This is a genomic window from Chryseobacterium gwangjuense (genome assembly GCF_021311115.1).
Lineage (GTDB): Bacteria > Bacteroidota > Bacteroidia > Flavobacteriales > Weeksellaceae > Chryseobacterium > Chryseobacterium gwangjuense.
On sequence record NZ_JAJTNP010000008.1, the window covers coordinates 1 to 57,671 of the forward strand.

Consider the following 57,671-nt stretch of genomic DNA (forward strand, 5'->3'; position numbering starts at 1 on the left):
ATCCTGCGGCCAAGTAATCGTTGCTGAATTATGAGTAATAGAAGCTGGAGTTACTGTTACTGTTGGTGTAGCAGTACTACATACTCTTAATACAATATTATCGATTGCCGCTGGTGGCTGAGTTCCTCCGATAGTATCGTTATACCACTCAAACACCAAACGCATTGTAGTTCCCGCAAAGCTGCTAAGGTTCAAATTCGCATTGGAATAAGATTGCCAAGCAGTCCCGTTTAAATTATACTGCCCTACCTGAACTCTTCCTGTAGCCGCTACAATTCGAGTTCCCGAAGTAGGCATGAAGCTAGATGGAACCAGCCATACTCTTAAATAATCATAAGATGCACTTTCTCCTTGTGCTTTCCAGTCAAAAGAGAAGCTAGCCAGAGAAGTCCCTGCAGGAATTGTAATATCTCTATACGCCTGTACTACACTTCCAGCTGTAATTGTATAGGCATTCGTAGTACCATTATCATTTGTAATATAAAGAGATTTCCCTGTGTTTCCTGTTGCAGAACCATGGAACCATTTATTAGTTTGAGATCCATTAATCAAACCTAAATCGTTCGTTGTTTCAAAATTCTGAAGATATGGAAGTGCAGCTGGAATCTGTGTTGTCATAGCAGAAACCACATCAGACAAATCACTCTTATCTGTAGCACTACACAAAGCTTTTACCCATATATAATATGTTGTACTTTGAGCAAGTCCCGGGATTGTATATCCTGTACTACCACTTGGAATACCTGTAATATTAGGTGTTGCTGGTGGCGTATTTGTAGTGCTATAATAGATTTCGTATCCGTTTGCAGGTGCAACCGCAGGTGGTGTCCAAGAAATTGTGACAGTAGACGATGTTGAACCTACTACTGTTACTCCTATTGGCTCAATACATGTAGGAGCAACTCTTAATTTAACATCATCAATCGCAAGATACCATGGAGCTCCTGTAGAAGAAACATTAAATCCAAAATAGAAAACCCCTGATGTTGTAGGTGTGTAATATATTTTATACTTAACATAACCTGGAGTATCCTGTGTAGCCGTTATAAATGTTCCTGCATTGGTCGCTCCTGTAACAGAACTTGTCGAATTCACCAATACATTCCCTGTAAATCCTTGATAAGAAGTTCCTTGCCCTCCTGTATTATAATAGAATGAATATTCATATGTTGTACCTGCTGTTAAAGCAAACCCCGGTGTCCATAGCTGGCTTGCATTGGTATTACTATATCGAATTCTCATATAATTCGGTGCAGATCTTGGTCCAGGTGTTGTAGTAGAAGCTGCTGCACTTGAAGACTCCCATGCAACAGTACCTGTTACCTGTTTCCAACAAGAAGGAACAATGTTTGAACCTACACTTGCCATAGCATCGAAATTTTCAGTCCATGGTAAAGTAGTCACAGCAACACATGGTGTTACCAGTGACATTGACACCCAACCACTTTGGTCTGTCCCACTACATCTTGACCTTACCCATACATAATATGTTGTATTTGCAGTTAATGGTGAAATTGTAGCAGAAGTTCCTGTTGGTACTGTCTGTGATGGTACAGTTGCACTTGTTGGTGCAGTCGTCGAAGTAGTATAATAAACATCATATCCACTACCAGGCGCTGATGTTGGAGCCGTCCAGCTAATCGATGCACTTGTAGCCGTTAAAGCTGTTGATGTTAAGTTTGTAGGAGCAAAACAAGTTGGGGGTGTCCAAGTATAAGTTAATCCATCAGTCGGCATTCCCGGTGTAGCTGCAGTTGTATTAAATGCCTGCGAACTGGTATTGGCTGTCCCCGCTGTTGCGTTTCCAAAAATTACAGTAGTCGCGTTATTTCTATTATTAAAATCAGCATTAGTAGTACCTCTCAAACCAATTTGTGCTGTACTACTGTAAGAAGTAGACCCAACTAAATATGAGCCTCCTTTATAAACTACAGCAATTGTACCTGTAGTTTCTCTAAGTCTTATCTGAAAAGAAAAAGCATACGCACTTGTTGTTACAGTAGTATAAGTCGGTCTGAAATCAGCCCACTGAACAACAATTTCTCTGTTTGGAGCTGTACCTACAACACTCCAACTCACAGTACCGAATACACTATTTACATTCGCTACCGCATTAAGATCTCTACCAAAAGCAGAAACCACACCAGCATATCCCTCCGTGCTTGATATTGGAGAATAAGTTGCTGTACCAGGTGTCGTAGCTCCAAAAGTAATAAAACCATTGGTTGAAACATTTAATGATGAATAATTAACACCATTAAATGAAAAGTTAAATGGAAGCGTTACCGGATAAACAGCATTATCAAGTGAATTAGATGAAGTTGCTGTAGCTAGAATCGTAGGTCCCGTTAGAGCTGTATAAGCTCCGGAGGACTTTACAAAACTATAAGAACTCACCTGCGCATTAGCGATAAATGCTATCACAAATAAAAAAAGTAAAAAAATCTTCTTCATGTCCTTAAATATTAAATCCATTATAGGATTTGAGAATTATAAATAAATTTAAATGAATGGTCTTAAAATAGTTTTACTGTTTAAAACCTTCAATGATTATAAAAAAATTGTAAATTGTAAAAAATTTTGTCATAGGCTGTATTATTTTATGTTAAGTGCAAAATTAATACTTTTATATCATAAATACCTGTAATAATTTCTTCTTTTAAAGAAATTATATAAAAACCTTCAATTGAAACGAACGCACATCATTATGAAATTTTAAACCATAACAATTCCTACGAATAAAAAATTTCGAAATAATTCTATTCAAGTTAAAAAGAAAAAATTCTTGAAAAAAATATCATTTCATTGTGTATCTGCACCTTATTGAATCCAAATTCAACAAACTGTAATAAAAAAAATAAGCTCTCATTTCTGAGAGCTTATTCTATTGTTTTAAATATTATTATCAATTATTCTTTGATAAACTTCTTCTGTACTGAAGTTGAGCCATCCTCAATATCAATCATATACACTCCGTTGATTAGCGAACGTACATCAACCTTGTTGTTTAAGATGATTCCCTTAGTTACCAACTGACCTGCTGCATTGTAAATCTTGAAATTAGCTCGTTTGCTGATATTCGTTACATTTAATACAGTGCTTACCGGGTTAGGGTAAATTAAGATATCTGACTGATTCAATACATTAGCCGCAGCTTTCTTAGTGATTCTTACCGTGTAATCTTCTACTTCTCCTTTATCGAAGTTGGTACAGTTCACAGGAAGTCCTCCTTTCATTAAAGCCACTCTCATCACCACATACATATAGTCTACATTGCTTACAAAAGCATCTGACGGTACACTGAAGGTAGCTGTTGCTGTTGCATCTGCATTTGGTCCGGAAACCAGAATTCTTTCATTGATATCAAATTCTCCGTTTCTGTCAAAATCAATCCATGCTACAACTCCTGCATCTCCTGTTACTACCTTATCTATCGTAAGTTGATTATTTACAGATCCCTGAATCATCTCGATCTGTGCTAGTGGATCTGCAGTATAATCGGTATAATTAGATACTCCGGAATCCTTTATCATCTGTGGTTTTCCGTTAGGTACAACTGTTACTTTGGAAATGTAATCTCCTGAGCCCGTAGTAGCACCCATCTGACAATAGATTACTGTAGGGGTTGTAAAGTAATACGGTAAAGTATAGTTACCCGGAGTACCACTACATACATTCGCTACCTGCATTTCATATTTAGTCAATTCTGTTAAATCGGTTAAGGTGTAAAGATTGGTTGACACAGGTACACTAGTCCATCCCGGAATGCCTACTTTTCTGTATCTCAAAATATATTTACCAGTCGCATCTGGTCCTACATAAGGATCCCACTGAACTTTTGCACTTGTTGGTTTTAATTCTAAAATCGTTAATCCCGGTGGAGGAATTTCACATGTTCTCTCGGTTGTAAATCTTGATAAGCTTGACCATGGGTTAGGCGTTGTTGATCCTACACATATATTTCTTACCTGAACTTCATATTGAGTATACGGTGTTAAGGTATAACCTGGAGAAGGAAGTGCATAAGTATTTGCTGGTGGATTCGGTAAAGCAATTGGTCCGATCCATGTTGGATCTCCTACTTTTCTCCACTGCATTTCATAAGTTGCACTCGCTGCCAATGGTGACCAATTCACCACTGCTGAAGTTGAGGTAATATTTGTAAAGGTTACATTCGGTGGAGTTGGGTCACATTTTGTGGTAAACACATTGTGTGAATACACCCCTACATTAATTGTATTACAAACTGCTGCTACTTCTACTTCATAATCCGTTGCAGGGATTAATCCTGAAAGCGTCAAAGGAGGCTGATTAGGTGCTGTTACCGCTGCCACATCAATAGGACCTGCTGTAGGTAACCATTGTGTAGAACCCACAGGACGATATCTAACTTTATAAGAAGCTCCTCCCGTATCCTGTGGCCAAGTAATCTGAGCAGAATTATGTGTAATAGAAGCTGGAATTACCGTTACTACCGGTGTGGCTGTACTACATACTCTTAATACTATATTATCGATTGCTACTGGTGGTTGAGTACCTCCATAGCTATCATTTGTCCATTCGAATACCAAACGCATTGTAGTCCCTGCAAAATTGGTAAGATTCAAGTTCGCATTGGAATACGATTGCCAAGTGGTTCCGTTTTGATTATACTGCCCTACCTGAACTCTTCCTGGTGCTCCCGGTGTTCCTGTCGCCGCCGTAATCGGAGTCCCAGGTGTTGGTAAAAAGTTTGTTGGCACCAACCATACTCTCAAATAATCCCAAGAACTTTCTCCATCTGCTTTCCAATCAAAAGAGAAGGTAGCCAGAGAAGTTCCTGCAGGAATTGTAATATCCCTATATGCCTGTACTATACTTGTCACATCATTAGTATAAGCATTTGTAACTCCATTATCATTTGTAATATAAAGGGATTTCCCTGTATTTCCAGTCGCAGAACCGTGGAACCATATATTAGGTTGTCCAGTATTTAACATTCCAAAATCATTACTTCCTGAAAAATCCTGAAGATAAGGAAGTGCAGCAGGAATCTGCGTTGTCATAAAGCTTGGTCCAGGAATCCAAATACTGGAATCTGTAGAAGAACACACCGCTCTTACCCACCAGTAATAAGTCGTATTCGGAGTTAAAGTTGGAGCAAGGTTTACCGTTGTTCCTGTAATAGGTGTTCCAGGAGTACCTGCCCCAGGAGGCACATTCGAAGTAGATATATAATATACATATCCTCCAGCCGGAGCAGGTGTTGGAGCCGTCCAGCTAATCGTCGCTCCATTGGATACAATTCCCGTTACCGCTAAAGCTGTCGGCACTTTACAAGTTGGAATTAATAAGTTAATATTATCTATTGCACCAGCCGGTGAAGTTCCTCCGAAACCATCATTTTTCCATTCAAAAACCAAACGCATAACACCTCCTGCATAACCTGACAAATCTAAATTTGTATTTACATAGTTCTGCCATGCTGACTGTTGATTTAATTGACCTAGCAGTACTCTATTTGTACCTGCAGCAATAGCATTTCCAGCACTCGGTGTATATGATGAAGGAACCATCCATACACTGATATAATCATATAAATATGGTGGCGTACCCTCTCCTACCGCTCTCCAGTCAAACGTTAGAATAGCAGGTGAAGCAGCAGTTGTTCCTGCTGGAATAGTAAAATCTCTATAAGCATGGGTAACACTTGTAATGCCTTCATCATAACCATTTGTTACTCCATTATCAGCAGATATAAACAATGAGTTTGCAGGATTTCCTGCCGCTGAACCAAAGTACCATTTGTTGGGTTGAGATCCATTTCCAAAACCAAAGTCATTCGTTGTAAAAGGTTGTGAATAAGGTAAGGTAGCCGGAATCTGTGTGGTTGTAAAAGTTGGTCCCTGAATCCAGATACTAGAACTTGTTGTAGAGCAGATAGCTCTTACCCACCAATAATAAGTCGTATTTGGAGTTAAGGTAGTCGGTAACGTTATAGAGGTTCCCGTTACTGGTCCTGTTGACGCTGTTGGTGGCGTGTTGGTTGTAGAAATATAATATTCATATCCATTTGCAGGCACCGGGTTTGGAGCTGTCCAGTTTAGAGTAGACGTATTCGAAGCCACTCCACTTACCGCCATCCCTGCCGGTTCAACACAAGTAGGAGTAGGCATTACATTAAAATCATCAAATCCTAAATAATATGGGTCAAATGTTGCAGCAAACGATTTAATACCAAAATTATACTCTCCTGTTGTAGTAGGTACAAATGTTACTTTAACTTTCGTATAGCTTGTACTGTTTGAGCCTCCTGTTGTAGTTTGCGTAGAAGTAATAAAAGTACTAAGAGTAGTAGCTCCTGTAGAAGATTGTGCTGTATTCACCAAAACATTTCCATCCCAACCTGAATATCCATCTCCAACCCAATAAAAAGAAAAATCATAAGACTGATTTGCTGTTAAATGGAAACTTGGCGTCCATAAATAAGCAGCTGTAGTAGGATAATAAATTGTTACATAATTAGGTGTTGATTTTGGATCATTATAACCTTGTGAAGAAGCATCTTGAGTTGTAAAAATATCTGAACCACCAGTAGTTGCCCAACAACTTGGTAACACTCCCGCTCCTATACTTGTCATAGAATCAAAATTTTCGCTCCATGGGAATGTAGAAATTGAGACACAAGGAGTCGTAAAGGTTGACGTCATCGGAATCCAATAGCTTTGATCCGTAGCACTACATTTTGCTCTTACCCATACGTAATAGGTTGTTGTAGGTGATAATCCCGGAATAGTTGCCGTTGTCGTTGTACTTGGTACAGAATTAGTTCCATTAAGTACGGTACCTGAAGTTGGAGGTATTCCTGTGGTATTATAATAAACATCATATCCGTTTGCAGGTGCTGGAGTAGGCGCTGTCCAAGAAATAACAGCCGTAGCAGCAGTCACCGTTCCCAATGTTATCGCAGAAGGCGGAGGACAGGTTGATACTGCAGATTGTGAAATAGATACATTATCAAAATAATAGTACACATCGGCATTGTTATCTGAAGTAGCATTAAATCTCACATATAGATTTCCTGCTTGAGGTATAAAAGTGATTGTCTTTGTAGCACATGTATTAGATGATACGTGATTGGCAGAATTAATCGTATAAGCCGTAATCCACGGTCCTGTAGCCGTGGTAGCATATTCTACTTTTATATTTCCAATTTTATTGGAAGGTGTTGCAGAAGTTCCCGCAAAATAATCTGTCACTTTGTAATCAAATGACATGGTTACTTGTCCTGCATTATTTCCGGTAAGGTTAGGAGAAGTAAATTGTCCTGAGGTCCCATAATACAGTTCTCCTCTAATAGTTCCTCCGCTGGTTCCACATATTTGGTTAGCAGTAGTATTATTAGAAAAAACAGAACCACTGGTTACCCAGTTATTCAGCCCTGTAGCCGCCCAATTCTGGGTATAGGCAACCTGAGCCATTAAAAATGAGCCAAAAAGCAATTGGCACATGAGTAGAAGTTTTTTCATAGTGTTGAATATTGAGTGTTGAATGAGTTTTAGATTTAGTAAAAAACCTATTTCGAGAAATACTGACACTATTCTAAGAGCAGTATTACTTAGAAAAATAGAAGGAAATCCCCTTTAGATGTCACAGAAAAAAGATTTATTTATTAAACCTACATCTAGAAGTAACAAGGGTACAGTAAAAAGGTATTTTTCTTCCATATTATTTCACTTGTTTTGGTATTATTTTTACAAATCTAATCATTTTTTACAAACAACCTATCAAATCTTCTTTTTTTTAATCAATATTGTTAAAAAAATCAATCACTATTAAGTATAACACATAATAAACTTTACATACACCATAATATTAACATCCGTGACCACAAAAAACTTTTCAAAATAAAAAAGCCTCATGAAAACATGAGGCTTTAAGTATAATTTAAAAGATTTTACTATTTCTTGATAAACTTAGATTTGAACACATCGTTTCCTTTATCTTCAATAGCAATTACATAAGCTCCTTTTATCAATGCTGAAACATTAATTCTTCCACCATTAATATTTCCATTGTTTACTAATTGTCCCGCAGCGTTATAAATTTTAAACGTTGCTTTATCCGAAACTTTAGTTACGTTTAAGAAATCAGTTGCTGGGTTTGGATAGATTTGGATACCATCTTTTGTATTATTAACATCGCTGGTACCTAAAGAAGTTGTGACAATAACATTATAGTCCTCTACCTCTCCATAAGTAAAAGTTCCACATGTATAGGATTCAGGAAGATTTGCCCCTGCACTTCCGGCAGTCGCAACGACAGCGACCACTCTCATTCTCAATGGAGAATTAAGTATTGCTGTTGAAGGAACGGTGAATGTTCCTGTTGTAGTGACTGTTCCGACTGATGTTAATACAGCTGGCTTATTTAGAACTCTTTCACTCGCTTCAAATGTTCCATTTTTATTAAAATCTATCCACACCGCCATTACACTTGTATTACCTGTTGCAGTAGGGGTTGTAATAGATACACTTATCGAGTTGTTGGAACTATTTGCTAACAAAGCAGGTTGTAATGCAGAATTTGTTGTAAAATTCGAATACATTGATGCTACAGTCGTATTATTTACAGTTCCTAATGTTACATTTGAGATATAATCCAATGTTGCATTCGTACTTGTATCTGTGCAATAATTCGTACAGATGGTTGTGAAGGTAACAGGTGCAGAATAAGGACCAGTTACTCCAGAACAAACAGCAGCAACTTGTACTTGATACGCAGAGCAATCTATTAAGCTAGAAAGCGATACCGAATTGGTTGTAGAAGTTGTTGTTGTCCAAGTAGAAGCAGAAGACAGCTTATACTGTATTGAATACGAGCCAGCACCACTTATAGGAGCCCAAGAAATATTTGCAGTATTACTTGTAATAGCATTCGCTGCAACACCAGTAGGTGCTGAACCACAAGTTGCTTGAGTACTTACCGTAACTTTTTTCAATGCATAGAAAACATTTCCGATTGAAGATACACGTACTACAACCACCTGTCCATTTAAAGAAGCTGGTAAAGCTACAATAGTTGCCGTTCCATTATTTGGAGCCGACGCTAAAAGCACAGTCCAGGTTACCCCATTATCTGTAGAATAATCTATTTTCACATTAGCAACACTATATGGAGCCGAAGAAGTATTTACAACATCCCATGTTAAATTTGTTGTTGTATTACTAAATAAATATCCTGAAGTAATTTGAAAAGGACCATCATTACCTACCGTAATTGCTTGCTGAGCAAAATTAGTCTGCTGTTGTGTCGCATTTGTATTATTATCTCTAACAGTGATTGCAAAATTTGAACTCCTTGCCACTTGAGACGTAGATTCCCATGTATTTAATGAATTATCTAAAACCCCAGCTAAAACTGAAGAGAATTTAGGAAAATATCGGGTTGGACTAGTTGTAGGAGTTAATGATCTAAATGATGCTCCATAAGTAGTCGTTCCTAAATTTGTTTTGTTAATAGTCTCCGAACTTGTCATTCCACTGTCTACTTGTTCCCAAGTATATGTCATTGGATCACTTTCAGGGTCTGTAACGTTAGCTGTTAATGCAAAGGCAGTCGCCTTTGGAATCGTATAAGATGGTAATGCAGCAATTACAGGAGGATTGTTAGTAATTAAAGCTTCCACATCACAAGTTTTAGAATTCAAATTATTCTGAACCTGAGTAATACTAGCTTTATGAAAATAAGCATCAGAATGAGCCTGAACATCTGTAGTTGCTCCTGTAATTCCTGCATACCCCATAATGGTTGATCCAGAACCTGGCTCAACATTTACTCCAGTTCCTTCTATACCATGCGAAAACGTATGATTCGCACCTAATTGATGCCCCATCTCATGTGCAACATAATCGATATCAAAGTTATCTCCCATTGGAATACCATCCGCTGGTGATGTATAACCCGAACCTTTTCCTTTAGGAACTGATGTAGTAGGATTGATACATACACAACCAATACATCCTGCGTTACCACCACCTCCAGAAGCTCCGAAAAGATGCCCAATATCATAATTGGCATCTCCTACATTTGCAGTAAGTGTTTGCTGAAGCTCTAAATTCCAAGCTCCTCCAGCACCTGTTGACGCTACTGAATATGGATCTGTAGCAGCATTCGTATAGATAACATTATTGAAACTTTGCAGATTTAAGTGTAACGCAAAATCTTTCTCAAAAACTCCATTCACTCTCGTCATTGTTGCATTTATTGCTGCTAATGCTCCTGCAACAGTTCCTCCATGATAAGTGGTATATTCACCCGTCACCGACATTACCAATCTCATGGTTCTGTATTTCTTATCCGAGCTCTTATTAAATGTTCCCGGCTGATGAGTGAATGTTTTCCCATTATCATATAAGCTCTGCATCTGCTTTACAGCATTAGGATCTTCCATAGTACTACAAGCAAAAGGCTTATCACCTGATTTTTTTGTTTTTGGATGTACTGCGTATAATCCTGTTGACTTATCTACAGGTTCTATAAATTCATAATTTCCATTCTTAAATAACATAGACTGGAAATCGTTGGGTGCTAATGAAAATCTAATCTGCTGTGTAGGATCATCAATTGCAGTTCCTATATAAGAACCTAACTGAAATTGATCAGCAAGCTCTTTTACTACAACAGGAAAGCTATACACATTAAATTTCTGAACTTTACCTTCTAATGTTGGAATTGATACTACAACTGGTTTGGCATTTGCTCCCATTTCCACAGCATTTTTCAGCTGTTCACGAATCTGGTTAATATCCAGTTTATAATAACTTCTCATTGAGGAAGCATCTACAGTAACAAGCTCCCCTCTTTTTGGTTTCCCAGAAGAAACTCCATTGGATGGTGACCATTGAGCGGTTGCCGTACCCACCAATAAGGTCACAAACAAGGATGTAATTATTTTTTTCATATAAACAAATCTTAATAATTATTTCAATCCTCAAAGATAATGCATTAAATACATTCAGGACACACAAAAAAGCAAATAATTATGTTAAATTAATATATTTAAAAGTTAAATTACATGAAAAAAAAACCTCAAGCAAATCGCTTGAGGTTTCAAATACATAAGATTTTTCTTATTTTTTTATAAACTTAACACTTTCATTAAGGTTATTATCTTTAATCGTAATAATGTAAGTTCCTTTCACTAGTTCAGCAACTCTCACTTGATTATTTTTAATATCTCCAGCTTTTACCAACTGACCTACTGCATTATGAATTTCAAATTTAGCTTTTTCTGAAACTTTAGTAATGTTTAAAACGTCTGTTGCCGGGTTAGGATATACTGCAAAATTTTGAATCTTTACTTCTCCAGTTCCTAACACTATAACATTCACAGCTCTTGTCTGAGTAGTTGTATATGGACTACCTTGGAAAACTATATTACCTGATGAATCTTTAAGGTTATAATAACCTCCAGTATCATATATTCCATCCCCATATCCATCATTAATAGTGAATGTATAGCACCCCGGAGTTAAGCTCCATGTTGAGATATCAACAGCAGGAAGAGGTCCTGTTGTAGGAGTATCCGTGTAAGGTCCACCACTATAAACAACTGTTCCTGAGCTATTTTTCAAATCCCATGTAATTTCCGTTCCATAATAATCTCTCTGTAGATTAAATGTATAAGTACCTTGATTAGCATTTACCGCACCTGATCCAACAAAATAAGTTGTAAATGAATTATTTGTAGCTCTTTGATCAGTTACTCCATTCACAGTAGTTAAAGTAACAGTCATTGTTCCTGTTGGCATAGTCCCTGGAACTGCTAAATCTATTATTGCATAACGATTGGGTGTTAAATTTCCAGACCAAGTATAAGTTTGAGTATTTGTTCCTACTCCATAAGTAATTACTGCCGAAGTCATATTACTTGTTCCTCTATTATATAAAGAAATTCTTGCTGTCGTTGCGGCAGTCCCTCCACAAGTTGAATTAGCAACAGTACAATTATTTTCAAATTTTACTTCTCCATCATTTGCAAAAAGAGGAATTGCAATATCTGCAGTTGAAGTTTTTAATTCCAAACGTCTTGGAGAGTTATTCATTACTGCTGTAATTCTATCCTTCTGGTTAATTGTGAAGATATTCATACAAGTATCATTAGTATAATCCATATAGTTTTGAACCATTTCATAAATACTTGAACTTGTACAACTTGCAATAGTTGCATTACAATTATAATTAGCAGTGTGAGCAGTAGGAGTATCTGTACAATAATCATCACCACACGTAGCATCTCCCCAAATATGTCTAAGTCCTAAAAAATGCCCCACTTCATGGGTCATTGTTCTTCCTTTATCATAAGGAGCATTTAGCAAGAAAGTTCCATCGTTATAATCAGAACTTCCAAAAGTAGAATAATTCGCCACTACACCATCTGTAGTCGCAAGACCACCATTAGCATTTAGTCCACCCAATCCAGAATTTGAAGGAAACTGTGCATATCCAAGCAAACTAGAACTACTTCCTCCAAATTTCACACTCCACATATTCATATATTTTGTAGGATCCCAGATAGTTTTTGGTTTAACAAAAGCATTAATCCCTCCTTGTGTCCAAGCTGTATAACACATATTAACCCTGTCAATCCCATTGGTAGGATTTCCATTAGGATCTACTTTAGCTAATGCAAATTGAATCATTACATCTGCACCAACCGGATTTGTATTATATCCTGGAGTACCAGCCGCTTTTCTGTAATCATTATTCATTACAGTAATTTGTGACTGTACTTGCGCATCTGTAATATTGGGTGCAACTCCATAAGCTTCACCAGCATGAATAACGTGTACAACAACTGGTATTGTAATAATCCCCCCATTTTGAGACTTATTAGCTCTGGAATTTTCAATTAATGGTTTTATCCAATTCTCGAACTGAGCCTCAGTCATTCTATCAGGATATTTCCCTTGAAGGTAATTTTCATATTCAGTGGAAGCACATCTAATAACACCATTCATTTCTTTTAATTGATCAATGGTATAAGCTTTCCCGAAAATTAAATTGTCATCTACATTTTTCTGCTTCTGCCCCCATACTACTTGAGATAAAGATAGTGACAGAAAAAAGATAACTTTAGAAAGAGTAAAGTTTTTCATTATACTAAAATTAATTTTGAGCAAAGATAAATTATTTAATATAAAATTGATATATAAAAAACATATTTAATAAAAATAAGTCAATTAAATACATTATGTCTTAGTGACAAGACAACTGATTATGTAAGCAATAAGATTTGTTAAACTAAAAATTATCATTTTCAATATCCTTCACGTAAAAAACATTTACTATTTTTATTAAATAAATCAATATCACTACCTAATAATTATACAAATGAAAAGACATATTTTTTTAATCCTCCTTAATTTTTGTTTTTTAAATTTTAATTGCACCTCTCATCAAAAACAAGAAAAAAACAACAATAATTTGGAACAGATTCAAAAACAAAATATAGAAAAAATCGAACTCACAGAACAAACAAGAGGTACCAATAGAAGTTTTACATTAAATTCAAAAGCTTTAATCACAACTTTAAATGGAAACATTATTAATTCGAAAATAGTTTTATCAGAATGGGAAAATATAGAAAAACAGGTTAATCTTGTTGATCTCTCCAAAATTTCATCATTTGCAGCTCCAACCACAGGACATTATTCGGATCAAGCATTAGCATCCACGATAATTATTACTTCAAATGGAAATACTTATCAATCCGCTAGTTTTGATGCTGGTAATCCTCCAAAAGAGTTAGTATCTCTCTATAAAATATTACAACAAATTATTCAAAACAAAAAGACAACTCACTAGTTGAGTTGTCTTTCATTATTTTTAAATACTGTCTCTTAAAATTTATACGCGATATTCCAGGCGAATCCCATCGTAAATTTAGCAGAACTTTTTCCGAAACCGGGAACAATCATAGGCTGAATATCATCCTGCTTTGTCGTATATAATAAATACTTAGGTTGTAGATTTACATCTATATAAAAATTGGATTCAAACAACTGAACTCTTCCTCCTAAAGTGGCTTCAATCCAGTAAGAAGATTGTGTAGAAGAAGGAAATGCTACTGAAGAACTACTTCCGCCATATCCACGAATCGGAATGGCCATATATTCCTGTTTATAAAATGCTCCGGCTAATTTTCCTCCTCCATAAAAACCATTGAATTCATTTTCCGGATCTTTTGCCAACATATAAAAGCTTCCCAATCTAAGAAATGCCCCATTTACTTTAGCATCGTAGCCATTCTTTTGATATACATTTGATTCAAAACCCGCATCGATCACTCCATGAACATTATCTTTAATTTTTGAAGATATGAAACCTTGATACAGTTTTCTATCCGAAAAAAAAGAAGTTCCTGTATTAAGCAGATCAAAACCCACCATAAAATTGGGTTGATAATGCCATTTCTCCTTTTCCTTCTGATCCGTCTTCTTTTCCTGAGCAAAGACCACAGAGTATAAAAGACTAAAAATTAAGGTATAAGTTAGTTTTCTCTTCATTTTCAATAAAATTTTGCCCAGGTTCTACACTTACAACTGTAGTTGGTAATAATAATTGTGATTGCAGGTTTTCGTAGTTTCTTTTCATTCCGCAACCCGGAGAAACATAAATCGATTTGGTTGTATAATTTACCCGAACTTTTGATGAATCTGCAGTTGTTGTGGTTTTTATAAACAAATCCGTGTAAGGAGAATCATCTACACGTAACGGAACAAAAACAGAGTCAACATTTCTTTGCCATCCAAAATCCACAATATTTGAACCATAGTTGACAAAAACTTTTATGGAGTCTAATCTTGTTTCCTTTCCTGCTTTTTTAAACATGATTTTCATTCTCGGAGTCCCTTCCCCGCTCTCGCAGATATCATCGTCTCCTCCACAGGAAGTAAGCATCCCGAGACTACATAATAATATAATGATCGTAAGATATTTCATACTTTTATTTTGGATCTAACGCTTTTTCAATTCTGAAAACAAGATCTTCATAGTGATATTTATTTACCATATTAGAATCTGTTCTTGCAGCCAGTTCTTTTTTAATCATAATTAAATTTCCTCTTGCAATGGCAGAAACATCTGATCTGTCAGAGCTTTTTGTATCGATAAGCTTTATTAGGTTATCAACATAATTTCTCTGAAGATTTCTTCCGTATACATCTGGATTTTCTTTTTTGATAATTGAAGAATTAAGATCTGAGAACAATTCAACCATTGTATATGTATTCTGATCTACGACTTCCATTTGATACATATTCTGTAGAACCATCGGACTCAAGATTCTTCCAAGAACTCCATTCTGAATATCTTCAACGGTTTTTACAGGTGTTTTTCCTGTTTTTTCAAAAATTTCTTTTTTAAGCAGCCATTGTGGTGTTGTGAAAATATTTTCCTCCAAAAACTTCATAGCCTCCTTCTGATCTTTTTTGGCAACAGCTTCATATACTACTCCTGCTTGTTCTGCTGTTTTAGGAGTTTCCATCTGACCTCCGATGTATTTTGAAACATGACCTGCATATCTTCTGAACTGTGTCGTTACTTGATCATACATCATTCCAAGATTATCATAATCTTCATTAGGAGTCTGAGTCCATTTTTCAAGATTATCCATAATTCTCTTCAGGTTTTTAATTCCATAGGTACTTGCAACCATGGCATTATCTCCCACTTGCTCACTTTGAGATCTTGGATCAAAAGGATTAGATTCTGTACCAAACCAAAGTCTTTCGTTCTTAAGATTCTTGATCACCCATTTATTCAGGTGCTCTTTTTCTAAATCCGGAGTATTGTATTGATAAAATCTTCTGTACCCCCATTCGATCGCCCAATCATCATAATCTCCAATTCTCGGCATAATTCCGGCATCATCAATATTATCTTCAGGTTGTGCAACATAATTAAATCTTGCATAATCCATAATTGACGGAGTATGACCATTTTTCTCAAGCCATTTTTTATCTCGTAATTTTTCAACAGGTACTGTTGAACTTGAACCAAAATTATGTCTTAATCCTAATGTATGACCTACCTCATGAGAAGACACAAAACGAATAAGTTCACCCATTAATTTATCATCAAATTCAATTTTTCTTGCTCTTGCGTCATTCGGTGAAGCCTGAATAAAATACCAGTTTCTCAAAAGCATCATTACATTATGATACCAATTGACATGGCTTTCCAAAATCTCCCCTGTTCTAGGGTCTGAAATTGAAGGTCCTGAAGCGTTCGGAACATCGGAAGGCTTATAAACGATTGCCGAAAATCTTGCATCTTCTAAACTCCATTCAGGATCAGTTTTTGCATCCGGAACTTTTGCATAAATCGCATTTTTAAAGCCTGCTTTTTCAAAAGCTTTTTGCCAATCATTCACTCCTTGAATCAGATAAGGAATCCATTTTTTCGGAGTTGCAGGATCAATATAGAACACAATTGGCTTTGCAGGTTCTACAAGCTCTCCTCTTTTATATTTTTCTAAATCCTGAGGTTTTGGCTCCAATCTCCATCTTTTAACCAAGGAAATTCTTTTTACACCTTGAGGATCAAGATCAAAATCCGTATAACCTACTGTGAAATACCCTACTCTTGGATCAAAATATCTTGCCTGCATTTTGTTTTCCGGCAAAAGAACGAACGAGGAGTTGATTTCTACCGTATAATTTCCACTTATTTTAGGCAGGTTTGCAGCAGGAATTCCTGGTGTAGTTCTTCCCAGAGTACGTGCAAACGTTTTAGTCGTATTGATTTCAATGTTATTTGGATACGATTTTACAAAATTCACAAAAGACATATCTTTCTGGAAAGCTCCAACTTTGAAATCTTCTTTGTAATTCGTAGAAAAAGAAACCATCTCGTTATCAGAACTTAAAAGATCGGTAACGTCAATTACGGAAGTTTTCTTATTATTCCCGTACGTTTTTACATCAAAAGATTTAATGATCGATTGTACGTTATTTCTTGTAACAGAATTGTACATATCCGAAGTAGAATCTTTTGCGTAATCCACAAAAGAAATAGCTCTTAAAAGAATTTTATCTTTCGGCCCCTTTTCAAAGGCAACAACCTGCTGTCCGATTTGGTCTCCTGCATAACCCGTACTTCCGGAACGCATTCCGGCAGCTGCTTTTGTAAGCCTCGTCACTAATAGAAATTCCTTTTTCAGTACATTATCAGGAATTTCAAAATAATATTTATCATCTATTTTATGAACTGTGAAAACTCCCTGATCAGAAACTGCTTTATCTGTAATGATTTCTTTGTAAGACTTCATTGAAGGCTTTTTCTTATCATCTTTTTTTACTTTAGCAGTGTCGGTTTTTACTGCGGTAGAATCTTTTTCCTGACCTTTTAATTCGTACTGACCTGATATCAAAGCAAACAGGATGAATGCAGCACCAAGATTTTTCACTTTTTTCATTTAAATTTTCCGATTAATATTTTATGATTTTTCTTTCTCTAATGGTATCAAAATTAGCTTCTTCACTCTCAAAGAAATAATTTTGATACCATTAAAAAAGTCTCTCAAATGTAAGTAATTATTTTTTGATAAGTAATGCGATATTTTCTACGTGATGTGTCTGTGGGAACATATCTACCGGAAGAATCTTAATTACATCGTAATGCTCTTTCATTAAAGCAAGATCTCTTGCCTGAGTGGCAGAATTACAGCTTACATACACCACTTTTTCAGGAGAAAGTTTTAAGATCTGCTCTACTACTTTTTGATGCATTCCGTCTCTTGGCGGATCGGTAATCAACACATCTGCTTTTGGATGATTAGCAAGGAATTCATCATTGAAAATATCCTTCATATCTCCACAATAGAATGTTGTATTGGTAAGACCATTTAATTCTGCATGCTCGATTGCGGCATCAATTGCTTCCTGAACAGATTCAATTCCAATTACCTGTTTTGCATTTCTTGCCACATATTGAGCGATCGTTCCTGTTCCGGTATATAAATCATAAACAACTTCATCACCCTTTAAATCGGCAAATTCGAGGGTCTTTCTGTACAATTCTAAAGCTTGCTTGTAATTGGTCTGAAAGAATGATTTTGGACCGATTTTAAACTTCAATCCATCCATTTCTTCCATTAAATATCCTTCTCCGAAATAAATATTGATATCTAAATCGTAGATAGAATCATTTGGCTTTGGGTTGATGGCATATACCAACGTTTTAATCTGCGGGAATTTCTCCAGTAGGAATTCGAAAAGCTTTTCTCTGTTTTCTTTTTCTTCTCTATAAAGCTGGAAAAGAACCATCCATTCTCCATGAGAATTCTGTCTCATCATTAAGGTTCTTAAGAATCCTTCATGATTTCTGACATCGAAAAAGTCTAATCCGTTATCTACTGCGTATTTCTTTACCGCAAGTCTGATTTGATTGGAAGGATCTTCCTGAAGGAAACATTCTTTAAGATCTAAAATCTTGCTCCACATTCCAGGAATATGGAATCCAAGTGCATCTCTGCTTCCAAAATTCTCTTCAGAACTGATCTCATACTGAGTCAGCCAACGTGAATTAGAAAAAGAGAACTCCATTTTATTTCTGTAAAAATATTGTTCTTCAGAGCCCAGAATCGGAACGGTTTCAAAATTCTCAATTCCACCAATTCTTTTAATGTTATTATATACTTCTTCCTGTTTGAAATCGAGTTGCTTTTCATAGCTCATATTCTGCCATTTGCAGCCTCCACAAGTTCCGAAATGAATACATTTTGGCTCAACTCGGTAAGGTGATTTCTCCAAAACTTCTATCGCTTCCCCTTCATAATATTTCGACTTCGCTTTCTTTACTCTTACATTCACTACGTCTCCGGGAATTGCTCCGGAAACCATTACTGTTTTTCCTTCATCAGTTCTACCGATAGCCACACCTTTTGCTCCTGCATTTAAGAGTTTTATATTTTCAAGAGTTATATTTTTCTTATTCTTCCTGCTCATGCTAAAATTTTCTATTTTTTCTAATCGAAACCTTTCCGTTTCATCTTGCAAAAATACAATAAAAAAAACCTTATCCGAAGACAAGGTTTTGATATGTTATTAAATGTTTACTATTTTGTCGGAGCTGGTTGAGGAGCCGGTTGCTGTGTTGCAGCCTGTTGAGCCGCTACTACTGCAGGATCCATCCCCATACCTTGTTGTAACTGTACATTAGGATCTACCTTAGGAGCAGACAAACCTGTCAGCTTATCTAAGATTGTTATTAATTCCTGTTCACCAAGATTTACATAAGATCTGCTTGCAATTTTCCCATCTTTATCTACGATTACAAAATTTGGAAGTTTGAAACCATAAACACCGTATTTCTTTGCAATATCAGAATCTAATCCTCCTTCTGCATATACATTAGTACCAGAAACACCTTTTAATAATGCATTGCTTGTTTTAATAAACTGATCTTTCGTATCATCTACGTTTACAAAAACAAAATTCATTTTTGACTTATAAAAATTAACTACTTCTTTTAAAACAGGTACAGTAGATTCTCCGATGTAAGGATTCCAAGATGCATAGAAGAACAACATATAAGGTTTTCCTTTATTTTCAGCTAATTTATAAGATTTACCATCTTGTTTTACAAGTGATGCATCTGGTGCAACTTCACCTATTTTCAATCCAGATACTGCAATTTGAATTTTAGCCAAATCAGCTTTAATCGTAGCATCTTTAATATCTGTATCGATAATTTTCTTAATTTTTTCTGACGTTTTTGCAGGAGTACCTGGATGAATATCAGACTGAGCCATTACAAAAGCTAATAAATAATCTTTAGCTATTTGTGATAGGTTCTTGTCATTTTTTAAATACTGTGAGAAAAGTTCTGATGTTGTAATATCAGTTTTACCTTTACTGTTAGCCTCCGCATATTTTTGAAAATCAGGGCTTATTTTAGTCAATAAATACTGTCTGTAAAAAGGATTTTCTTTTACCATTACATCTTTGTTCTCCTGAAGTTTATTTTCATAATCTGTAAAAACTTTTGAAGGCTTATAAGATGGATTTCCAGACATCTGCTTCTGTCTCATTTCGTATTGCATAAGAATAGAAAGGATCGTTGCAGAAAGGTCATTATTTTTCCAAGTTACAATTTCATTATCCGGATTGAATTTTTTAACATTTTGCTCAATATTATCGCTAATGCTTTTTTCAATTTTCTGAACTCCGGCTACGAAAGCTTTATCATCTTTCATCATTAGTTCTGCCATAGTAGCATTCACTTTCTGTCCGTATTCTCCAAGATATTTTTGGGTTGCCATAAAGAAATCATTGTTCTTTTTAGCATCACCTGTAATTACATATTCCGCAGGAAATGTTGCTCCGTTTCCAGAGATTTCAAGGGTTTGTCCTCCTTTTAGATATACTAAATTTTGTTTACCAGCATAATTAATCAAATACATCCCATTTTTAGGAGCTTCGAAGCTTCCGGAAAATGATCCGTCATTTTTTACACCAATATTCGCCAAAGGTAATGTAGCCACTCCTGAAGCCTCGATAAATTCGATTCTCTCTAATGGAGAAGCTCCCGCGATTTTTCCTTTTACTTCAACTTTTTTAGAGCAAGACATCACAAAAATTGCGATGATAAACAATAAAAGATATTTTTTCATTTTTGATTTTAATAATTTGACAAAAATAAGTTTTTCCCACCAACTGAATACAATTATTTACTGCATTTTATGAAAGATTTAACTAATATCTCAGTTATTCTGAGAAACAACCTTATACCATTTATTCGATGGAAAGAAAAATTACCGGGCAATGGTAAGTCGCCTGTCTAAACCATTGAAGTTCTTCATTAGCATTGTAACATTTATTGTCGCCTATTTTATGAGCTTTCTTCATTTTAATGACAAAATTCCCTAATGAAATAAATCCAACATAGATATTTTTAAAGTTTTCGTCAATTATTAAATTTCTATGGCTAACATCTATTTCTAAATACTTCCCATTACCTGTAAAATTCACTTCGGTCTTCGGAAGTAGATATTGCGGATTTTTACAATCTGCAGATTCGCAGGTATACATGAAAGCTATGATTTTCGTGTTACTTTTATCAATCTTTTCTCCAGATATAGGATGCCTCCCACTACTAAAATAATATCTGATTTTTTTTATTTTTTTATCAAGATATGATTCGCTTTTCGGAATTTCAATCATTCTTGTTACATCTGGCAGTATGTATAGTCTTGAAGAACCACCTTTATCTTCTATACCGATCAATAGCTCTTTTTTTTCATTATTAATGACAACCGTCTCAATAATTTTACCTGAAGAAAAGTTCAAAACAGAGTCTTTAATTTTCAATTCTTCTTTATAGAGATGATAATCTATTTTCTTGTCTAAATCAACGATTACAAATGTTTCGGCATTATGTATATTTTCCAAAGGAATATCCACAACACCGTTTTCGGAGATAAATAATTGAGAGGTTTTACCATAGACTTCGATCTGATAATTTTTGACTAATTCTGAATCTTTCTTTAACTGAAAACCTTGTGCAGAATACACTATAGAACAACTTATAAAAATGAATAAAAAAAGTTTTTGAGGGAACGTTTTGTTGATCTGTGAAATACTTACATTCATGTCTTAAAGGTATTGAATAAAAAAATCGTCATCCAGTAAAGGTGACGATTTTTCTTTATGTATGATAAAATTTTATCCTCTGTCAGCAAGAGCTGCCATATATTCTCTGTTCATTCTAGCGATGTTTTCAAGAGAAATTCCTTTCGGACATTCTACTTCACAAGCACCCGTATTTGAACAGTTTCCGAATCCTTCTTCGTCCATAGCTTTCACCATGTTCAGAACTCTTCTCTTCGCTTCTACTCTACCTTGAGGTAAAAGAGCATACTGAGAAACTTTAGCTCCTACGAATAGCATTGCAGAACCGTTTTTACATGTAGCCACACAAGCTCCACATCCGATACAAGCCGCAGCATCCATTGCTTTGTCTGCATCTTCTTTAGGAACCGGAATTGCATTAGCATCCAAAGTATTTCCTGAAGTGTTCACCGAAATGAAACCACCTGCAGCCATTACTCTGTCGAATGCACTTCTGTCTACCATTAAGTCTTTAATCACCGGGAAAGCAGCACTTCTCCAAGGTTCAATAACGATAGTTTCACCGTCTTTGAACATTCTCATGTGAAGCTGACAAGTCGTGATACCTGTATCCGGACCGTGAGCTCTACCATTAATGTAAAGAGAACACATACCGCAGATTCCTTCACGACAGTCGTGGTCGAAAGCGATAGGCTCTTTTCCTTCGTTGATGATATTTTCGTTCAGAATGTCCAACATTTCTAAGAAAGAAGAATCTGTAGAAACATCTGATATTTTGTAGGTCTCAAACTGACCTTTAGTTTTGCTATTTTTTTGTCTCCAAATTTTTAGGGTAAGATGAAGGCCTTTTTTTGCACTCATAATTATTTATTTATAGGTTGGAGATTATTTATAACTTCTTGTTTTAACTTCGATGTTGTCGTAGATCAAGTCTTCTTTGTGCAGAACTTCCGTTGTAATATCATCTGTTTGATATTCCCAAGCTCCTACATATTTGAAGTTAACGTCATCTCTTTCAGCCTCACCTTCAGGAGTAGAATGATCTTCTCTGAAATGTCCACCACAAGATTCGTTTCTATGTAATGCATCGATTGCCATTAATTGTCCTAGTTCGATAAAATCTGCAACTCTGAAAGCTTTTTCAAGTTCAGTGTTCATTCCATCGGCATCACCAGGAACTTTCACATCACTCCAGAATTCTTTTTTCACCTGTGCAATTTCAGCAATAGCTTCTTTCAAACCTTCAGGAGTTCTTCCCATTCCCACCTTATTCCACATGATGTGTCCTAATTTTTTATGGAAATAATCTACAGAGTGAGTCCCTTTATTATTTAAGAAGAAGTTTACTTTATCTTTAATTTCTTTTTCAGCCTGATCAAACTCACCAGAGTTCGTAGGAATAGCACCTGTTCTGATGTCTGCAGAAAGATAATCTGCAATCGTATAAGGAAGTACGAAATATCCGTCTGCCAAACCTTGCATTAAAGCAGAAGCTCCCAATCTGTTTGCTCCGTGATCTGAGAAGTTAGCCTCACCAATTACGAAACATCCTGGGATTGTAGACTGAAGGTTATAATCAACCCATACTCCCCCCATTGTGTAGTGAACCGCAGGATAAATCTTCATCGGTGTTTTGTAAGGATCATCAGCAGTAATTTTTTCGTACATTACGAATAAGTTACCATATTTCTCCTCAACCCAACTCTTACCTAAATCATACAATTGCTGATCAGTTGGATTATGAATATGTTTTTCGATAGCGGCTTCTTTACCTTTTTTCATGATCTCTGTAGAGAAATCCAGGTAAACACCTTCTTGGGTATCATTATTTTCGATTCCGAAACCAGCGTCGCATCTTTCCTTAGCTGCTCTTGAAGCAACGTCTCTAGGTACAAGGTTACCAAACGCAGGATATCTTCTTTCTAAATAATAATCTCTATCTTCTTCTTTAATATTTTCAGGTCTTAATTTACCTTCTCTGATCGCTACTGAATCTTCATGTTTTTTAGGAACCCAGATTCTTCCTGAGTTTCTTAATGATTCAGACATCAAAGTCAGTTTAGACTGCTGTGTTCCGTGAACAGGAATACAAGTCGGGTGAATCTGTACGTAGCAAGGGTTTGCAAAATACGCACCTTTCTTGTGAATCTTCCATGCTGCAGAAACGTTGGATCCCATTGCATTGGTAGAAAGGAAATATACGTTTCCGTATCCTCCTGAAGCAATTACAACTGCATGAGCAGAATGTCTTTCGATCTCACCAGTTACAAGATTTCTTGCGATGATCCCTCTTGCTTTTCCATCAACGATTACAAGATCAAGCATCTCGTGACGGTTGTACATTTTAATTCTACCTTTACCGATCTGACGGCTCATTGAAGAATATGCACCTAATAATAACTGTTGTCCAGTCTGTCCTTTTGCATAGAAAGTTCTTTTTACCTGAACCCCACCAAATGAACGGTTATCTAACTGACCGCCGTAATCTCTCCCGAAAGGAACTCCCTGAGAAACACACTGGTCGATAATATTTGCTGAAACTTCCGCTAATCTGTAAACGTTTGCCTCTCTTGCTCTATAGTCACCACCTTTGATGGTATCATAGAATAATCTATAAGTAGAGTCACCGTCTCCCTGATAATTTTTAGCAGCGTTGATCCCTCCCTGAGCAGCAATAGAGTGCGCTCTTCTTGGAGAATCCTGATAGCAGAATGCTTTTACATTATATCCCTGCTCAGCCAAAGTAGCTGCAGCAGAACCTCCTGCCAAACCTGTACCTACAACAATAATATCAATCTTATCTCTGTTGTTTGGTGCAACAAGGTTCATATGGTCTTTATGATTTTTCCACTTATCCTTTAGAGGACCCGCCGGAATTTTTGAATCTAATTTACTCATATTGGTATATTGATATTATTGAGTTACAAAGTGAAAAATTGCGATAAAAATGAAACCTGCAGGAATAAGGATAGAATACCATTTTCCAAAAGCTTTAATTACCGGAGTGTACTTCGGGTGTCTCGCTCCCACAGATTGGAATGAAGACTGGAAACCGTGAGCTAAGTGTAATCCTAACAAAACGAAAGCAATCACATAAATCGCTACTCTCCATAAATCTGCAAACTTCTCATGAAGTTCCGGCCAGAAACGTTCAGCATCAGGAGCAATTCCTTCTACATACTTGTAATTTATTTCATGTAACCAGAAATCATACAAGTGAAGCGCCAAGAAAGCTAAAACAACAGCTCCAGAAATAATCATATTTCTAGACATCCATGAAGAATTCACAGAAGCATTGTTTGCAGCATACTTTATAGGACGCGCTTTGTTGTTCTTCATTTCCAATACAAATCCCATAATGAAATGGAATATTACTGCAAAACCAAGAACAGGCTGCATTAAGAACTGCACAAAAGGATTATAGCCCATAAAATCTGACGCTGTATTGAACGCATCACGATTCAGGACTGATAACAAATTGGTCGTCAAATGCAGTATAAGAAAAACCAGCAAAAATAGAGCTGATAATGCCATAGCATATTTTCTACCTATCGTAGAACTCGTTAAACCTGCCATATAAGTTTAAATTTGAATTTCCACAAAATTAAGAAATGTTAACAATATCAAAAAGTGAGAAATCTCACTATTCGTCAGTTTGTAATCTTTCTAAATAAGAATTCGAAATGTTATTAAATAAAGGAAAAAATAAATTTTTAATATCTATTTTATCATATAAATTCTGTTGTCATACACCATCTTCTGAACTGTGCTTGGAAGCGTTTTTATCGTTACAAAATGAAGTCTTCTTGAGGAACAATACGGATTAACAATAAACCGTATAATTTTCTGTTTATCTGACTTTTCATCAATCCAAAAAGAAACCCGATCTCCTTTTTTCACTGAAAGCACTTTATGTTTATAAAAATTATGAATCAATACCTCTTCTTTATTATCCTGATAAAGGTTAAAACCGGTTCTGATAATTAAAAATACGAGCATGCACATGATCAACCTCGCAGCATTTTGAGTATTAAATTTCAAAATCATAAACCTCAGCAAATAAATCCCCGCAAACAAACAGATAACCTCAACCAGATTCATTGCTATATTCTCCGAGAAAAGAATATCCACACTCGCAAACCAATGGATTATCTGATGCAGAATATGCACTGTAAAATCATAAATAATGTTAATAAAAGAAACATCCAAATTGATCACAATCAAAACCGTCATTAAAAATGAAAACACAATAATCGTTTCTGAAAAAGGCACAATAAAAAAATTGGCAACAATCGAAATCAATGAAAATTGATGAAAATAAAATAACACTAGCGGCAATGTTACCAGTTGTGCAGAAATTGAAATCGAAACCGTATTAAAAATCAGTTTCTTAAAATAAGTATCTGCATTGGGTAAATAATGTAAAATCGGCTGGTTCAGCCAAAAAATTCCCAAAACAGCAATAAAACTCAACTGAAAGCCTATATCAAACAGCTGCTCAGAATCAAAAATTAAAATAATAAAAGCAGATAGTGCTAACGAATGCAGTAAATCAGGTTTCCGCTGAAGCAAAACATACACGAAGTAAACTGTTAGCATAATACATGATCTGACTACCGAATTTCCCAATCCAATAAATACAGCGAACATCCAAATAAATAATAAACTGGCAATGATGGCATATTTCCTGAATTGAACAGGTAAAATCTTCACCAGCAACATATAAAACAATCCAAAAATAACTGCTATATGTGTTCCTGAGATTGCTAAAAAATGGACTAATCCGGATTTATTGAAATCCTGTAAAGTTTCTGCATCTATTTCTGTCCGATCTGCTAAAATTACTCCTTTTAAAAATTCTTTGGACTTTGAAGACATTTCAGTTTTATCAATATTTTGAAGAACTTCCAGTCTTTTCTGTAAAATTTTTTCACCTACATTTAAATCATCTCTTATGGCAAAAGAAATATCACCATTAATATAACATTGGTATTCAATCTTTTTTCTTTTTAAATATTCAGAATAATCAAACTGAAAATCATTTTGTGGAGATTCGGGTTTCGAAATGTATGCTTTAGCTTTATAATAATGATTAAAATCCAATTCCATTTTATCTCTTGGAACATACAAAATCACCTTACAATTATCTATTCCAATCTGAGCTATCCCTTCATATTTTTTATTTTTTTCGTTGGAATTTAATTTTTTAGAAATCTTAAAAACCAGATATTCATTCGAAGAAATTTTCAAATCTTTGTTTTCAAAGGAGTTAAAAGAATGTAGTACAACACCAATTCCAAAGAACATCAATCCCAATAAATAGGGTTTTAATTGATATAAAAGAAAGGTTTTGAAATAGGTTAACATTGAAATTACAACACCAATTCCAATCATTAGATATACAATATTTTTATCCAAAGAAAATTGATCCTGAAAAAAAATCCCAAGGATAAAACAAATGGTAAGAATGAAAAGAGGCTGTTTATTCAAAATTTGTGCTTTTCAAAGGTATTTATTCAAATAAAAAACTAAAAATCAACATTTTAAAAACAAGATTAAATTCATTTTATAAAAGAAAATTACAGAAAAGTTTCTATAATCTATAACATTATTTTAAAAATATCAAACTCCTTTAATTTCTTCTGCTGCTTCTTCTCCAGACTCGATTGCACCCTCCATGAAACCCTGCCAATTCTCTGAAAGATGTTCTCCCGCAAAATGAATATGAAGGAAAGGTTCTTTTAAAATAGGTTTGATACGAAACCATTGCCCCGGTCTGTAAAGCGCGTAAGCTCCTTTTGACCGATCATCATTTCCCCAATAGTAATTCTCCTGTTGTAAAAGACTCGATTTTAGATCTCCGAAAATTGGTCGTAAAGTATCTTGTATACTATTAAAATTCGCTTCCTTACTTTGATTAGCAATAACGGCAGCTTTATCACCTATACTGTAAGAGATCAAAACTCCGGCTTTTTCGGGTTGCTTTTGGGTAGCGTGATAAAAATAATGCGGAAGCTGATCCGTCACCAAATCAAAATCCTCAGATTCCCAAAAACGTTTATCGAAAAGCATCGCATGTTTGTTGATTCGGGCATATTGAAGTTCATTAAGAGCTTCAATTTTATCATTCGGTAAATGTGGTCTCCAATCAATATTTTTCAAAGCAAAAGTAGGAAGTGTACAAATTACTTTATCTGCTTCAAAGACTTCCCCGTTGGAACAAAAGACTTTTACTCGATCACCCTGCTCAACGCGTATTACTTTATGATTCAACTTTATATTCTTTTCACCTAACTTTTCTGCAAGTTTTTGCGCTAATCTTTTGTTTCCCCCTACAATTTTCTGATCCATCTGATTTTTAGTATGCTCTTTACCATCTTCTCCAGGAAGATTTTCAGCATATTCTGAAAGAGCCGAATTTGCAGAGACCTGCCTTATACTTTCACCGAAATCAGTACTGTCAAACAATTCATGAAGATCAAGATCACGCTCATTACACCCATTATTTACTAAATACTTCCACCAATCCATTTTATCAAGAATCATTTTATCATCATCATTAAAATCTCTATACTCTTGCAGTAATCTTTCCAACTTTACATCCCATGCTTCGCTGTAATGTGATTTTTTAGCTGGAGTGTAAACATTTTTGTACAAAAGACGGGTACTCATCTGGTTATCATCCAGCTTCAGTTTAAATTCATCACAAAGCTGAAGAAGACGCTGATGTGAATTTCCTACCCACTCCGCACCAAGCTCGATAATAAGATTATTTTTCATGGTATGAGAAAAAACTCTTCCTCCTACATCATTTTTGCTTTCTAAAACTGTTACGTTGAATTTTCTGGAACCTAGGTGATTAGCCGCAGCAAGTCCGGAAAAACCGGCACCAATAATAATCACATCTTTTTTACCGGAAATAATAAAGTTGGCAAAAGATGAACTTGGAATCATCAAACCTCCGGCTGCAAGCAACCCTTGCCGTATAAAGGATCTTCTTGTTGTCATAATATGTTTTTAGGTTATTAGTTTTAATCAAAAAAATAATGCGTTCAAAAACATTGATTCCAACAAGAAATTACGCATGACTAAATTTAATAAAAAATTCTATGCAGAAATAAAAAATCGCAGGAGAAACTCCTACGATTCATATTATTATTTAAAATATTTTATCCTTTTAAAATCACCTCAGCGGCGTTATCACTTGCTCCGCTTCCACCTAGTTTCTTTCTCAAAAGCTCATAATCATTTAAAACCTGTACTCTTTTCTCGCCTTCCAACATATTCTTTAATTCAGCCACCAGATTTTTAGTATTCAAATCATTCTGAATCAATTCTTTTACGACCTCACGATCCATAATCAGATTCACTAAAGAAATATATTTGATATTCTTCACCAGTCTTTTGGCAATGGCGTAAGAAATTTTACTTCCTCGATAGCAAACCACCTCAGGGACATTCAACAGAGCGGTTTCTAAAGTTGCTGTTCCGGAAGTCACCAACGCTGCTTTTGAACACCTTAGCAAATCATAGGTTCTGTTTGAAACAAAATGTACATTTTCATCCACATATTTTTCATAAAATTCTTTCGGAAGACTTGGTGCACCAGCGATTACAAATTGATATTCTTTAAAATAAGGTCTTACGGAAAGCATCATCTCCAACATTTTTTCAACCTCTTGTTTTCTTGACCCCGGTAAAAGCGCAATAATTTCTTTTTCGTTGAGTCTGTTTTCAGTTTTAAATTCTTCAATATCTATATTTTGAAGTGTGGAAATGGCATCTAACAACGGATGTCCTACAAAATGCGAATGAACACCATGCTTTTTATAGAATTCTTCTTCGAAAGGAAGAATGACCATCATTTCATCTACATATTTTTTGATGATTTCTACTCTACCCTCTTTCCATGCCCAAAGTTGAGGAGAAATGTAATACACCACTTTAATACCTAATTCTTTCGCAAATTTTGCAATTCTTAAATTAAATCCCGGATAATCTACAAGAATTAAAACATCAGGTCTGTTTTTTTGAATATCTTCTTTACAGAATTTAATGTTATTCAGAATGGTTCTTAAATTCATCGCAACTTCCAAAAACCCCATAAAAGCAAGATCACGATAATGTTTCACCAATGTTCCTCCTTGTTTTTCCATAAGATCACCTCCCCAAAATCTAAATTCAGAGTTAGGATCTTTTTGTTTTAAAGCTTTCATTAAATTACTTCCGTGCAAATCTCCGGAAGCTTCACCTGCGATAATATAATATTTCATTTCTTCTGAAATCTTTTATGTTTTTTACAGTCATCAATACCTTCCATTGAATTGATCAGCTTTTCTTAAATGCAAATTATGGGAGGTTTCTATGATCAGGATAGAAAACAAATAAGACGTTGTAAGATCTTAATTTGTAAATTTGTTCAAAGATAATGATAAAAATGTCAGAAGAATTTGAAATACGAAATAAAGTTGCAGAAAGCGGTTTAATCAATTTTGATCTTACGGATCTTGTTCCAAAAGGAGTGAGAAAGGGGATTGATTTGAAAGATTTCCTTTACATGGAGATGATTCTAAAGGAAAAAGATTTTCGTGATAAAGTAGCGGCAATTAACCCTGAAGATTATAAAGATGCTTATGTGTATGTGTACAACTCAGCAGATGCTATTGTTCCTCTTTGGGCTTATTTTTTAATCACCGCAAAAATCACCGATGTTACTAAAAAAATTGTATTCGGAGACAAAGAAGATTTAGAAGTCATTTTGATGCATAATGCCATTCAAAGCTATGATTTTGATGATATGAGAGGTAAAAGAGTTTTGGTTAAAGGTTGCTCAGATAAAGAAATTCCGGAGAATGCATACATAGAACTTGTTGAACAGCTGCAGCCGATTGTAAAATCGCTTATGTTCGGAGAAGCTTGTTCCAATGTTCCGATTTTAAAGAATTAATGTAAGACAACGTTAATTCTTCATAAAACATTCAACAATTCCAAGATAAAAAACTCTTCATTCAGAATTTTTAATAAATTTGATTTCAACAATTAAAAATCACATACGAAATGAGTTTACTTGATTTACTTACCGGAAACACCAGCAATCAGGTTGCTGAAAAGGCAGAAAATAAATTTGGGATCAGCAGAAATCAAATTATTGCCCTATTAGCAGTAGCTGCTCCTTTGATTATTTCTTACCTTAGAAACAAGTCTCAGGATGCTAAAGAAGCCGAAGCGCTAAACAACGCTCTAGATAAAGACCATGACGGAAGCATCCTTAATGACACTTCTCAACTGGAAGCCAGAGAATCGGAAGGAGGTTCTATTTTGAGCCATATTTTTGGTGGTGATAAACAAAATGTAGAAAATCAGCTTTCTCAAAACACGGGGATATCTATTGATAAGATTGGTCCTATTTTAGCAATGCTGGCTCCTGTCATCATGGGCTACATCGGAAAAGAAAAACAACAAAACAATGTGGGAGCAGGAGGATTAGGAGATTTGTTGGGAGGAATCCTTGGCAATGCATCCAACCAAGCTCAGGCACAGCAATCCAGTCCTTTGAACGATATTTTAGGAAGTGTTTTAGGTGGCGGACAATCTCAATCTTCCGGAAATCCTTTGAATGACATCTTAGGAAGCGTTCTTGGAGGAGGTAACCAACAAAAACAACAAGGAGGTGGATTAGGAGATATCCTGGGAAGCTTTTTAGGAGGAAAATAATTTACTTTATAACAACAAAAAAAGACCGGAGATGAATTTCTCCGGTCTTTTTTATTTTCTTATTTTTTTGCTTTTCCATCGGAAGCTGCAACTGCTTTTAAAGCTTTTTTAGGTCTTCTTTTCCCGTAGCTCCCGTTGTTGATTTTACCTCTTCTTGATTTTTTGTCTCCTTTTCCCATAGTAATACATTTTAGTTGATGATTACGAATTTAGAAAATACAAGTTTAAAAATCAAACATTTAGACTGTTAAATTTTTTATAAAACTAAACCTTCACTGTTTTCCACTTTCCTCTTTTAAATAAAATAAAAGCCACAATGGTAATTAAAGTTTCTGTTACAGGAATTGAAATAAAGACCCCTTTTGGTCCCATCCCAAAATGTTTTGAAAGAAAATACGCCAAAGGAATCTGAAACAGCCAGAATCCGCAAAGATTCACCCAGGTTGGAGTCCAGGTATCTCCCGCTCCATTAAAAGCATTAATCATCACCATTCCGATTCCGTAAAAAATAAATCCTACAGCCATTATGTGTAACGCTTGGGTTGCAATATTTTTAATTTCAGTTTCATTCGTAAAAAACCCAACTAGAAAATCACCCATAAAAAAGAAAATTACACTTACGACAATCATAAAAATCACATTATATTTCCCGGTTTTCATAACAGATTGCTCAGCTCTCAGCATTTCATTGGCGCCCATGTTTTGTCCGACCAGTGTTGATGCAGCACTACTTAATCCCCAAGCAGGAAGCATAAAAAACATCATCAATCTCAAAGCAGTTTGATAACCCGCAGAAGCATTTTCACCTCCTGTTGTTGCGACTAATTGAGCTAAAAAAATCCAGCTACAAGACGCAATTACAAATTGAAAAATCCCGGGAGTTGCTATTTTTACGACAGATTTTATAATTTCAAAATTGGGTTTAAAATATTTTGTCTGAATTCTGATCTGTGTATCTGCAATCAAAAGGTGATACAACTGATATGCTACTCCAATACTTCTTCCGATCGTTGTGGCAAGAGCAGCCCCAGTCAATCCCATCGCAGGAACTGGTCCGAAACCTTTGATTAAAACCGGACATAAAATAATATTCGCAATATTGGCAATCCAAAGAGATTTCATGGCAATTGCAGCATTTCCGGCTCCTCTGAATATTCCGTTGATCAAAAACAAAAGCATAATGATCACACTGCTTCCCATCATAATTCTTGTAAATTCTTTTCCGTAAGCTGCCGCTTCAGGTTTTGAACCCATCAGAATTAAAATTTCTTCAGCGTAAATCACTCCGAATACACTCAAAATAAAAGTTACGATAAAAGAAACCAAAAGAACTTGCGCTGCACTTCTGGAAGCCTGTTCAGGGTTTTTCTCCCCAATTCTTCTCGCCACCATCGCTGTTGCGGCCATACTCATTCCGATGGCAATTGAATACATGATGGAAAGTACAGATTCCGTCAAACCAACGGTTTGAATCGCAAAACCGCTTTCTTTAAGATGCCCGACAAAATACAGATCAACTAAAGCAAATACAGATTCCATTGCCATTTCCAACATCATCGGAATGGCCAAAAGAAGAACAGCACTTCTTATGGTTGCTTTGGTATAGTCAACTTCTTCACCGCTTAAAGCTTTTTTAATAAAGGCAAAATACTTCTTCACAATTCTGTCATTTAAGTTTTCAACAAAAATATAGATTCAAAAATGATTACGACTTAGCATATGAAAAGATTTTGAACAGTCTTGTCCAATCGCATTTCGTATGCTTCACAAAAAATAAATAATAAAAATTTCAATAAATATTTATCGTTTTACAATAAATATTTGTACGTTTGCAATAATAAAACATTTAACAAATGAAGCTAAATTCAAATTTAATTCTTGAAATCTTAAAAATTTTCTTTTGGATATTTACCGCTATTTTATGTATTGCAATATTCGTATTAGTATGTATTTTCTTTTCTACAGTTTTCGGAATTAATATTGGCAGCCTAGAAGAAATAAAGATTAACGTCGACTTTTTCAATGGAAAAATTAAAGATATACAATCATTAGGAAAACTAAAGTCAGTTTTCATTTTAGCCTATTCTATCATCTTGGGAATTTTACAGCTTATCTTTTTTTTAACGGTAATTAAAATTCTAAAAAGACTCAAATCCGATAACACCTTTTCCATGGAAACCTATTTTCTAATTTCCAAGATTGCTAAATTGGCCTTATTAATCGGTAGTGTATCTTTTTTAATCAATGTGATTAATGAATTGATTACAGGAAATATCTCTATATCTGCAGATTTGAATAGCAAAAATTTTCAATTCTTTTTAGTTGCAGGGGTAATTTATATCATCGCACAAGTTTACAAAAGAGCTGTTGATCTACAAGCTGAAAACGATTTAACAATATAATCTAATAACACTATGAAAATTATAGGTAAAAATTCACTATCGCAATACATCAGCTATTTTCTTTTTGTATTGTTCGTTATCCTCGCTTTTAATTTAGTGTATGAAATTATCGGACATATCATTTTGCTGTACAAATATAAAAGCGGTAGTACGATATTATCCAATACTTTCACTTTGGCAAATGATGTAGGATGGACTAGAAATAAATGGACAATTCCTATGGAAAGTCAATTGAAGTTCAGAATCAACTATCCATTTTCAGAAATTCAGATGGTTACCGGAATCTATGGTTCAAAACAGATTATTCATAATATTCTGGGCATGACTTTCCTGAGTTTATTTTTCTTTTTTTCCTACAAATGTTTTAAAGAAATGAGTGTAGAGCAAATTTTTAATCAGAATGCAATAAAGTGGCTCAAAAGATTCTGTTTTTTAAACCTTACCCTCGCAGCAGTAGGGATTTTCGAATTTTTCTATTTTAGAATGGATTCTGCCTATACCTTGTTAACATTCTTATTTTTTGCTTTCTTTGGAGTGATCATCCTCTTCATAATAGAATTTTTCAAAAAAGGACTAGCCCTACAAGCCGAAAACGATTTAACGATTTAAACCATGCCAATCATCATCAACGTAGACGTAATGCTCGCCAAGCGAAAAATGCAGTCACAGGAATTGGCTGAAAAAATAGGCATTACACAAGCCAATCTTTCCATTTTAAAAACCGGAAAAGCAAAAGCCGTAAAGCTTTCAACCCTGGAAGCCATTTGCAAGGCACTGGATTGTCAACCTGGAGACATCCTGGAATACGTAAAAGATTAAAATACATTAATAATTTAATTGAAAACAATCTATTAAAAACACAATTTTCATTATAAAACATTTTAAAACCAATCCCAAATTACAAACCACTCCAATCTAGCTCATTAGATTTGGAAAAAATTTAATCTAATCATGAAAAAAATTTTCACAACGATCCCATTACTCGTTTTGGGCATGGCTTCTTTTGCCCAGAGCAAAATAGAAAACCTTAGTTTCGAAAACACACAAAACAACCTTCCAACAAGCTGGGCGATCATCGGAGAAGGATCTGCAAAAGTACATTCCGACACCACTGAAAAACAGGAAGGAAAAACATCACTTGCTATCGATGCTTCTGAAAGCGCAGGTTTTAAAGGAATAATGTATACCCTTCCGGAAAACTATGCCGGAAAAAAAATAAGACTTTCAGGCTATATTAAAACAGAAAACATTTCTGACGGTTTTGCCGGACTTTGGCTTAGAATCGATCCTGAAATAGGCTTTAACAATATGCAGCAGCAAAATTTACAAGGTACAAATGACTGGAAAAAATATGAAATCACCCTCGAAATGTCACCAGAAAAAACACAGAAAATAGTTTTAGGAGCATTACTTACAGGGAAAGGAAAAATGTGGGTAGACAACTTAAAAATCACAGTCGACGGGAAAGATATTGATAAAGCCAAAATCTTCGAAAAGAAATTAACAAAAGTAACCCTTGATAAAGAATTCGATGGAGGTTCTAAAATTTCAGGAATAAATCTTGACCAGAGCAATGTTGAAAACCTAAAAACACTAGGACTCATCTGGGGATACCTGAAATACTACCATCCAAAAGTTGCAGAAGGAAAATACAACTGGGATTATGAGCTTTTCAGAATTTATCCAAGAATTACAGGGGTTACAGCAGACCAAAGAGATAAAATTTTATCTGAATGGATTAAAAAACTGGGAGATTACCAAACTACGACATTACCTGAAGAAAAGAACGTAAAAACACAACCGGATCTCGGCTGGATCACAAATTCAGGCTTTTCAAAAGAGCTTACAGCACAGCTTTTAAAGCTTAAAAATGCCAAAAGACCGAAAGTGAATTATTATGTAGATTTCTTCAGCGGCGTCGGAAATCCCGATTTTAAAAACGAAAACCCTTACGAAAAGATGAATTATCCGGACGAAGGTTTCCGTTTGCTTTCACTCTACAGATACTGGAATATCATTCAGTATTACTTCCCCTACAAAAACCTTATTGAGGAAGACTGGAAAGGAGTGTTATCAGAGTTTATCCCAAAATTCATCAATGCTAAAAATGAAACGGAATACACTCTTGCCTCACTGGAAATCATCGGAAGAATTCATGATACCCATGCCGGAATCTGGGGAAGTAATCAGGCTTTAAAAAATTATTTTGGCGACAGACACGCTCCTGTTCAGTTAATTTTTGCTGAAAACCAAGCCGTTGTAAATGACTTTTATAATGATGATCTTGGGAAGGAAACAGGGCTTCAAAAAGGAGATGTAATTACAAAAATCAATGGAGAAGATATTGATAACATCGTTAAAAATATGTTGAAATATTTACCGGCATCCAATTACCCTACGCAATTGAGAGATATTTCAAAAAAGCTATTAAGAGGTAATGCAGAAACCATCAGCATTACATTTTCCAGAAACGGGAAAACAGAAGAAAAAACAATAAAAACATACACGTACCCAGACCTGAAACTAAAAACTGAAAACAAAGAGTTCTTTACGATGAAGAGCAATGATGTGGCTTATGTTTATATGGGAATCGTAAATTCGGATCAACTTTCTGGAGTCTTTGACAAAATTAAAAACACAAAAGGCCTCGTCATCGACTTCAGAAGTTATCCATCTGATTTTGTAGTCTTCAAAATGGGGAAATTATTAAAACCAAACGCTACTGATTTTGTAAAATTCAGTAGTACAAGCAACAATCAGCCGGGTCTTTTCACTTTTACCCCAAATTTGAGTGTTCCAGGGAATGGAAGCAATGCCTATAAAGGAAAAATTGCAATTCTGGTGAATGAAACCACTCAAAGCAGCGCAGAATACCATACCATGGCTTTCAGAACAGCACCAAATGCGAAAGTTTTTGGTTCTACAACAGCAGGAGCTGATGGAAATGTTTCGAAAATCCTCCTTCCCGGAAATATTTCAACAATGATCAGCGGAATCGGAATTTATTATCCCGACGGAACTGAAACCCAGAGAATCGGTATTGTTCCGGATATAGAAGTAAAACCAACTGTTGAAGGAATTAAAAATAATAAAGATGAAGTTTTGGAAAAAGCAATAAAATGGATTAATAATTAGCAACATATATCAAAAAAAATTATTTAGCTTTGTATATTCTTTAGATAAAATTAAGATTTATGAAAAAAATAATTACTACAACTTTATTATTCGGACTTTCTATTTTTGCTAATGGATTATTTGCGCAGGAAATGTCTGCCGATCAGTTGAAAACCTTCCAGACAGATAATGTAGAAAACGTTCAAAAAGTTTTTAAAGCAGATGACTTCACAAAATGTTTTCAGGTAAAAGGAAAATCATACGATCTTTTTTCTTTAAGCATTAAGCTAGACAAAAAGAATCTATTTAATTACTTCCTTGATAATAAAGCGGACGTAAATAAATCTTGCAGCGATATGACTCCTTTGATGTATGCAGCAATTTCCGGACAAATGGATACCGCAAAACTTTTATTGAAACACGGAGCACAAAAAGATGCAAAAGACAAAAATGGAAAGACGGCAAAAGACCATGCTTTAGAAAACAAACAGAAAACTATTGCATTAATTTTATAGAAAACTTTATAAATATTATAGTAAAACTTCCTTCGGGGAGTTTTTTTTATGTTCAAAACTTTCAAAAATCTTATCTTTGCCAACGGAAAATTCAAAGTTCGAAATTTGAACTTTAAACATTGAACTTTAAATAAATAATTATGTTTCGATCGCACACAAACGGAGAATTATCTCTGAAAAATCTTAATGAAGAAGTTACACTTTCAGGATGGGTACAAACCATTCGTGATAAAGGATTTATGATTTGGATAGATCTTCGAGATCGTTACGGAATTACGCAGTTGGTTTTCGATCAGGAGCGTTCTACGGCAGAACTGATGGAAAATGCAAAAAAATTGGGACGTGAATTCGTTATTCAGGTTACAGGAAAAGTAATTGAAAGAGTAAGCAAAAACCCCAATATTCCAACAGGAGAAATTGAAATTTTAGTAGAAAAACTTACGGTTCTTAATGAATCTCAACTTCCGCCATTCACGATTGAGGATGAGACGGACGGTGGTGAAGAATTAAGAATGAAATACCGTTATCTGGATATCAGAAGAAATCCTGTAAAAGACAAATTGATTTTCCGTCACAAAATGGCGCAAAAAGTAAGAAATTATCTTTCAGACAACGGATTTATTGAGGTTGAAACTCCGGTTTTGATTAAATCTACTCCGGAAGGAGCAAGAGACTTTGTTGTACCAAGCAGAATGAATCCTGGACAATTCTATGCATTGCCACAATCTCCACAAACGTTCAAACAATTATTGATGGTGGGTGGAATGGACAAATATTTCCAGATCGTGAAATGTTTCCGTGATGAGGATTTAAGAGCCGACAGACAGCCGGAATTTACACAAATCGACTGTGAAATGGCTTTCGTAGAGCAGGAAGACGTAATGAATGTTTTTGAAGGAATGACGAAAACATTGATCAAAGATATTACGGGTCAGGAATTTGGAGCTTTTCCAAGAATAACTTTCGCTGATGCGATGCAGAAATACGGAAACGACAAACCGGATATTCGTTTCGGAATGGAATTCGTGGAATTAAACGAATTAGTTAAAGGAAAAGATTTCAAAATATTTGATGAAGCTGAATTGGTTGTTGGAATCAATGTTGAAAGATGTGCAGACTATACAAGAAAACAAATCGACGAGCTTGTAGATTGGGTAAAAAGACCACAAATCGGAGCTTCAGGAATGGTTTGGGCTAAATTTCAAAATGACGGCGTAAAAACGTCTTCTGTAAATAAATTCTACAACGAGGAAGATTTAGCAAAAATCATTGAAAAATTTGGAGCTAAAGAAGGTGATTTAATGTTAATTCTTTCCGGAAACGAACACAAAGTAAGAACTCAGCTTTCAGCATTGAGAATGGAGCTAGGAAATCGTTTAGGACTAAGAAAAGGAAACGAATTCGCACCTCTTTGGGTAGTAGACTTCCCATTATTGGAATTTGATGAAGAAAGCGGACGTTATCATGCGATGCACCACCCTTTCACCTCTCCAAAACCTGAAGATATCCATTTATTGGAAACAGATCCTGGAAAAGCAAGAGCAAACGCCTACGATATGGTTCTTAACGGAAACGAAATCGGAGGTGGTTCTATCAGAATCTTTGATAAAGACCTTCAGTCTAAAATGTTCGATTTGTTAGGATTCTCAAAAGAAGAAGCAGAAGCTCAGTTCGGATTCTTAATGAATGCCTTCAAATACGGAGCTCCGCCTCACGGTGGTTTAGCTTTCGGGTTTGACCGTTTGGTGGCAATTTTGGACGGAAACGAGGTAATCAGAGATTATATCGCATTCCCTAAAAATAACTCAGGACGTGATGTAATGATCGACGCTCCTTCTTCGATTGCTGATGAACAGCTTGATGAATTGGAATTACAATTGAATTTAAAAGCATAAATTTAAGGCGGAGATTTTTCTCCGCTTTTTTATTTAATAAAAAACAATTCTCACTTGCAAAACACCTTTATTCAGAAGAAATTTTAAAACAATTTAATTCTAAAGTTTATTATGAAAAAAATTGAATTTATTGAATTTATAAAAAATTTGAGAACAGATTTCCTCCAAAACAAAGGACAATGGGAAAATAAAACCATTGAAGATTATCTCGAAGCCATGACAAATTATGTTGAAGATATTGATGGGTATTACAAAAACACAAATCAAAATATTGATTTAGAAAAAATAGATTGGAAAGTTTTTTCCGATATTTTGAAAGGGAGTTCTATTTATGAGTAATCTAAGGTAACTTCGCCACCAAGCTTTCAGGTAACATTTTCAAAATAAAATAAATCATTTTCCATTTAAAATTCGGAACAATGGTAAAAGAATTTCCTGCGTTAACAATGAATTTTGCTACATAATCAGGTTCCATAATTAAAGATTCATTCAGTTGTAAACCTTCATTGATTTTAGTTCGGATATAACCAATTACCAAAGCATTTACTTTAATATTTCTTGAAGCTAATTCCTGTCTCAAACCTGCCAAATACGTTGTAAAAGCTGCTTTTGTACTTCCATACACAAAATTACTTTTTCTTCCTCTCACTCCTGAAAGCGAAGATAATCCGATGATTCTTTCTAAATTTTTATTGTTTTCATCCATCGCAATACTATTCAGTATGGAGACAGCTCCCATATAATTCACCAGCATCATTTGTTGAGCTCCTTTAAAATCCCTCAAAGCTTTTTCATTATCCACTAAAAAACCTGCTGCATATACAACAATATGAGGTTTTACCGGAAGTTCATCGTAAAATTTCTGATGAGAATCAAAATCGATAGCATCGAAATGCAGAACGGTCACTTTTGAATCAAGATGATTTTCACCAACAAATTCTTTAAGCGAAACCGTATTTCTGGAAGCTGCAATGACCAAAAATCCTTTTTCGATGTATTGTTTGATACATTGTTTAGCAACATCAGAGTTTGCGCCTAGAATGAGAACGGTTTTAGCTATATGATTCATTGGACAAAGATATTTTTTTAATTCTTAAAAACGAATTTCTAAATATTTTCACAACACAAAATATAACATTGTTCTTCTCATTTCGACAAAGGGAAAATCTATTACTATTTTAAATTCAAACCATTAAGTTTTATTTGAGTAATTAAGATTATTAAGCTGGATTCTTCATTCCGCACTGCTCCATTCTGAATGACAACGAGGGGATAGATGTATATAAAAAGTTTCGGCGGGGTGAGCTTTGCTCACCCCGCCGAAACGAAATATTTTTAAAACGAAGAAGTTATTTACTCTCAGTTTCGATTTCTTTTTTATCAGAAGACTTATCAGCAGTTTTTGCTTTATCTCCGAAACGGTTTTCTGTAAATTCTCTGGAAACAGCAGCTTTTTCAAATTTCAGTTTTCCAGATAATGTTTCAATAACGAATCCATCATCCTGAACCTGAGCAATTCTCCCGTGAAGACCAGAAGTAAGTACGACTCTAGTTCCTACTTTTAGGGTCTCCTGAAAGTTTTTCTCTTGCTTTTGCTTTCTCATTTGCGGTCTTATCATTAAAAAATAAAACCCTACAAACATTACTCCCATCATGATTAACATCATTGATGAGTTCCCACCTTGTGGAGCTTGTAAAAAGATTGATAATAAACTCATTATATTATGGTTGAATATTTGCTGTGAATGTTAATTTGATTGGCGCTTTTTCTACATTAGCAAAAACGTCTGCATATTTATTTACGGCTCCGTCAAAGTTTGTAGAATCAAAATGCAATGTGATCTTTCCTTTTTTACCCGGCATGATTGGCTCTTTTGTAAAATCAGGAGCGGTACATCCACATCCTGGCTTCACTTCAGAAATTACCAACGGATTTGTTCCTGTATTTGTTACTTCATATACATGTTGTACTTTATCGCCTTTTTTGATTTGTCCGAAATCAAAATTACTTTCAGAAAGAGCAATTGTTGTTAGTGGCTGGTTTGAAACCGGAGCTGGTGTTTCAGCAGAAACCGGAGCTACCGTAGAAGAATCAGCAGGAGTTGTAGTTGTTGCAGTAGAATCTGTAACGACAGCATCTGCTCCTTGAGTTTCTTTATTTTCTTTTTTACAAGAAACCAAACCAAAGCCTATAATAGACAAAGCGATAATTGATAACGTCTTTTTCATGTTAAATTCTATTTTGATCTTTACAATATTTATCTAAAATTCCATTAATAAATATATTGGATCTGTCTGTTGCAAATACCTTTGCAATCTCAATATATTCGTTAATAATAACTTTTGAAGGTGTAAAAGGAAAATTATCAAGTTCCGCTATAGCTGTAGATAAAATCACTTTATCCATCAAAGAAACTCTTTCCAAATCCCAGTTTTCCAGTCTTTCTTCCAGCTTCTTTTCATTATTCTCCCAGCTATCCAACGTATTCCTCAATAGTTTCAATGCAAAAGTTTTATCTTCCTCATCTTTAATCATTTTGATTAACGTTCTGCTTTCTTCATCTTCTTTCAGGAAACCAATCGTTTTTTGAACCATTGAATTAGCGATATGAATATCATCGTACCAAGAAAGTTCTTTATCACTCAGATAATCGTGGAAATCATCATTTTCAGCAATATATCTTAAAAATAATTTACCGATAAACTTCTGATCTTCCTCAAAAGAATATCCTTCTTCCTTCATGAAATCCTGATAACGCTTTCCTGCTGCCATTCTTTGGAAAGTTTTCACCAATAAATCATCATGCAAATCCCATTTTAATTGCTTATGTTGTCCTGTGAAAAATAATCTTTCAGGATTTTCTTCTAACTTAATTAAAACTTGATTGTTGATGAATTTTTGATTAGGATTAATATCAGAATCTGTTTTAATGTATTTATTCTTACCAATCTCAATCTGGTTTTCTGCTAATTCTTTTAGAGAAACCAAAAAATTCAGTTGATAAATGTATAAATGATAGATTTTCTCTATTCCAGAGAACATATTTTTCTCTAATACATCAAACTTTACAGGATTCTGGTAGTACGAATACACGGTCTGTACTATTTTTTCACGGATTTGTCTTCTTCCTAACATTCAAAGAGCTTTTTATGGGTGCAAAGATACAAAATTTAAAATTGATGAAATTCGTAGTCTGATGACATTTTTGTAATTTTGTGAAACTTTATGAATGCGCTAAAAACCTTAAACCCTTATTTTTGGAAACACAAAATATTATTATTTTGGGGAGTACTATTCATCATTGCCAGTAATTTTTTCAATATATATAAAGTTCAGTTTGTAGGAAAATCGGTAGATGTACTGAAAAATTCTGCAGAAAACGGAAATCTTGGTTTCAATCAGCAAGTTTTGATTTATGTTGCCATTATTGTCGGTTGTTCTTTATTAACAGGATTCTTCACCTTCATGATGCGCCAGACCATCATTGTTGCATCCAGAAGAATTGAATACGAACTTAAAAATAAAATTTACAGGCATTATCAGGATCTATCTTTAACGGACTACAAGCAAACAACAATCGGTGATTTAATGAACAGATTAAGTGAAGATGTTGTGGCTGTAAGAATGTATTTAGGTCCCGGTGTAATGTATGTGGTGAATTTGATTGTTCTTGTTATTATCACAGCTATTTACATGATAAAAACAGACGCTTCAATGACACTTTGGACACTTTTACCACTCCCGATTTTATCATACGCTATATATAAGGTAAGTTCAATCATTAATAAGAAGTCAAAAATCATGCAGAAAAGCCAGTCTGCAATTTCTACTTTTGTTCAGGACAGCTTTTCAGGAATTCGTGTGGTAAAGTTTTTTGCCAAAGAAAAATACATTGAAAAAAATTACGGTCTCAAAGTAACCGACTATCAAAACAAAGCTCTGGATCTAGCAAAAACAGAAGCCTATTTCTTTACGATCATATTATTTGTAATTGGATTATTGAATGTAGCCATTATTTTAATCGGAGGACAAAAATATATTGACGGACAACTAAGCATTGGTAAAATTGCAGATTTCTTCATGTATATCAATACTTTGATTTTCCCTTTCTCAATGGTAGGCTGGGTAACTTCCGTTAACCAACGTGCGGAAGCATCTATGCAAAGAATTAATGAATTCATGGACAAAAAATCTGAAATCATTAATAAAAACTTTGAGAACTACCCTATTAAAGGAGATATTGAGTTCAGAAACGTTTCTTATGTGTATCCGAATACAGGTATCAAAGCATTAGAAAACCTAAGTTTTACAATAAAAGCCGGAGAATCTTTAGCCATTATGGGAAAAACCGGAAGCGGAAAATCTACCATTGCTTTATTACTATCAAGATTAATTGATCCTACGGAAGGTGAGATTTTAATCGACGGTAAAAATCTTAAAGAACACAATTTAGAAAACTACAGAAATTTCGTCGGATATATTCCTCAGGAAAGCTACCTTTTTTCAGATTCTATTGAAAACAATATAGGTTTCGCAATCAATCACCCTACTCATGAACAAGTTGTTGAATACGCTAAAATTGCAGATGTTGATAAAAATATCATCGAGTTTAAAGATCAGTATAAAACCATGGTTGGTGAACGCGGAGTAATGCTTTCGGGAGGTCAGAAGCAAAGAATTTGTATCGCAAGGGCATTGATTAAAGACCCGAATATCATCATTTTTGATGATTCTTTATCCGCTTTAGATACCGAAACCGAGCAAAATATTTTAGAAAATATTAACAAAAAAATCCACAACGCAACTTCCATAATCATCACACATAGAGAGTCTAGCGCACAGAAAGCAGATAAAATTATTAATCTTACCGAAATTACAAATTCTGTAACCGCTTAGCCGTTTCGTTCTCAATTGTTAAATAAATCATAAAAAAAATTTTGTGATTAAAAGAAAACTTTTATATTTGTTCTTAACAAGATTAAAAAATATCTAACAATGAGTGAATACAAGGAACGCCATGAAAATGAAATTTTCACTAAGGTGTTAAAAGCAGGGAGAAGAACTTATTTCTTTGATGTGCGTGAGACGAAAGCAGGAGATTATTATCTTACGATTACCGAAAGTAAAAAGAATTTCGGAGAGAACGGAGAAGCCACATTTGAGAAGCACAAAATTTATCTTTACAAAGAAGATTTTAAAAGTTTTCAGGAGATGTTTAATGAATCCACAGATTTCATCATTAACGAAAAGGGTGAGGATGTAATATCAGAAAAACATGATAAAGACTTCAAAAGCAAATCTTTCACAATAGATTCTGACGACGAAGTTTAAAAAGAATACTAAAAAAACACAAGCATCTGAAAAAAGATGCTTTTTTTGTGCCCGAAAGCTAAATAATTTAAAAAAAATAAAAAAAGATTTAGATTAATTAGGAGTTCAAGGACAACAAATTGAATTACGGAATGCTGTAAAATAAAAAAGTACACTTTTGAAAAGTGTACTTTTATTGGGTGAATGATGGGTCTCGAACCCACGACCTTCGGAACCACAATCCGACGCTCTAACCAACTGAGCTACAATCACCGTTTTGTGAGTGCAAATATAGAGAAGATTTTTTAATTACCAAACAATTCCATCAAAATTTTTCAAAGAAATTAACTTTTCCGACGTAAATCCCTCAGCATAAGCAACTCCCGACAAACGCCCTAAATCCTGAGCTCGGTAAGTTAAACTCTCATAAAAGTCTTTTGATGTAATTGGAGTTTCAGGCTCTTTGGAAGTCGGATCATAGAACTGAGTTTTGAAAGCCATACAAGCTGCGATCTTTTTATCTAAATGCTCAGAAATGTCAATGCAAAATTCCGGTTCAATATTTTTCCATTGGATATAATGGAAAATATGCTTCGGTCTCCACACATCCTGACTTTCTCCATCCAAAACAGTTTCAATCTTTCTCAATCCTGCTAAAAAGCACGCATCCGACACTAATTTCGCTCCTTTTGCATGATCCGGATGCCTATCATCAATCGCATTCGCTAAGACGATTTCTGGACGGTATTTGCGAACCATTTTTACGATCCTCATTTGATATTCCTCAGAATTTTCCAAAAAACCATCCTTCATTCCAAGATTTTCTCTTGTGGCTACTCCAAGAATTTTTGCTGCATCCATTGCTTCTGCTTTCCTTGTTTCTTCGGTTCCTCTTGTTCCTAGTTCTCCTTTTGTGAGATCCACTATGACACAGGTTTTACCTTCAGAAATTAATTTAGCAATAGTTCCGCCACATCCCAACTCTACATCATCAGGATGCGCCCCAAAAGCAAGTATATCTATTTTCATATCTCAAAGATAAGATTTAAAACAAAAACTTCCCAAACGAAACGAATGGGAAGTTTTAATATCTATAATTTAAATTTTAAATTACTTGTTGATCTCTGCATTCAATTTTACAGCATCCTGATAAGTAGGATCCAGCTGAATAGATTTAGCTACATAATCTTTTGCTTTTGCCATATCTGAATCTTTACTCATATAAGCTACCGCAAAATAAGCATAAGCAAGAATTTGTTTATTAGCCTCTTTATCTGCAGGTTTTACTGTATTAATGAACTTTTCATAAGCCATTTTTGCAGCATCATTATTTCCTGCTTGTTGGTATGAATATCCTTGGCTGTAATAAGCTGGAGCCCAATCCGGAAGAAGGGCACTCATTTTCTGCCAAGTAACAATTGATCCGTTCCAGTTTTTAACATCCTGATAAGCTGTTGCTAACTTAAACAAAGCATCTGAGTCTTGACTGTTTGCAGCCACTTGCTTTTTAAGTGCTTCAATGGTTGGGTTTGTCGGTCCAGCATCTATATCTGCCTGTGAAGCTCCTCCTCCGGAAATCTTCATCAACTCCATATCCCATTTCATTGTTTCATCTTTAGCTGCTTTTGCGATCGCAATTTTTTGCTGTGCTTCAGTCGTTAGAGCAGTTTTCTTAGCAGCATCTTTTTCAGTTTTTGCTAATCCTGCAGCAATCAGACCTTGTAATCCTTGATCTGCAGGCTGAACTCTCGATTTCTCTGCCTGAGCTACAAAACTATCCATATTTTGTTTTGCTTCAGCATAATTTCCATTTGCAAATAACTGATAAGCTCTTAACTTAAACTTAATCGGGTCATTGATCTTATCAAAGATTTTGTCTAAAACCTGCTTAGAGTTTGCATAATCTTCATTTGTAAAATAAAGTTTAGCAATTTCTAACTGAGTGTATGGGTCTTCATCAGCATATTTTGTATAGTTGATAAGGTCTTGAGTCGCTTTATCATTTTGCTGATATCTGATATTATAAGCAGCCATTGCTTTGTAAGCAGGTGCATAAGACTGATCTGTAGCAATTGCCTTTTCAATGCTTGTCTTAGCTTGTTGCCATTGCTGAGCAGCCATCCACAAAGTTCCGATTCTAGTATATACAGATGCTTTATTTTTAGCCAATGGTAATGCTTTATCATAAGCCGTCATTGCATCTCCAGGAATTCTCTTTAATCTGTAAGCATCCCCTAACGTATAAAAATAGTTAGCAGGAACACCTTTTTTCTGTGCTTTTTCAACTGCTTTGTTCAAATAATCTATAGCAAGATCAGGGGCATTATTTTTCTCAAACAATGTTAAAGCCTCTGCTGCTCTGAAAAGAACTTCAGCATCTTTTTCTTTAGAATCTGTAACTATTTTCTGAATTTCAGCAATTGCAGATTTGTCACCTTTTCCTAATTTAACACTAGCTAAACCAATTTTGTTTAAATAGCTTTTACCGTCAGCTGCCAATCCTTTATTAAAGTTTTCAGTAGCTGCTGCAAAATCAGGTTCACCTTGTCTAAGGAACGTATTTCCTAAGTAAAAATAGTTTTCTGCTGTAGGCTCTTTAGCAATCATTTGAGTGAAATTGGTTTTTGCCTGAGCAAACTTATCACTATCTATACTGTTGATACCATCCTGCAAGGTCTGTGCTGTTGCAAAGCTGGTCAAAAATACCACTGCTGCTCCTAAAGCAATCTTTTTTACATTCATAATCATTATATCTTTCATTTTATATTTGTAAATTAAAAACTAGAATAATCTAAAGACAATTTTCAGACCAAAATAGTTGAATTGGTCTCCTGAAAATTATTTATTAAACATTTGAACTTCTCTTTTATAAATATTATAAGGCTGTAAACCTTCTTTCTGAACAATCATTTGTCCCAGTTGTGTACAAGAAAATCTCATAAAACCATTCGCTATATTAAAATTCCCTTCATTTGCTAAAAAGTACAATATTCTGGTAAAAGGATATTTCATCTCTCTCATCCCGGAATAATCTGGAGTATAAAGTTTCCCTTGACTTTCTACAGGAAGAATTTTAACTTTATTTCTTAGCTCTATAGAAGCTTGATCATAGGGACGGCTAAATGTATTCAACCCAATAACACCAATTTTATTAGGATATTTATTCAGTTCTTCGATAAGGTTTTTACTTCCCGGAATTACTGAAAACTTCAAGTCTTTTGGTTGTTTATTAAACTTTTGAGCTACAAAGTTCAAATTACTGGAATTGGTTCCGTCAAAAATAAATTCTTTTTCTTCCGACTGTAGCCCTTTTTGAATCTCATCCATAGAAATAGATTCTTTAGAAGAAGTATTGGGAACAACAAATACAACTGCATCTGCAGCAAATTTAGCAGGCAGAAATTTTAATTCAACTTGCTTTTCATATTCTTTTATTTCATCAGGAGAAAGTTCTCTCGACATCACAACAATTCTCGCTTTATCATTCAATAAATCAAGAAATCCCAGATCTTCCTTTTTAGTAACTACTTTCAGCTTAGTCTCCGGATAATTGATCATATATCCATCTGCTAAAGCCTCTGTAACACTTTGAAATGACTCATCAGTAAGAATTGTAAGATCTCCTTTATTATAAGACGGTGAACTTTCTTTTTTCTTCGAACAGCCTGAAAGAATAGTTATAAAAATGAGAAGAACTATTTTAAAAGGATTATTCATCTTTATTTTTTTTTAATTGGGATATCGCTCTGAAAATTCTAAATATCCCGTAAAGTATTAAAACAATACCTAACGGATAGGCAATTGTAGGCTCTAAGGTAACCACGAAAAATTTGTAAATAATTACAACTATTCCTAAAACGATATAAAAAAATCCTGTTATTAAGGATAACCACTTGAACATCATATGACAAAAATACCAAAAAAAATAAAAAGAGAAGCAAATGCTTCTCTTTTTTAGATATTATTTAATTATTAATAATTAAATTATTCCGGTGGTTGCATTGCAAGTGGCAATCTATATCTGTATCGTACAGACTGACCATTAATCTTAGCAGGCGCCCATTTGTTTTTAATTGACTTAACAGTTCTCACTGCTTCAGAATTAAAGTCTGAGTTAGAACCCGAAACTTTAACGTCTGTGATACTTCCATCTCTTTCAACAACGAAAGTAACTTCTCCTTTTACCACACCATCAGCTCCCTCAATCGCAGAAGTATCAAAATTCTCTCCTACTTTCTTTCTGAAGGCATTAATACCTCCTGGGAATTCTGCTGTTTGCTCTACCTCCGTATAAACCTGAGTTTCACTTACCTGAGGTTTAACCTCAGCTGTTGAAGCTTTAGTTCCTGTTGAAGGTGGCGGTGGTGGTGTATAAGCCGGAGCTTTTACCCCCTCCTGATTTGTCAAACCTGTCGTTGTTTCTAATTGCTTAGAAATTGGCGGCGGTGGAGTTTCAATTTTTGGAGCTTTTACAGGCTCAGGAACCACATTCTGAATTACCTCAATTTTTTCCTCTTTTGGAGGTGGAGGTGGTGGAGGTGGTTCTTTTTCTTTGGGTTGCTCAATAATTTTATCTTCCTGAAGAATTTCTACTAAATCCGCCTTTACTTCTTGTTTAGGTGGAGCAGTAAGTCTTTTAATCGTAAGATAAATGAAAGGAGACAAAGCCGCAATAAGGAATAATGCTGTTCCAACGATGAAAGATTTTGTCAGAAGTCTTGGGTACTGATGTCTTAAATCGTATGCACCATATTCCTTGTTTCTATTTTCAAATACAATCTCGTCTAAAGTAAGACTAGGATCGTATACATTTTCATTTGCCATAGATTTACAATTTTATGGTTTAAATTACTTTGTAGCAGGTGCTGCAGGAGCTCCTGAATTACCAACTTTTCTATCGTAAATCGCTTTTTCCCAAGGCTTAAGATCAGTAACCCCGTACTGCTCACTCTTAGTAATTGCCATTTCGTCAAGAATATCTACAAAGTTTTTATATACAGCATCGTCAGTCGGTTTGATAATCACAGTAAATTTCGTTTTATCTGCCGCTCTTGCTTTTGCCTGCTCAATTACTTTTCTAATACCTTCTCTATCGAAAGAAGTTTCATTAAGATTCTGGTCTGTTAAAGATGTATTATCTTCTTGATGCCAAAATATCTTATTGTCCTTACCTAATAATAAAGATATAGAGTTAGAAAGTTTAATTTCTGTTGGAGGTGGTTTTTGTTTCTCATCTTTCGGTTTTGCCGGAAGACCCAAATCCATTACATTCGGTTTAGAGAATGTGGTTGTGAACATAAAGAAGGTAATCAAAAGAAACCCTAAGTCCACCATCGGAGTCATATCTACGCGGGTATTCTGCTTCTTGGATCGAACCTTTCCGCCTTTCCCGCCTTTTTCCTGTACTTGTACTTCTGCCATTTCTAAATGATATTATTCATTAGGTTTACCTTCTTGTGATGTAATCAACCAAAATTTAAGAAAATCGATATCTCTTAAACCCTCAAATAAGCTTTTAACTTTTGGATATTTTGTTGTAACGTCTCCTTTAATTGCTAACTTGTAGTCAGGATTTACGTTCAAACTTTCTTTTACCCAGTCTACTAACTGTTTATTTGTACTATCCATAGGAATCCCAGTAGGACTCTTAAAATTCTTTTGCTCGTCATCTGGCAAATCAAGATAGCTCTTAAGCTGGTTCATAGGAACCCCAATCGCCTGTACTTTTTGGAATGCAGCTTTTTGGTTGTTGTCGAAAGTAATTCCATACTTTTTTCCCATATTATCCAAAAGCTGTACTCTCTCAGATGCATTTTCTACTGGCTGGAAATAAAATTTCCCGTCCGGAGTAGCGTTGATAGTCATCAAACTTGCATCAGGAAGTAACTTCTCTGATATTGAAGATGGCGGTTTGATCTGCTCCACGTCAGGTTTTTTAAACTGAGTGGTCAAGATAAAGAACGTAAGTAGTAGGAATGCAACGTCGCACATTGCCGTCATATCCGTAACTACTCCATGTCTTTTTGGTTTGACTCTCGCCATTATTAATAATTTTTAATTAAACTTCTTTTTACTTACTGCAAATTCTTTGCTAATTCTTAGTTGAATTCAGCGAAAGATTGTTGGATACTCATAGCGATCTCGTCGATCTTATAAGTTAAACCGTCAATTTTAGAAGTAAAGAAGTTATAAAGCATAATAGCGATAGCTGAAGTACCAATACCTAAAGCAGTATTAATCAATGCTTCAGAGATACCTGTAGAAAGTGCAGCAGCATCTGGTGTACCTCCACCTGAACCTAATGCAAAGAATGCCTTGATCATCCCGATTACTGTTCCAAGTAGTGCAATTAGAGTAGCAACTGTACCTAGAGTAGAAAGAATCATCATATTTTTCTCAAGCATTGGCATCTCAAGAGTTGTAGCTTCTTCGATAGCCTTGTTAAGCGCTACCATTTTTTGCTCTTTGTTTAAAGTTGTATCATGAGCTAGAGCTTTGTAAGTAGTAAGACCTTCTTTTACTACGTTACCTACAGAACCTTCTTGTCTGTCGCACTCTTCTAAAGCTGCATCAATTTTGTTTTGGTTAAGTAAGCTTCTTACCTGTACAACGAAGTTATCCAAGTTTCCTTTTCCTGCTGCTTTACCTAAAACGAAATATCTTTCAAAAGAGAAAACGATTACTGTAAGCATGAAAGTAATCAAGATAGGTACGATAACCCCTCCTTTGTAGATAATTCCCAAAAACGAATCTGGATGAATGTCTTTTCCTTCAACATCTGAGAAAGCTACAGACGCTCCACCAAGTTTTTCAGCATCTTTAAAGTTTCCAGGGTTACCCAAAACGAATAAATAAATACAAATTCCTATTGCTAAGATGATAGGAATAATAACAGCCGGGTTTAAACCTCCTGTTTTTTTAGCAACTACTTGCTCATCATTTTTTGAAACATTCATTTCCATATTTAACTAAATTATATTGTTTTAAAATTTTTGAGGGTGTAAATTAAAGGCAAAATTAATTAAAATGCAATTATTTTAAATAAACAATTTGCTTTTTTTTGATCGTGTTTTTTTGAATCAATTCCAAAATCTCAATTTTTTTTTATTTTTTTGGCAATATTATTCCATTTTAAATAATATATTGAAAATTTAAAAAAATTACCTCCACTTTTTTTTTATTTTACCAATGTTAATTTTTATTTAAATTACTATATTCACTATTCTGTGAGGTACTACAATGATTTTCGTAGGTGTTTTTCCCTCCAAAATTTGTACCATTTTTTCATCCTGAAGCACTATTTCTTCAACTTCTTTAGGAGAAAGTTGTGCAGAAAGTGAAATTTTAATCTTCATTTTTCCATTTACACTTACCGGATAAAGAATCTCATCTTCTACAAGGTAATCCTCGTTCAATACAGGGAATTTCTCAAATTCAATAGATTCGTTATGTCCCAATAAACTCCAAAGCTCTTCACAGATGTGCGGCGCATAAGGCGAAATGATAACGGCTAAAGGTTCTAAAATATTGCGTTTGTTACATTTTATTTTTTGCAATTCGTTTACAGCAATCATAAATGATGATACAGAAGTATTGAAAGAGAAGTTTTCAATATCGTAAACTACCTTCTTTATTAAAGTATGTAAAACTTTATATTCGGCTTTTGTAGGCTCTTCTTCTGAAACTTCAAAATTTTCTCCGTTGAAATATAAATTCCAGAATTTCTTCAAGAAACCATATACTCCACTTAAACCTTGTGTATTCCAAGGCTTGGATTGCTCCAACGGACCTAAGAACATTTCATACAATCTTAAACCATCTGCTCCGTACTCTTCACAGATGTCGTCAGGATTTACAACATTGTATTTAGACTTAGACATTTTTTCTACTTCACGACCTGTAATGTATTTTCCGTCTTCTAAAATAAATTCTGCATCAGCATAATCCGGTCTCCAAGTTTTGAATGCTTCAGTATCTAGCTCATCGGAAGTTCCTTTTAACAAAGATACATCTACGTGGATTGCTTGAGTCGTATAATCTTTTGCCAAATTTTTAGATACATATTGATTAGTACCATCAATTCTGTATACAAAAGCACTCATCCCCAAAATCATTCCTTGGTTGATCAATTTTTGGAAAGGCTCATCATGATTAATATACCCTCTATCTTTTAGGAACATATTCCAGAAACGAGAATATAATAAGTGACCTGTCGCATGTTCGCTCCCTCCGATATATAAATCTACCTGTCCCCAATAATCAGAAAGTTCTTTGTTAGTAAAAACTTCTTCATTTTTAGGATCCATATATCTTAAGAAATACCAAGAGCTTCCTGCCCAACCCGGCATTGTAGATAATTCTAATGGGAAAACATTTTTCTCATCAATTAATTCTGTAGCTACAATTTTTTGAGTTGCTTCATCCCAAGCAAATGTTTTTGCATTTCCTAGTGGCGGATCTCCATCTTCAGTCGGTAAATATTTTTCAACTTCGGGAAGTTCTAAAGGCAATGCAGAAGTCGGCAATGTGTAAGGCATTCCATCCTTATAATAAATAGGAACTGGCTCTCCCCAATAACGCTGTCTTGAGAAAATTGCATCACGTTGTCTATAGTTCGTAGTTCCGTGACCGATTCCTTTGTTTTCGATTTCTGCAATTATTTTTGATTTAGCATCATTATAATTTAATCCGTTTAAGAAATCTGAGTTTACACACACAGAATCTTTAGAATCAAAAGAAGCTTCCTGAACGTCTTCGTCAGTTTCAACTACTTTTTTAATTTCTAAATTAAATTTCTTTGCAAATCTGTGATCACGTTCATCATGTGCAGGAACAGCCATTACAGCTCCCGTTCCATAGCCCATCAATACATAATCTGAAATATAGATCGGCATTTTTTCTCCACTGAACGGATTGATTGCATAACTTCCTGTGAAAGCACCTGAAACGTTTTTCACGTCAGACATTCTGTCTCTTTCAGTTTTTTTGGAAGTTTCTTCAATATAAGTATCTACTTCAACTTTCTGTTCCGAAGTAGTAATAGTTTCCACTAAAGGATTTTCCGGAGCCAATACCATAAAAGTTGCTCCAAAGATTGTATCAGGTCTTGTTGTGAAAACCTCAACGATTTCATCATGACCCTCAACATTGAATTTCACCTGTGCTCCCTGAGATTTTCCAATCCAGTATTCCTGAGAATCTTTTAAAGGTTGTGGCCAGTCAAGAGTTTTTAATCCTTGCAATAATCTTTCAGAGTAAGCAGAAATTCTCATACTCCACTGCATCATTTTCTTTTGGAAAACAGGAAACCCTCCTCTTTCGGATTTTCCGTCTTTTACCTCATCGTTTGCCAATACGGTTCCTAATGCGGGACACCAGTTCACAGTCGTTTCCGCCCTGTATGCCAAACGATAATTTAAAAGAATATCTTCCTTATCCATTTCAGAAGCTGCATTCCACTCTTCAGCCGTGAAATTTAATTCGTCATTTTGATTCGCATTTAAACCTTCTGTTCCTTTTTCTTCGAAACGTTTAATTAAATCATTTATAGATTCTGCTTTATCAGTATCCTTATTATACCAAGAATGAAACAACTCAATGAAAATCCATTGGGTCCATTTATAATAAGAAGCGTCAGAAGTTCTCACTTCCCTACTCCAGTCGAAAGAGAAACCGATTTTTCTCAGCTGCTCTTCATATCTGTTAATGTTTTGCTCAGTAGTAATCGCAGGATGCTGCCCTGTCTGAATAGCATACTGTTCAGCAGGAAGTCCGAAGCTATCGTAGCCTACCGGGTGGAGCACATTGAAACCTTGATGTCTTTTGTATCTCGCATAAATATCGGAAGCAATATATCCAAGCGGGTGACCTACGTGAAGACCTGCACCTGATGGATATGGAAACATATCGAGAACATAAAATTTTGGTTTGTCTGTGTTATTGGAAGTCTTGTACGTTTGATTGTCTTCCCAGTATTTCTGCCACTTTTTTTCTATCTGCTGATGATCGTAAAACATTCTATAATTTTATATAAAGCACAAATTTAAGTTTTTTAAAAGAAAAAACTTAAATAATATTTTCATGTTATTTAGCAATAATGATCTTACTTGTAAATTCTACCTCTCTCGTTTTAACTCTTACCACATAATTCCCATTCGGTAAGTTTCCTACAAATAACTTTGCTTTTCCATGATTAATTCCGTGTGTATCTGAAAGCACTTCTCTTCCTGAAGCATCATAAAAAACAAATACTGCATTTTCTCCGGATGTATCATTTCCAAAATCTATTTCTAAAAAGTCTTTTACAGGGTTTGGATATACTTTGATTTTAGTTTTTGTCATTACTTCCTTCGTTCCTAAAGCAGCACAAACCGCAGTAGCTGTACTGGATGCAGAAATTAAATTTATTTTATTGGCTGGTGTTACAAAATCCTGCAGTTCCGTAGAAGTGATAAGCCCCGAGTCAGCACCTAGCCAATCTTGCAAAAGAGAAGCAAATATTTGTCGATAGTCAAATCTTCTCTGATTTTGATTGTAATAATAACTCGTTGCATTCGTAAATAAAGGATGATCTCCCATAATACCGGAATTCAACCCATTCCCGACAATAAAGAACGGCGCTAAATCTCCATGATCAGTTCCCAAACTCGCATTTTCTCTTACCTGTCTTCCAAATTCACTAAAGGTAACTGTCATAATTTTATGTCCAATTCCCAAGGCTTCAACATCAGTCTGAAAAGCCTGAATTGAATTTGAAATATCCGCCAATAAATTAGCATGATTCCCTAATTGTGTACTTCCCGACTGAATCTGATTAACATGAGTATCAAAACCTCCTAAATTCACCTGGAAAATTTTTGTTTTACTTCCTCCTTTGATCAATCTTGCCACTGTTTTCAGTTGTTTTGCCAAAGTAGATGTAGGATAGGTTGTCGTAGAATTATTCCCGGCATTGAAAACCTGCATAACCCTATTGTAATAAGCATCCATACTGCTCGCGACATTTTTTATATAATCTAAAAGATCATTATACTCCGACTGAGTAGGAATTACACTAACAAACAAATTCGTAAACAAAGAATTTTGAAAACCCGTAAGGTTATATTCTATATTTTTCTCTGTGATATGCTCATAAAACAAACTAGGATTTAAATTACCCATCTGTATTGCTAAAGGATCGGGACTTTGTGTTGTAGGATTCCCAGCCAATCCCGGATATAAAGCGCCTAAATATCTCCCAAACATTCCGTCTAACAAATCCGGATTATTATTCGTCCCATCTTTTCCGGAAAACATTAAGTTTTCTGATCTGAAATGAGAGTAATTAGGATTAGGATAACCGACACCATTCAACAACGTTAATTTCCCTGAATCGTAAAGAGACTTGAATCCTGTCATTGAAGGATGCAGCCCAACTTGTTTAGTAGCAGCAACTGTACTATCCAAAGGAATATAGGCTCCCGTTCCTGTATTATTAATTTTAATATTAGGTCTTAAATTCGCATAAGTATCATATTGATTGACCGGAATCACTGTATTCAAACCGTCATTCGCACCTGCCAATCTCAAAATAACCAGAACACGTTCATTCACCGGATCACAATTCACATTAAAATCCAGAAACTGATTCATGACACGAGAAGGCATTCCGTTGAGCAAGAAAGGAGCTCCAACTCCTGCCATAGAAATCAATTGTAAAAATTTTTTTCTGTCCATAATTACATTGTTTGAAATTCAGGAGATTTAATAAGTGCTTTTACCAAACGATCAATCGGAATCTTCACATTGGTAGCGGTTCCGGTAGTAATATAATTATTCCACTCATTTTGCCAGTTGATTACACTTAAGCCATTCAGGAATACATTTTTAAAATAATCCAGTCTTGCAGGAGGCGGAAAATCAACAAAAAGCAGTTCGCAAAATTCCGAGACCAACTGTACAGCATCTGCAGGATTTTGAAAATTGCCGCTATCCTTTACAAACACAGGCAAATTGAGTTTATATAAAAAGCCGTTTTGGGTAAGTCCGTTAATCAGCATATCAATAGAATTACTGTAGCGAATTCTTAAGGATGAAGTGGTAATCCAGTTTTTATCATAATTAGGACTACTGGAATATGCTGCATATCCGTTTACAGATTGTGGCCTGAAAACCGGCATTCCCGAATTTTGAGAATAACTGGAAATTGTCGACAAAAAACTGTGCAAAGAACTTGGATTTGCAGAATACAAAGGCGTTGAAAGTTGAAGCAAAGAAAACATATGAAAATACAATTCCAAAGGACTTTTTACTAGCGAACCAATAGTCTGATCTCCCGCAATAGCATCCTCTTCATCATAAAAATGTTTGCTGGACAACAGCGTTCTCAGAACCGGCAAAATATTATACCCGTTTGCTTTAAGTGCAGTTGCTAAAGGCACAATAATATTCGTTTCTATATCAGTCGTAATATTTCTTCCCACAAAATAACGGTACATTCTTCTGCAATAAGCTTTAGCAGTCTCATCCTGATTAAAAATCATCGTTATAAAGTTTTCAAACTCTGTTTGAATAGTACTTACGGTATTCGCACCTGTAATGACTGTTCCACCAAAAGCACTGCTGAATGTTTTATTCGTAATGTCATGAGTTGCAGTATCAATAAAACCTCGTGGTAGCTGAGTAATAGGATCTACAGTATTCAGTCTTGCTGTTTTGTTAAGCTGAGTCGCTGAAGTTAAAGTAAAACCTGTTAAAACTTTTGCAGCCTGCTGAACATCTGTTTCTGTATAATTGGTATAATTTCCTGTTCCTATCTGTGGGCCTTTAAGAATAGTAAATAATTCTAAAAACTCTCTTGCATAGTTTTGATTCGGGCTATTTTTTTTATTTACATTATTATTAAGGTAAATAAGCATTCTCGGGTCTAAAGTAACTCTTATTGCTAAATCTTTCAAACTTCCATTAGCATGAAATCTTAAAAGTTCCTTATAATCAAAGTTGGTAAAAAAACTCGCATCGTTATCCGTTACAAAAAGCAAATGTAGCCAATACACTATTTTATATTGCGCAGAAGGATCTTTCATGGCTTGATACATCCACCAATAATTATCATATACTACAGA

At 35.0% G+C, this 57,671-nt stretch carries 44 protein-coding genes and 1 tRNA gene (1 of these 45 running past the window's edge); 12 read left to right on the plus strand and 33 right to left on the minus strand.

Annotation, left to right across the window (positions count from 1 at the left end):
• From LV842_RS15295 to LV842_RS15310, 4 genes are all read right to left on the minus strand, one after another.
• Positions 1 to 2,454: fibronectin type III domain-containing protein (locus LV842_RS15295; protein ID WP_233112301.1), on the minus strand; the 2,454-nt coding region annotated here is incomplete at its 3' end.
• 455 nt (positions 2,455 to 2,909) lie between these two features.
• Entirely contained in the window at positions 2,910 to 7,508 is a 4,599-nt protein-coding gene (locus tag LV842_RS15300) for a fibronectin type III domain-containing protein (RefSeq protein ID WP_233112302.1), read from the minus strand.
• A 431-nt stretch (positions 7,509 to 7,939) separates the two neighbouring features.
• On the minus strand, positions 7,940 to 10,942 hold the full coding sequence (locus LV842_RS15305) for a reprolysin-like metallopeptidase (protein ID WP_233112303.1): 3,003 nt from the start codon (positions 10,940 to 10,942) through the stop codon (positions 7,940 to 7,942).
• 169 nt (positions 10,943 to 11,111) lie between these two features.
• Complete coding sequence (locus LV842_RS15310) at positions 11,112 to 13,139, minus strand: M43 family zinc metalloprotease (protein WP_233112304.1); 2,028 nt, start codon at positions 13,137 to 13,139, stop codon at positions 11,112 to 11,114.
• A 235-nt stretch (positions 13,140 to 13,374) separates the two neighbouring features.
• On the opposite strand from LV842_RS15310, the gene LV842_RS15315 reads away from it, so the two are divergent.
• A complete protein-coding gene (locus LV842_RS15315) occupies positions 13,375 to 13,848 on the plus strand; it encodes a hypothetical protein (RefSeq protein WP_233112305.1) in 474 nt (157 codons plus the stop codon).
• Positions 13,849 to 13,883: 35 nt separating this feature from the next.
• On the opposite strand, the gene LV842_RS15320 is transcribed toward LV842_RS15315, so the two are convergent.
• From LV842_RS15320 to lpxB, 12 genes are all read right to left on the minus strand, one after another.
• Positions 13,884 to 14,549 (minus strand): DUF6048 family protein, encoded by a 666-nt coding sequence (locus LV842_RS15320; protein ID WP_233112306.1) that lies wholly within the window; start codon positions 14,547 to 14,549, stop codon positions 13,884 to 13,886.
• Positions 14,515 to 14,985 carry a DUF6452 family protein gene (locus tag LV842_RS15325; protein ID WP_233112307.1) on the minus strand — a complete coding sequence of 157 codons (471 nt, stop codon included), beginning with the start codon at positions 14,983 to 14,985 and terminating at the stop codon, positions 14,515 to 14,517. Before LV842_RS15325 ends, LV842_RS15320 begins: the two co-directional genes overlap by 35 nt.
• Before the next feature lie 4 nt (positions 14,986 to 14,989).
• Positions 14,990 to 17,461: a zinc-dependent metalloprotease gene (locus tag LV842_RS15330; RefSeq protein WP_233112308.1), complete on the minus strand. Its 2,472-nt coding sequence runs from the start codon at positions 17,459 to 17,461 to the stop codon at positions 14,990 to 14,992.
• A 118-nt stretch (positions 17,462 to 17,579) separates the two neighbouring features.
• Complete coding sequence (gene rlmD / locus LV842_RS15335; RefSeq protein WP_233112309.1) at positions 17,580 to 18,992, minus strand: 23S rRNA (uracil(1939)-C(5))-methyltransferase RlmD; 1,413 nt, start codon at positions 18,990 to 18,992, stop codon at positions 17,580 to 17,582.
• A gap of 110 nt (positions 18,993 to 19,102) precedes the next feature.
• Positions 19,103 to 20,659 carry a TlpA family protein disulfide reductase gene (locus LV842_RS15340; RefSeq protein WP_233112310.1) on the minus strand — a complete coding sequence of 519 codons (1,557 nt, stop codon included), beginning with the start codon at positions 20,657 to 20,659 and terminating at the stop codon, positions 19,103 to 19,105.
• A 121-nt stretch (positions 20,660 to 20,780) separates the two neighbouring features.
• Complete coding sequence (locus LV842_RS15345; RefSeq protein WP_233112311.1) at positions 20,781 to 21,638, minus strand: hypothetical protein; 858 nt, start codon at positions 21,636 to 21,638, stop codon at positions 20,781 to 20,783.
• A 72-nt stretch (positions 21,639 to 21,710) separates the two neighbouring features.
• Complete coding sequence (locus tag LV842_RS15350; RefSeq protein WP_039365171.1) at positions 21,711 to 22,478, minus strand: succinate dehydrogenase/fumarate reductase iron-sulfur subunit; 768 nt, start codon at positions 22,476 to 22,478, stop codon at positions 21,711 to 21,713.
• A 24-nt stretch (positions 22,479 to 22,502) separates the two neighbouring features.
• Complete coding sequence (locus tag LV842_RS15355) at positions 22,503 to 24,515, minus strand: fumarate reductase/succinate dehydrogenase flavoprotein subunit (RefSeq protein ID WP_233112312.1); 2,013 nt, start codon at positions 24,513 to 24,515, stop codon at positions 22,503 to 22,505.
• Positions 24,516 to 24,530: 15 nt separating this feature from the next.
• A complete protein-coding gene (locus tag LV842_RS15360; RefSeq protein WP_233112313.1) occupies positions 24,531 to 25,193 on the minus strand; it encodes a succinate dehydrogenase cytochrome b subunit in 663 nt (220 codons plus the stop codon).
• Positions 25,194 to 25,337: 144 nt separating this feature from the next.
• Entirely contained in the window at positions 25,338 to 27,011 is a 1,674-nt protein-coding gene (locus LV842_RS15365) for a ComEC/Rec2 family competence protein (RefSeq protein WP_233112314.1), read from the minus strand.
• 228 nt (positions 27,012 to 27,239) lie between these two features.
• Positions 27,240 to 28,625 carry a flavin monoamine oxidase family protein gene (locus LV842_RS15370; protein ID WP_233112315.1) on the minus strand — a complete coding sequence of 462 codons (1,386 nt, stop codon included), beginning with the start codon at positions 28,623 to 28,625 and terminating at the stop codon, positions 27,240 to 27,242.
• 161 nt (positions 28,626 to 28,786) lie between these two features.
• Positions 28,787 to 29,890: a lipid-A-disaccharide synthase gene (lpxB, locus tag LV842_RS15375; protein ID WP_233112316.1), complete on the minus strand. Its 1,104-nt coding sequence runs from the start codon at positions 29,888 to 29,890 to the stop codon at positions 28,787 to 28,789.
• 164 nt (positions 29,891 to 30,054) lie between these two features.
• Between lpxB and LV842_RS15380 the strand changes: the two genes are divergently transcribed.
• A complete protein-coding gene (locus tag LV842_RS15380) occupies positions 30,055 to 30,564 on the plus strand; it encodes a DUF2480 family protein (RefSeq protein ID WP_233112317.1) in 510 nt (169 codons plus the stop codon).
• Between the two features lie 110 nt (positions 30,565 to 30,674).
• Complete coding sequence (locus LV842_RS15385; RefSeq protein WP_233112318.1) at positions 30,675 to 31,331, plus strand: DUF937 domain-containing protein; 657 nt, start codon at positions 30,675 to 30,677, stop codon at positions 31,329 to 31,331.
• 59 nt (positions 31,332 to 31,390) lie between these two features.
• On the opposite strand, the gene LV842_RS15390 is transcribed toward LV842_RS15385, so the two are convergent.
• Entirely contained in the window at positions 31,391 to 31,510 is a 120-nt protein-coding gene (locus tag LV842_RS15390; RefSeq protein ID WP_233112319.1) for a 30S ribosomal protein THX, read from the minus strand.
• 85 nt (positions 31,511 to 31,595) lie between these two features.
• The gene (locus LV842_RS15395; RefSeq protein WP_233112320.1) at positions 31,596 to 32,990 is read right to left on the minus strand and encodes an MATE family efflux transporter; all 1,395 of its coding nucleotides are present in this window, start codon (positions 32,988 to 32,990) and stop codon (positions 31,596 to 31,598) included.
• Positions 32,991 to 33,184: 194 nt separating this feature from the next.
• Between LV842_RS15395 and LV842_RS15400 the strand changes: the two genes are divergently transcribed.
• From LV842_RS15400 to LV842_RS15430, 7 genes are all read left to right on the plus strand, one after another.
• Positions 33,185 to 33,733 (plus strand): DUF2975 domain-containing protein, encoded by a 549-nt coding sequence (locus LV842_RS15400; protein ID WP_233112321.1) that lies wholly within the window; start codon positions 33,185 to 33,187, stop codon positions 33,731 to 33,733.
• A gap of 12 nt (positions 33,734 to 33,745) precedes the next feature.
• Positions 33,746 to 34,342: a DUF2975 domain-containing protein gene (locus LV842_RS15405; RefSeq protein ID WP_233112322.1), complete on the plus strand. Its 597-nt coding sequence runs from the start codon at positions 33,746 to 33,748 to the stop codon at positions 34,340 to 34,342.
• A 3-nt stretch (positions 34,343 to 34,345) separates the two neighbouring features.
• A complete protein-coding gene (locus LV842_RS15410; protein ID WP_039365153.1) occupies positions 34,346 to 34,552 on the plus strand; it encodes a helix-turn-helix domain-containing protein in 207 nt (68 codons plus the stop codon).
• Positions 34,553 to 34,684: 132 nt separating this feature from the next.
• Positions 34,685 to 36,868 (plus strand): S41 family peptidase, encoded by a 2,184-nt coding sequence (locus LV842_RS15415; RefSeq protein ID WP_233112323.1) that lies wholly within the window; start codon positions 34,685 to 34,687, stop codon positions 36,866 to 36,868.
• Positions 36,869 to 36,927: 59 nt separating this feature from the next.
• Positions 36,928 to 37,362 carry an ankyrin repeat domain-containing protein gene (locus tag LV842_RS15420; RefSeq protein WP_233112324.1) on the plus strand — a complete coding sequence of 145 codons (435 nt, stop codon included), beginning with the start codon at positions 36,928 to 36,930 and terminating at the stop codon, positions 37,360 to 37,362.
• Positions 37,363 to 37,502: 140 nt separating this feature from the next.
• On the plus strand, positions 37,503 to 39,257 hold the full coding sequence (gene aspS / locus LV842_RS15425; protein WP_233112325.1) for an aspartate--tRNA ligase: 1,755 nt from the start codon (positions 37,503 to 37,505) through the stop codon (positions 39,255 to 39,257).
• A gap of 111 nt (positions 39,258 to 39,368) precedes the next feature.
• Complete coding sequence (locus LV842_RS15430; protein ID WP_233112326.1) at positions 39,369 to 39,596, plus strand: DUF7660 family protein; 228 nt, start codon at positions 39,369 to 39,371, stop codon at positions 39,594 to 39,596.
• 1 nt (position 39,597) lies between these two features.
• Here the strand turns inward: LV842_RS15430 and LV842_RS15435 are convergent, their stop codons facing one another.
• From LV842_RS15435 to LV842_RS15450, 4 genes are all read right to left on the minus strand, one after another.
• Positions 39,598 to 40,326: an SDR family NAD(P)-dependent oxidoreductase gene (locus tag LV842_RS15435; protein WP_233112327.1), complete on the minus strand. Its 729-nt coding sequence runs from the start codon at positions 40,324 to 40,326 to the stop codon at positions 39,598 to 39,600.
• A gap of 280 nt (positions 40,327 to 40,606) precedes the next feature.
• A complete protein-coding gene (gene yajC, locus LV842_RS15440; RefSeq protein WP_233112328.1) occupies positions 40,607 to 40,975 on the minus strand; it encodes a preprotein translocase subunit YajC in 369 nt (122 codons plus the stop codon).
• Between the two features lie 4 nt (positions 40,976 to 40,979).
• Positions 40,980 to 41,486 carry a DUF1573 domain-containing protein gene (locus LV842_RS15445; RefSeq protein ID WP_233112329.1) on the minus strand — a complete coding sequence of 169 codons (507 nt, stop codon included), beginning with the start codon at positions 41,484 to 41,486 and terminating at the stop codon, positions 40,980 to 40,982.
• Between the two features lies 1 nt (position 41,487).
• On the minus strand, positions 41,488 to 42,393 hold the full coding sequence (locus LV842_RS15450) for a transcription antitermination protein NusB (RefSeq protein WP_233112330.1): 906 nt from the start codon (positions 42,391 to 42,393) through the stop codon (positions 41,488 to 41,490).
• 90 nt (positions 42,394 to 42,483) lie between these two features.
• Here LV842_RS15450 and LV842_RS15455 point away from each other — a divergent pair, with 90 nt between their 5' ends.
• Together LV842_RS15455 and LV842_RS15460 are read left to right on the plus strand one after the other, a co-directional pair.
• Complete coding sequence (locus LV842_RS15455) at positions 42,484 to 44,154, plus strand: ABC transporter ATP-binding protein (RefSeq protein ID WP_233112331.1); 1,671 nt, start codon at positions 42,484 to 42,486, stop codon at positions 44,152 to 44,154.
• A gap of 99 nt (positions 44,155 to 44,253) precedes the next feature.
• The gene (locus tag LV842_RS15460) at positions 44,254 to 44,589 is read left to right on the plus strand and encodes a DUF3276 family protein (RefSeq protein ID WP_034701927.1); all 336 of its coding nucleotides are present in this window, start codon (positions 44,254 to 44,256) and stop codon (positions 44,587 to 44,589) included.
• A 177-nt stretch (positions 44,590 to 44,766) separates the two neighbouring features.
• On the opposite strand, the gene LV842_RS15465 is transcribed toward LV842_RS15460, so the two are convergent.
• The 11 genes from LV842_RS15465 to LV842_RS15515 form a co-directional block, all read right to left on the minus strand.
• Positions 44,767 to 44,842, minus strand: a tRNA-His gene (locus LV842_RS15465).
• A 35-nt stretch (positions 44,843 to 44,877) separates the two neighbouring features.
• The gene (bshB1, locus tag LV842_RS15470) at positions 44,878 to 45,597 is read right to left on the minus strand and encodes a bacillithiol biosynthesis deacetylase BshB1 (RefSeq protein ID WP_233112332.1); all 720 of its coding nucleotides are present in this window, start codon (positions 45,595 to 45,597) and stop codon (positions 44,878 to 44,880) included.
• Between the two features lie 81 nt (positions 45,598 to 45,678).
• Complete coding sequence (locus tag LV842_RS15475) at positions 45,679 to 47,328, minus strand: tetratricopeptide repeat protein (RefSeq protein WP_233112333.1); 1,650 nt, start codon at positions 47,326 to 47,328, stop codon at positions 45,679 to 45,681.
• 78 nt (positions 47,329 to 47,406) lie between these two features.
• The gene (locus LV842_RS15480) at positions 47,407 to 48,285 is read right to left on the minus strand and encodes a PstS family phosphate ABC transporter substrate-binding protein (protein WP_233112334.1); all 879 of its coding nucleotides are present in this window, start codon (positions 48,283 to 48,285) and stop codon (positions 47,407 to 47,409) included.
• Between the two features lie 267 nt (positions 48,286 to 48,552).
• Positions 48,553 to 49,392 carry an energy transducer TonB gene (locus LV842_RS15485; RefSeq protein WP_233112335.1) on the minus strand — a complete coding sequence of 280 codons (840 nt, stop codon included), beginning with the start codon at positions 49,390 to 49,392 and terminating at the stop codon, positions 48,553 to 48,555.
• Between the two features lie 24 nt (positions 49,393 to 49,416).
• Positions 49,417 to 49,989 (minus strand): ExbD/TolR family protein, encoded by a 573-nt coding sequence (locus LV842_RS15490; RefSeq protein ID WP_233112336.1) that lies wholly within the window; start codon positions 49,987 to 49,989, stop codon positions 49,417 to 49,419.
• Positions 49,990 to 50,001: 12 nt separating this feature from the next.
• Positions 50,002 to 50,610: an ExbD/TolR family protein gene (locus LV842_RS15495; RefSeq protein WP_233112337.1), complete on the minus strand. Its 609-nt coding sequence runs from the start codon at positions 50,608 to 50,610 to the stop codon at positions 50,002 to 50,004.
• A gap of 56 nt (positions 50,611 to 50,666) precedes the next feature.
• The gene (locus LV842_RS15500) at positions 50,667 to 51,530 is read right to left on the minus strand and encodes a MotA/TolQ/ExbB proton channel family protein (protein WP_233112338.1); all 864 of its coding nucleotides are present in this window, start codon (positions 51,528 to 51,530) and stop codon (positions 50,667 to 50,669) included.
• A gap of 240 nt (positions 51,531 to 51,770) precedes the next feature.
• Positions 51,771 to 54,584, minus strand: coding sequence for a leucine--tRNA ligase (gene leuS / locus LV842_RS15505; protein WP_233112339.1), 2,814 nt, complete (start codon positions 54,582 to 54,584; stop codon positions 51,771 to 51,773).
• Between the two features lie 67 nt (positions 54,585 to 54,651).
• Positions 54,652 to 56,283: a DUF1501 domain-containing protein gene (locus LV842_RS15510; RefSeq protein ID WP_233112340.1), complete on the minus strand. Its 1,632-nt coding sequence runs from the start codon at positions 56,281 to 56,283 to the stop codon at positions 54,652 to 54,654.
• Positions 56,284 to 56,285: 2 nt separating this feature from the next.
• Positions 56,286 to 57,671, minus strand: the 3' portion of a protein-coding gene (locus tag LV842_RS15515) for a DUF1800 family protein (RefSeq protein ID WP_233112341.1). The gene runs 249 nt beyond the window's last position; only the last 1,386 of its 1,635 coding nucleotides appear in the window; the start codon falls outside the window, past its right edge; it ends in the stop codon at positions 56,286 to 56,288.

What these genes read in the sequence shown, in the direction of transcription:
- LV842_RS15350 (WP_039365171.1), bottom strand. Translation starts at nt 22,478, where the DNA reads ATGAGTGCAAAAAAAGGCCTTCATCTTACCCTAAAAATTTGGAGACAA.
- LV842_RS15495 (WP_233112337.1), bottom strand. Translation starts at nt 50,610, where the DNA reads ATGGCGAGAGTCAAACCAAAAAGACATGGAGTAGTTACGGATATGACG.
- LV842_RS15485 (WP_233112335.1), bottom strand. Translation starts at nt 49,392, where the DNA reads ATGGCAAATGAAAATGTATACGATCCTAGTCTTACTTTAGACGAGATT.
- rlmD (WP_233112309.1), bottom strand. Translation starts at nt 18,992, where the DNA reads ATGAGCAGGAAGAATAAGAAAAATATAACTCTTGAAAATATAAAACTC.
- LV842_RS15320 (WP_233112306.1), bottom strand. Translation starts at nt 14,549, where the DNA reads ATGAAGAGAAAACTAACTTATACCTTAATTTTTAGTCTTTTATACTCT.
- lpxB (WP_233112316.1), bottom strand. Translation starts at nt 29,890, where the DNA reads ATGAAATATTATATTATCGCAGGTGAAGCTTCCGGAGATTTGCACGGA.
- LV842_RS15500 (WP_233112338.1), bottom strand. Translation starts at nt 51,530, where the DNA reads ATGGAAATGAATGTTTCAAAAAATGATGAGCAAGTAGTTGCTAAAAAA.
- LV842_RS15305 (WP_233112303.1), bottom strand. Translation starts at nt 10,942, where the DNA reads ATGAAAAAAATAATTACATCCTTGTTTGTGACCTTATTGGTGGGTACG.
- LV842_RS15450 (WP_233112330.1), bottom strand. Translation starts at nt 42,393, where the DNA reads ATGTTAGGAAGAAGACAAATCCGTGAAAAAATAGTACAGACCGTGTAT.
- LV842_RS15325 (WP_233112307.1), bottom strand. Translation starts at nt 14,985, where the DNA reads ATGAAATATCTTACGATCATTATATTATTATGTAGTCTCGGGATGCTT.
- LV842_RS15380 (WP_233112317.1), top strand. Translation starts at nt 30,055, where the DNA reads ATGTCAGAAGAATTTGAAATACGAAATAAAGTTGCAGAAAGCGGTTTA.
- LV842_RS15390 (WP_233112319.1), bottom strand. Translation starts at nt 31,510, where the DNA reads ATGGGAAAAGGAGACAAAAAATCAAGAAGAGGTAAAATCAACAACGGG.
- LV842_RS15400 (WP_233112321.1), top strand. Translation starts at nt 33,185, where the DNA reads ATGAAGCTAAATTCAAATTTAATTCTTGAAATCTTAAAAATTTTCTTT.
- LV842_RS15360 (WP_233112313.1), bottom strand. Translation starts at nt 25,193, where the DNA reads ATGGCAGGTTTAACGAGTTCTACGATAGGTAGAAAATATGCTATGGCA.
- LV842_RS15420 (WP_233112324.1), top strand. Translation starts at nt 36,928, where the DNA reads ATGAAAAAAATAATTACTACAACTTTATTATTCGGACTTTCTATTTTT.
- yajC (WP_233112328.1), bottom strand. Translation starts at nt 40,975, where the DNA reads ATGAGTTTATTATCAATCTTTTTACAAGCTCCACAAGGTGGGAACTCA.
- LV842_RS15475 (WP_233112333.1), bottom strand. Translation starts at nt 47,328, where the DNA reads ATGAAAGATATAATGATTATGAATGTAAAAAAGATTGCTTTAGGAGCA.
- LV842_RS15300 (WP_233112302.1), bottom strand. Translation starts at nt 7,508, where the DNA reads ATGAAAAAACTTCTACTCATGTGCCAATTGCTTTTTGGCTCATTTTTA.
- LV842_RS15355 (WP_233112312.1), bottom strand. Translation starts at nt 24,515, where the DNA reads ATGAGTAAATTAGATTCAAAAATTCCGGCGGGTCCTCTAAAGGATAAG.
- bshB1 (WP_233112332.1), bottom strand. Translation starts at nt 45,597, where the DNA reads ATGAAAATAGATATACTTGCTTTTGGGGCGCATCCTGATGATGTAGAG.
- LV842_RS15315 (WP_233112305.1), top strand. Translation starts at nt 13,375, where the DNA reads ATGAAAAGACATATTTTTTTAATCCTCCTTAATTTTTGTTTTTTAAAT.
- LV842_RS15365 (WP_233112314.1), bottom strand. Translation starts at nt 27,011, where the DNA reads ATGATTGGAATTGGTGTTGTAATTTCAATGTTAACCTATTTCAAAACC.
- LV842_RS15455 (WP_233112331.1), top strand. Translation starts at nt 42,484, where the DNA reads ATGAATGCGCTAAAAACCTTAAACCCTTATTTTTGGAAACACAAAATA.
- LV842_RS15340 (WP_233112310.1), bottom strand. Translation starts at nt 20,659, where the DNA reads ATGAAAAAATATCTTTTATTGTTTATCATCGCAATTTTTGTGATGTCT.
- LV842_RS15385 (WP_233112318.1), top strand. Translation starts at nt 30,675, where the DNA reads ATGAGTTTACTTGATTTACTTACCGGAAACACCAGCAATCAGGTTGCT.
- LV842_RS15490 (WP_233112336.1), bottom strand. Translation starts at nt 49,989, where the DNA reads ATGGCAGAAGTACAAGTACAGGAAAAAGGCGGGAAAGGCGGAAAGGTT.
- LV842_RS15510 (WP_233112340.1), bottom strand. Translation starts at nt 56,283, where the DNA reads ATGGACAGAAAAAAATTTTTACAATTGATTTCTATGGCAGGAGTTGGA.
- LV842_RS15435 (WP_233112327.1), bottom strand. Translation starts at nt 40,326, where the DNA reads ATGAATCATATAGCTAAAACCGTTCTCATTCTAGGCGCAAACTCTGAT.
- LV842_RS15480 (WP_233112334.1), bottom strand. Translation starts at nt 48,285, where the DNA reads ATGAATAATCCTTTTAAAATAGTTCTTCTCATTTTTATAACTATTCTT.
- LV842_RS15410 (WP_039365153.1), top strand. Translation starts at nt 34,346, where the DNA reads ATGCCAATCATCATCAACGTAGACGTAATGCTCGCCAAGCGAAAAATG.
- LV842_RS15345 (WP_233112311.1), bottom strand. Translation starts at nt 21,638, where the DNA reads ATGAATGTAAGTATTTCACAGATCAACAAAACGTTCCCTCAAAAACTT.
- aspS (WP_233112325.1), top strand. Translation starts at nt 37,503, where the DNA reads ATGTTTCGATCGCACACAAACGGAGAATTATCTCTGAAAAATCTTAAT.
- LV842_RS15430 (WP_233112326.1), top strand. Translation starts at nt 39,369, where the DNA reads ATGAAAAAAATTGAATTTATTGAATTTATAAAAAATTTGAGAACAGAT.
- LV842_RS15330 (WP_233112308.1), bottom strand. Translation starts at nt 17,461, where the DNA reads ATGAAAAAAGTGAAAAATCTTGGTGCTGCATTCATCCTGTTTGCTTTG.
- LV842_RS15415 (WP_233112323.1), top strand. Translation starts at nt 34,685, where the DNA reads ATGAAAAAAATTTTCACAACGATCCCATTACTCGTTTTGGGCATGGCT.
- LV842_RS15405 (WP_233112322.1), top strand. Translation starts at nt 33,746, where the DNA reads ATGAAAATTATAGGTAAAAATTCACTATCGCAATACATCAGCTATTTT.
- LV842_RS15460 (WP_034701927.1), top strand. Translation starts at nt 44,254, where the DNA reads ATGAGTGAATACAAGGAACGCCATGAAAATGAAATTTTCACTAAGGTG.
- LV842_RS15370 (WP_233112315.1), bottom strand. Translation starts at nt 28,625, where the DNA reads ATGACAACAAGAAGATCCTTTATACGGCAAGGGTTGCTTGCAGCCGGA.
- leuS (WP_233112339.1), bottom strand. Translation starts at nt 54,584, where the DNA reads ATGTTTTACGATCATCAGCAGATAGAAAAAAAGTGGCAGAAATACTGG.
- LV842_RS15445 (WP_233112329.1), bottom strand. Translation starts at nt 41,486, where the DNA reads ATGAAAAAGACGTTATCAATTATCGCTTTGTCTATTATAGGCTTTGGT.
- LV842_RS15310 (WP_233112304.1), bottom strand. Translation starts at nt 13,139, where the DNA reads ATGAAAAACTTTACTCTTTCTAAAGTTATCTTTTTTCTGTCACTATCT.